Annotated in this window: 48 protein-coding genes and 1 riboswitch (1 of these 49 only partly in view); of the genes, 11 read left to right on the top strand and 37 right to left on the bottom strand. The window is 72.9% G+C overall.

Features of this window, described 5'->3' with window-relative positions; all coding sequences use genetic code 11:
- The 12 genes from ACFWEE_RS03440 to ACFWEE_RS03385 all read right to left on the bottom strand — a co-directional run.
- On the bottom strand, positions 1–874 hold the 5' portion of the coding sequence (locus tag ACFWEE_RS03440; protein WP_386885972.1) for an exopolyphosphatase. 95 nt of this gene lie to the left of the window's left edge; only the first 874 of its 969 coding nucleotides appear in the window; it begins with the start codon at positions 872–874; the stop codon falls past the left edge of the window.
- Complete coding sequence (locus tag ACFWEE_RS03435; RefSeq protein WP_327177504.1) at positions 871–1416, bottom strand: DUF501 domain-containing protein; 546 nt, start codon at positions 1414–1416, stop codon at positions 871–873. Before ACFWEE_RS03435 ends, ACFWEE_RS03440 begins: the two co-directional genes overlap by 4 nt.
- A 138-nt stretch (positions 1417–1554) precedes the next feature.
- Positions 1555–2058, bottom strand: a complete 504-nt coding sequence (locus ACFWEE_RS03430; protein WP_386886152.1) for a septum formation initiator family protein — start codon at positions 2056–2058, stop codon at positions 1555–1557.
- 101 nt (positions 2059–2159) lie between these two features.
- On the bottom strand, positions 2160–3446 hold the full coding sequence (gene eno, locus ACFWEE_RS03425; RefSeq protein WP_386885970.1) for a phosphopyruvate hydratase: 1287 nt from the start codon (positions 3444–3446) through the stop codon (positions 2160–2162).
- 338 nt (positions 3447–3784) lie between these two features.
- Positions 3785–4513 (bottom strand): transglycosylase family protein, encoded by a 729-nt coding sequence (locus tag ACFWEE_RS03420; RefSeq protein ID WP_386885968.1) that lies wholly within the window; start codon positions 4511–4513, stop codon positions 3785–3787.
- 3 nt (positions 4514–4516) lie between these two features.
- A riboswitch (cyclic di-AMP (ydaO/yuaA leader) is annotated at positions 4517–4699 on the bottom strand.
- 289 nt (positions 4700–4988) lie between these two features.
- Positions 4989–6089: a transglycosylase family protein gene (locus ACFWEE_RS03415; RefSeq protein WP_386885966.1), complete on the bottom strand. Its 1101-nt coding sequence runs from the start codon at positions 6087–6089 to the stop codon at positions 4989–4991.
- 106 nt (positions 6090–6195) lie between these two features.
- Positions 6196–7536, bottom strand: coding sequence for a cytochrome P450 (locus ACFWEE_RS03410; RefSeq protein ID WP_386885964.1), 1341 nt, complete (start codon positions 7534–7536; stop codon positions 6196–6198).
- Complete coding sequence (locus ACFWEE_RS03405) at positions 7529–8512, bottom strand: nucleoside triphosphate pyrophosphohydrolase (RefSeq protein ID WP_386885963.1); 984 nt, start codon at positions 8510–8512, stop codon at positions 7529–7531. Before ACFWEE_RS03405 ends, ACFWEE_RS03410 begins: the two co-directional genes overlap by 8 nt.
- Positions 8513–8537: 25 nt before the next feature.
- Positions 8538–9239 carry a SurA N-terminal domain-containing protein gene (locus tag ACFWEE_RS03400; protein ID WP_386885961.1) on the bottom strand — a complete coding sequence of 234 codons (702 nt, stop codon included), beginning with the start codon at positions 9237–9239 and terminating at the stop codon, positions 8538–8540.
- A gap of 170 nt (positions 9240–9409) precedes the next feature.
- Entirely contained in the window at positions 9410–10972 is a 1563-nt protein-coding gene (locus ACFWEE_RS03395; protein ID WP_386885959.1) for a protein kinase, read from the bottom strand.
- The gene (locus ACFWEE_RS03390; protein ID WP_386885958.1) at positions 10969–11613 is read right to left on the bottom strand and encodes a hypothetical protein; all 645 of its coding nucleotides are present in this window, start codon (positions 11611–11613) and stop codon (positions 10969–10971) included. Before ACFWEE_RS03390 ends, ACFWEE_RS03395 begins: the two co-directional genes overlap by 4 nt.
- Before the next feature lie 99 nt (positions 11614–11712).
- Positions 11713–14040: an N-6 DNA methylase gene (locus tag ACFWEE_RS03385; protein WP_386885957.1), complete on the bottom strand. Its 2328-nt coding sequence runs from the start codon at positions 14038–14040 to the stop codon at positions 11713–11715.
- Between the two features lie 314 nt (positions 14041–14354).
- On the opposite strand from ACFWEE_RS03385, the gene ACFWEE_RS03380 reads away from it, so the two are divergent.
- On the top strand, positions 14355–15101 hold the full coding sequence (locus tag ACFWEE_RS03380; protein ID WP_386885955.1) for a hypothetical protein: 747 nt from the start codon (positions 14355–14357) through the stop codon (positions 15099–15101).
- Between the two features lie 324 nt (positions 15102–15425).
- On the top strand, positions 15426–16157 hold the full coding sequence (locus tag ACFWEE_RS03375; protein WP_386885954.1) for an MBL fold metallo-hydrolase: 732 nt from the start codon (positions 15426–15428) through the stop codon (positions 16155–16157).
- Positions 16158–16218: 61 nt separating this feature from the next.
- Here the strand turns inward: ACFWEE_RS03375 and ACFWEE_RS03370 are convergent, their stop codons facing one another.
- From ACFWEE_RS03370 to mfd, 7 genes are all read right to left on the bottom strand, one after another.
- Positions 16219–17001, bottom strand: a complete 783-nt coding sequence (locus ACFWEE_RS03370) for an HNH endonuclease family protein (RefSeq protein ID WP_386885952.1) — start codon at positions 16999–17001, stop codon at positions 16219–16221.
- 215 nt (positions 17002–17216) lie between these two features.
- Positions 17217–17585, bottom strand: a complete 369-nt coding sequence (locus tag ACFWEE_RS03365) for a TraR/DksA family transcriptional regulator (RefSeq protein ID WP_386885951.1) — start codon at positions 17583–17585, stop codon at positions 17217–17219.
- A gap of 286 nt (positions 17586–17871) precedes the next feature.
- Positions 17872–18051 carry a hypothetical protein gene (locus ACFWEE_RS03360; RefSeq protein WP_386885950.1) on the bottom strand — a complete coding sequence of 60 codons (180 nt, stop codon included), beginning with the start codon at positions 18049–18051 and terminating at the stop codon, positions 17872–17874.
- Positions 18051–19847 (bottom strand): amidase, encoded by a 1797-nt coding sequence (locus ACFWEE_RS03355; protein WP_386885948.1) that lies wholly within the window; start codon positions 19845–19847, stop codon positions 18051–18053. Before ACFWEE_RS03355 ends, ACFWEE_RS03360 begins: the two co-directional genes overlap by 1 nt.
- 385 nt (positions 19848–20232) lie before the next feature.
- The gene (locus ACFWEE_RS03350) at positions 20233–20634 is read right to left on the bottom strand and encodes a hypothetical protein (RefSeq protein WP_386885946.1); all 402 of its coding nucleotides are present in this window, start codon (positions 20632–20634) and stop codon (positions 20233–20235) included.
- A gap of 132 nt (positions 20635–20766) precedes the next feature.
- Positions 20767–21861, bottom strand: a complete 1095-nt coding sequence (locus tag ACFWEE_RS03345; RefSeq protein ID WP_386885944.1) for a Rieske 2Fe-2S domain-containing protein — start codon at positions 21859–21861, stop codon at positions 20767–20769.
- A gap of 224 nt (positions 21862–22085) precedes the next feature.
- Positions 22086–25616 (bottom strand): transcription-repair coupling factor, encoded by a 3531-nt coding sequence (mfd, locus tag ACFWEE_RS03340; RefSeq protein ID WP_386885943.1) that lies wholly within the window; start codon positions 25614–25616, stop codon positions 22086–22088.
- Between the two features lie 397 nt (positions 25617–26013).
- Between mfd and ACFWEE_RS03335 the strand changes: the two genes are divergently transcribed.
- Positions 26014–26538 (top strand): hypothetical protein, encoded by a 525-nt coding sequence (locus ACFWEE_RS03335; RefSeq protein WP_386885941.1) that lies wholly within the window; start codon positions 26014–26016, stop codon positions 26536–26538.
- Between the two features lie 183 nt (positions 26539–26721).
- Here ACFWEE_RS03335 and ACFWEE_RS03330 read toward each other — a convergent pair whose 3' ends face one another.
- Both ACFWEE_RS03330 and ACFWEE_RS03325 read right to left on the bottom strand, forming a co-directional pair.
- Complete coding sequence (locus ACFWEE_RS03330) at positions 26722–29304, bottom strand: ABC transporter permease (protein WP_386885939.1); 2583 nt, start codon at positions 29302–29304, stop codon at positions 26722–26724.
- Entirely contained in the window at positions 29301–30089 is a 789-nt protein-coding gene (locus tag ACFWEE_RS03325) for an ABC transporter ATP-binding protein (protein ID WP_386885938.1), read from the bottom strand. The genes ACFWEE_RS03330 and ACFWEE_RS03325 overlap by 4 nt, the downstream gene beginning before the upstream one ends.
- A gap of 530 nt (positions 30090–30619) precedes the next feature.
- Between ACFWEE_RS03325 and ACFWEE_RS03320 the strand changes: the two genes are divergently transcribed.
- The 3 genes from ACFWEE_RS03320 to ACFWEE_RS03310 all read left to right on the top strand — a co-directional run bounded on the left by ACFWEE_RS03320 (position 30620) and on the right by ACFWEE_RS03310 (position 34383).
- Positions 30620–32092 (top strand): MFS transporter, encoded by a 1473-nt coding sequence (locus tag ACFWEE_RS03320; RefSeq protein WP_386886150.1) that lies wholly within the window; start codon positions 30620–30622, stop codon positions 32090–32092.
- Positions 32093–32284: 192 nt separating this feature from the next.
- A complete protein-coding gene (locus ACFWEE_RS03315; RefSeq protein ID WP_386885937.1) occupies positions 32285–32776 on the top strand; it encodes a DUF485 domain-containing protein in 492 nt (163 codons plus the stop codon).
- Entirely contained in the window at positions 32773–34383 is a 1611-nt protein-coding gene (locus ACFWEE_RS03310) for a cation acetate symporter (RefSeq protein WP_386885935.1), read from the top strand. The genes ACFWEE_RS03315 and ACFWEE_RS03310 overlap by 4 nt, the downstream gene beginning before the upstream one ends.
- Before the next feature lie 157 nt (positions 34384–34540).
- On the opposite strand, the gene ACFWEE_RS03305 is transcribed toward ACFWEE_RS03310, so the two are convergent.
- From ACFWEE_RS03305 to ACFWEE_RS03295, 3 genes are all read right to left on the bottom strand, one after another.
- Positions 34541–34975: a VOC family protein gene (locus tag ACFWEE_RS03305; protein WP_386885934.1), complete on the bottom strand. Its 435-nt coding sequence runs from the start codon at positions 34973–34975 to the stop codon at positions 34541–34543.
- A gap of 130 nt (positions 34976–35105) precedes the next feature.
- Entirely contained in the window at positions 35106–36191 is a 1086-nt protein-coding gene (locus ACFWEE_RS03300; RefSeq protein ID WP_386885933.1) for a sensor histidine kinase, read from the bottom strand.
- On the bottom strand, positions 36184–36909 hold the full coding sequence (locus ACFWEE_RS03295; RefSeq protein WP_386885931.1) for a response regulator transcription factor: 726 nt from the start codon (positions 36907–36909) through the stop codon (positions 36184–36186). The genes ACFWEE_RS03300 and ACFWEE_RS03295 overlap by 8 nt, the downstream gene beginning before the upstream one ends.
- Before the next feature lie 241 nt (positions 36910–37150).
- On the opposite strand from ACFWEE_RS03295, the gene ACFWEE_RS03290 reads away from it, so the two are divergent.
- Positions 37151–38506: an MFS transporter gene (locus ACFWEE_RS03290; RefSeq protein ID WP_386885930.1), complete on the top strand. Its 1356-nt coding sequence runs from the start codon at positions 37151–37153 to the stop codon at positions 38504–38506.
- Between the two features lie 13 nt (positions 38507–38519).
- Here the strand turns inward: ACFWEE_RS03290 and ACFWEE_RS03285 are convergent, their stop codons facing one another.
- On the bottom strand, positions 38520–39248 hold the full coding sequence (locus ACFWEE_RS03285; RefSeq protein WP_386885928.1) for a VanZ family protein: 729 nt from the start codon (positions 39246–39248) through the stop codon (positions 38520–38522).
- A 151-nt stretch (positions 39249–39399) separates the two neighbouring features.
- Positions 39400–40266, bottom strand: coding sequence for a GyrI-like domain-containing protein (locus tag ACFWEE_RS03280; RefSeq protein WP_386885926.1), 867 nt, complete (start codon positions 40264–40266; stop codon positions 39400–39402).
- A 1067-nt stretch (positions 40267–41333) separates the two neighbouring features.
- On the opposite strand from ACFWEE_RS03280, the gene ACFWEE_RS03275 reads away from it, so the two are divergent.
- Positions 41334–42596, top strand: coding sequence for an MFS transporter (locus tag ACFWEE_RS03275; protein WP_386885924.1), 1263 nt, complete (start codon positions 41334–41336; stop codon positions 42594–42596).
- 150 nt (positions 42597–42746) lie between these two features.
- Here the strand turns inward: ACFWEE_RS03275 and ACFWEE_RS03270 are convergent, their stop codons facing one another.
- The 5 genes from ACFWEE_RS03270 to ACFWEE_RS03250 form a co-directional block, all read right to left on the bottom strand.
- A complete protein-coding gene (locus ACFWEE_RS03270; protein ID WP_386885923.1) occupies positions 42747–42944 on the bottom strand; it encodes a hypothetical protein in 198 nt (65 codons plus the stop codon).
- A 128-nt stretch (positions 42945–43072) separates the two neighbouring features.
- A complete protein-coding gene (locus ACFWEE_RS03265; RefSeq protein WP_386885922.1) occupies positions 43073–45697 on the bottom strand; it encodes a valine--tRNA ligase in 2625 nt (874 codons plus the stop codon).
- Positions 45698–45830: 133 nt separating this feature from the next.
- A complete protein-coding gene (locus tag ACFWEE_RS03260; RefSeq protein ID WP_386885921.1) occupies positions 45831–46730 on the bottom strand; it encodes a cellulose-binding protein in 900 nt (299 codons plus the stop codon).
- A gap of 365 nt (positions 46731–47095) precedes the next feature.
- The gene (locus tag ACFWEE_RS03255) at positions 47096–49408 is read right to left on the bottom strand and encodes an SUKH-4 family immunity protein (RefSeq protein WP_386885920.1); all 2313 of its coding nucleotides are present in this window, start codon (positions 49406–49408) and stop codon (positions 47096–47098) included.
- Positions 49409–49413: 5 nt separating this feature from the next.
- Positions 49414–50391 (bottom strand): SMI1/KNR4 family protein, encoded by a 978-nt coding sequence (locus ACFWEE_RS03250; RefSeq protein WP_386885918.1) that lies wholly within the window; start codon positions 50389–50391, stop codon positions 49414–49416.
- Positions 50392–50627: 236 nt separating this feature from the next.
- Between ACFWEE_RS03250 and ACFWEE_RS03245 the strand changes: the two genes are divergently transcribed.
- Both ACFWEE_RS03245 and ACFWEE_RS03240 read left to right on the top strand, forming a co-directional pair.
- Entirely contained in the window at positions 50628–51152 is a 525-nt protein-coding gene (locus tag ACFWEE_RS03245) for a YwqJ-related putative deaminase (RefSeq protein WP_386885916.1), read from the top strand.
- 109 nt (positions 51153–51261) lie between these two features.
- Positions 51262–51765 (top strand): SUKH-3 domain-containing protein, encoded by a 504-nt coding sequence (locus ACFWEE_RS03240; RefSeq protein ID WP_386886149.1) that lies wholly within the window; start codon positions 51262–51264, stop codon positions 51763–51765.
- A 154-nt stretch (positions 51766–51919) separates the two neighbouring features.
- On the opposite strand, the gene ACFWEE_RS03235 is transcribed toward ACFWEE_RS03240, so the two are convergent.
- The 5 genes from ACFWEE_RS03235 to ACFWEE_RS03215 all read right to left on the bottom strand — a co-directional run bounded on the left by ACFWEE_RS03235 (position 51920) and on the right by ACFWEE_RS03215 (position 55902).
- Complete coding sequence (locus tag ACFWEE_RS03235) at positions 51920–52366, bottom strand: hypothetical protein (RefSeq protein WP_386885915.1); 447 nt, start codon at positions 52364–52366, stop codon at positions 51920–51922.
- A 42-nt stretch (positions 52367–52408) separates the two neighbouring features.
- Positions 52409–52882, bottom strand: coding sequence for a hypothetical protein (locus tag ACFWEE_RS03230; RefSeq protein WP_386885913.1), 474 nt, complete (start codon positions 52880–52882; stop codon positions 52409–52411).
- Positions 52883–53146: 264 nt separating this feature from the next.
- Complete coding sequence (locus ACFWEE_RS03225; RefSeq protein ID WP_386885911.1) at positions 53147–54247, bottom strand: SGNH/GDSL hydrolase family protein; 1101 nt, start codon at positions 54245–54247, stop codon at positions 53147–53149.
- 84 nt (positions 54248–54331) lie between these two features.
- Positions 54332–54859, bottom strand: coding sequence for a GNAT family N-acetyltransferase (locus ACFWEE_RS03220; RefSeq protein WP_386885909.1), 528 nt, complete (start codon positions 54857–54859; stop codon positions 54332–54334).
- Positions 54856–55902 carry a hypothetical protein gene (locus tag ACFWEE_RS03215; RefSeq protein WP_386885908.1) on the bottom strand — a complete coding sequence of 349 codons (1047 nt, stop codon included), beginning with the start codon at positions 55900–55902 and terminating at the stop codon, positions 54856–54858. Before ACFWEE_RS03215 ends, ACFWEE_RS03220 begins: the two co-directional genes overlap by 4 nt.
- Before the next feature lie 534 nt (positions 55903–56436).
- Here ACFWEE_RS03215 and ACFWEE_RS03210 point away from each other — a divergent pair.
- The gene (locus ACFWEE_RS03210) at positions 56437–56904 is read left to right on the top strand and encodes an ATP-binding protein (protein WP_386885906.1); all 468 of its coding nucleotides are present in this window, start codon (positions 56437–56439) and stop codon (positions 56902–56904) included.
- Positions 56905–56968: 64 nt separating this feature from the next.
- Here the strand turns inward: ACFWEE_RS03210 and ACFWEE_RS03205 are convergent.
- Positions 56969–57671 (bottom strand): sensor histidine kinase (locus ACFWEE_RS03205; RefSeq protein WP_386885904.1); only part of this gene is annotated, 703 nt, incomplete at its 5' end.

Below are 57671 nucleotides of genomic sequence, written 5' to 3'. Positions count from 1 at the left end.
GGGCCTGGAGGATCAGGGCGCCCGAGGCGATGACGTCGACCCGGCCTGGGTGCATCGCGGGGATCGCGGCGCGTTCGGCGTGGGTGGAGGCGAGCAGGCGGGTGGTGATCTCCTCCACGCGGGCCAGCGGGATCCGGGAGTGGTGGATGGCCTCGGAGTCGTACTCCTTCAGGTCCAGCGCGATCGCGGCGATGGTGGTGACCGTACCGGCGAGGCCGACGAGAGTGGTGGCCTCGGTGAACGGGACGGTCTCGGCGGCGAGGTCGAGGGCCGCGTCGATGTCGGCGCGGATCGCGGCGATCCGGGCCTCGGTCGGCGGGTCGATCTTCGCGCCGTCCTGGACGAGGTGGCGCTCCGTCATGCGGACGCAGCCGATGTCGACCGAGCGGGCGGCGCGGACCGTCTCGTCGCCGAGGACGAACTCGGTGGAGCCGCCGCCGATGTCGACCACGAGGTACGGGGAGGCGAAGCCGTGGCCGCTGTTGGCGTGGAGCTCCTTGGTGGCGCCGTCGAAGGAGAGCTGGGCCTCCTGGTCGCCGGTGATCACCTCGGGCTCGACGCCGAGGATCTCGTGGACGCCCCGGACGAAGTCGGCGCTGTTCTCGGCGTCGCGGGAGGCGGAGGTGGCGACGAAGCGGATCTTCTCGGCGCCCAGCTCCTCGATGGCCCCGGCGTACTCGCGGCAGGCGGCGAACGTACGCTCCAGGGCCTCGGGGGCGAGGCGGCCGGTGCGGTCGACGTCCTGGCCGAGGCGGACGATCCGCATCCGGCGGTCCAGCTCGGTGAAGCCACCGGTGGCGGGGTCGATGTCGGCGACGAGCAGCCGGATGGAGTTGGTGCCGCAGTCGACGGCGGCGACGCGGGTGGTGGTCACGCGGACTCCTCGGCGGGCTTTTCGGGGGTGCACGGGGTCACGCAGGGGCCCTTGGCCCACCACTCGGGGAGCATGGCGATGGCTTCGTCGCCGAGCGGGTTCACGCCGGGTCCCGCGGCCAGCGAGTGCCCGACGAGGACGTGCAGGCACTTCACCCGGTCCGGCATGCCGCCGGCGCTGGGGAAGCCTTCCAGGACCTCGATGGCGTCGCGGCGGGCGATGTAGTCCTCGTGCGCGGCGCGGTAGGAGGCGGCGAGCTCCGGGTCGGTGCCCAGGCGCTCGGTCATCTCCTTCATGACGCCGTTCGCCTCCAGCGTGCCGATCGCGGAGGCGGCACGCGGGCACGTCAGGTAGTACGTCGTCGGGAACGGCGTGCCGTCCTCAAGACGGGGCTGGGTCTCCACCACGTCCGGGTTGCCGCAGGGGCAGCGGTGCGCGATGGCGCGCAGCCCGCGCGGCGGCCGTCCGAGCTGCTGCTCGAACGCGGCGATGTCCGCGTCGGTGGGCGGAGTGGATTCGGTCTGCGGAGGGGGCGTGTCCATGCCTGCCTTGGTTCTGCTCGGAGGTGCTGCCGTGGAGTGCGGTACGGAAAAGGGCGCGGGTGCGTCGCGACGGGTGCGCGCGTCCGCTCGGACCAGTGTGCCTGGCGGACCGGTGTGCCCGGCCCGGCGGGGCGCGGCTCAGCCGCCGTGGGAGGAGTCGTCCGCGTCGCTGCCGGAGCCGTCCGCGCTGTCCACGCCGTCCCAGAGGTTGGCGTCCCAGGAGCGGCCGTCGGCGCCGGGTTCGCCCCGGTCGTCGGCCGCCGCGTCGGGGTCGACGACGGTGTAGCCGGTCTCGCCGGGGAGTACGTAGTGGAGGTGTTCGCGGGCGAGGCGGCGGATGTACGCGTCGTCCTGGAGGCGGGCCTTCTCGTCCCGCAGCTCCTCGGCGCGCTTCCCGGCGTCCTGGAGGGTCCGCTCCTGGTCGGCGATCTCCTCGCGCTGGGAGACGTACTGCCGCATCGGGTACGCCAGCGCCACGATCAGGGTGCAGACGATCAGGGCCAGGAACGCGGCGCGGCCGGTGAGCCGGGAGCGGTGGGCCTGGCGGCGGTTCTGGGAGCGGTAGACGCGGGCCGCCGTCTGCTCGCCGAGCAGCCGCAGCCTGGTCGCGGTGGAGAACCGGTCGCGGTCCTTCACGGCCATGTTCATGCCTCCCCGTCACGCACGTCCGTCCCCGCACACGGTACGGGACCGAGTGCGGGGACGGACGGAGGCTGGTGGAGCGGGCCCTCGCGGGCCGCGGATCAGCCCTTGAAGCGGGGGAACGCCGAGCGGCCGGCGTACACCGCGGCGTCGTCGAGGATCTCCTCGATGCGCAGCAGCTGGTTGTACTTGGCGACGCGGTCCGAGCGGGCCGGGGCGCCGGTCTTGATCTGGCCGCAGTTCACGGCGACGGCGAGGTCGGCGATGGTGACGTCCTCGGTCTCACCGGAACGGTGGGACATCATGCACTTGAAGCCGTTGCGCTGGGCGAGCTCGACGGCGTCCAGGGTCTCGGTCAGCGAACCGATCTGGTTGACCTTGACGAGCAGGGCGTTGGCCGAGCCCTCCTCGATGCCGCGGGCGAGGCGCTCGGGGTTGGTCACGAAGAGGTCGTCGCCGACGATCTGGACCTTGGAGCCGAGCTTGTCGGTGATGACCTTCCAGCCGGCCCAGTCGTCCTCGTACAGCGGGTCCTCGATGGAGACCAGCGGGTACGCGGAGACGAGCTCCTCGTAGTACTCGGTCATCTCGGCGGCCGAGCGGGACTTGCCCTCGAACTCGTACGTGCCGTCCTTGTAGAACTCGGACGCGGCGACGTCGAGCGCGAGCGCGATGTCGCGGCCGGGGACGAAGCCGGCCTCCTTGATGGCCTCGACGATGAGGTCGAGGGCGGCGCGGTTGGACTCGAGGTTCGGGGCGAAGCCGCCCTCGTCGCCGAGGCCGGTGGAGAGGCCCTTGGTCTTGAGGACCTTCTTCAGCGTGTGGTACGTCTCGGCACCCCAGCGAAGGGCCTCGGAGAAGGACTCCGCGCCGATCGGGGCGATCATGAACTCCTGGATGTCGACGTTGGAGTCGGCGTGCGACCCACCGTTGAGGATGTTCATCATCGGAACGGGCAGCAGGTGCGCGTTCGGGCCGCCGAGGTAGCGGAAGAGCGGGAGGTCGGAGGCCTCGGAGGCGGCGTGCGCGACGGCCAGCGAGACGCCGAGGATGGCGTTGGCGCCGAGCGAGCCCTTGTTCTCCGTGGCGTCCAGGTCGGACATCGCCTGGTCGATCAGGCGCTGCTCGGTGGCGTCGTAGCCGACGAGCTCCGGGCCGATCTGCTCGATGACGGCGAGGACGGCCTTCTCGACACCCTTGCCCAGGTAACGCTTGGGGTCACCGTCGCGAAGCTCGACGGCCTCGAAAGCGCCGGTGGAGGCGCCGGACGGAACGGCAGCACGGCCCGTGCTGCCGTCGTCGAGACCAACTTCGACCTCGACCGTGGGGTTACCCCGCGAGTCGAGGATTTCCCGGGCTACGACGACGTCGATGGACGGCACGAGCATCTCCTTCTGGGATGTGACGCTGACTGTGCGGGGCTCTTGAGCCTTGCGACTAGAGCCTAACCGGACACAGGACATCGGCCAGCCGACCGTCCGTCCAGTGACACGGCGAGCCTACACATTGTTTCCGTACGGAACATAACGTGCGGCGGTACGGCGTCCGGCGGTCTGCCGTACGTCCGGAAAAGGGAGCCCCTTCTCCTTCTCCTCCGGGGCCGCCGCGCGGACGGCGCGTGCCGGAAAAGGCCCTGGCCCGGCGTGCGGGGGGAGTGCGCGCCGGGCCAGGGAGTGGGAAAGGGGTGCCGCCGGACACCCCCGTTCCGGGGAGGAGAGGTTCGTGACTACTTCAGGTGGAGCTGCTGACCCGGGAAGATGAGGTCGGCGTCCTCGACGATGTCGTGGTTCAGCTTGAACAGCTTCTGCCAGCCGCCCTTGACCCCCTGCTTCTCGGCGATGGTGCTGAGGGTGTCACCGGCGACGACCTTGTACTCGCCGTCGCCCTTCTCGACCTTGTCGCCGGTGGGCGTGGTGACGGTCTCGGACTTCTCGGCGGCGGGACGCTCCTCGCTGCGGGAGGCGGCCTGCGCGTCGGTGGAACGGTCCGACTGGGCCGAGGAGGCGCTGTCGGTCGAGGTGCTCGCGGAGGTGTCGGTGCTCGCGGAGGAGGAGCCCGTGTCGACGCCCGGGTCCACACCGTCGTTGGTGAGGTTGCCGGCACCGGCGCAGGACCAGGCGCCCGGACCCTGCATGTCGAGCAGCACCTCGGCGGTGGCGATCTGCTGCTCCTTGGTGGCCAGGTCGGCGCGGGGGGCGTACTTCGTACCGCCGGCGGCGGCCCAGCTGGACTGCGAGAACTGCAGACCGCCGTAGTAGCCGTTGCCGGTGTTGATGGACCAGTTGCCACCGGACTCGCACTGGGCGACGGCGTCCCAGGTGGCGACGGAGGCGGCGGAGGCGTTGGTGGCGCCCATCAGCGGGAGGGCGATGGCGGCACCGGCGACGCCGGCGAGCGTGGCCACACGGACGGCCTTGGACGAACGGCGGTGCTTACCCTTGCTGGACAGCAGCATGGAAGATCTCCTCACCGACGCCTGCGAGGTGAGCTGTCGGGTTCGGGCCAATGAGTTGCCCGGCCACACGTCCTTGCGTGTGGCTTCACCCCTAGCTGGTCCCGGCCCGCCCGTCGTTTCCGACGGGCCGTCCGATTCCGGCGGCTTACCTGGGTCCCCCGCTCCTGCCTACGGCGCTTTCGCGTCTGTTCCCTTCGACCGACGGCAGGATTCGGCGTGACGGTCGACGGGGCCCGCGGTGCGAGCGGCTCTGACCGTAAACAGAGGGAACCCCCACATTCAATGATGGACATATCAGACAATCAGACCTTACTGGCCACGCCTGAATAACCGTTTCCGCAGGTCAAAGCGGACATCTGCGAACCCCCGTGACCGCGACACGCCCAAACAGCGAAGAGACCCATGTCTCACTTTCGCAAAAGCGGACATAGGCCCCTTAACTGCCCCTCTTTTCGGGCGGTTTTCCCGAATTTGATCAGTTGGCGGGGGCGGTCTCCGCCGTGTCGGGAACGGTCTCCGGCGTGTCGGAAGTGGTCGCGCTCTCCGTGGAGGCGGTCGACGTCCCTCCGGTGGCCGTCTGCGTGGACAGGTCGAGCTCCTGGCCCGGCAGGATCAGGTCGGGGTTCGAGCCGATCACGTCCTCGTTGGCCTGGTAGAGCTCGGTCCAGCCGTCCGTCAGGTGCTGGGCGTCGGCGATCGCCCAGAGGTTGTCGCCGGACTGGACCGTGTACGTCCCGTCCGTCGCGAGCGCCGCGTCGTCGCGCGCGTCGCTGTCGCCGCGCGAGGCGTGCCGGCCGGACTCGCGCGAGGCGTCGGCGGCGGCCTCGTCCGGGTCGGGCGTGCCGCGGTGCTTGCCGCCCGTCGCGGTGTCACCGGTCGCCGCGTCCGTCGCGCTGTCGCTCGTACCCGCCGTCGCGCCGCCCTTCGCCCCGCCCTTGCCGGGGGTGGTGCTGCCCGGGGTGGCCGAGCCGGAGGGCGAGGGGGTGGCGGAGGCGTCGGGGCTCGGCGTGGCGCTGCTGCCGGTCGAGCCCGTCGAACCGGTCGTGCCGTTCGAGCCGGAGGCACCGGTCGCGTCCGACGTGTCCTGCGACCCGGTGGCGCCGGTCGAGGCGGGTGCGCCGCCCGCGTCCGGGATCGTGCCCGCCGAGGCGCCCGCGTCCGCCGCGGAGACGGAACCCGGGTCCACCCCGATGAGCGAGCCTGCGGGAGCGAGGCCGGAGATCACCGCGCACCCGGGCCACGCCTGCGGGCCCTTGGCGTCGAGGACCTTCTCCGCCACGGCTATCTGCTGGGTGCGGCTCGCGAGATCCGCGCGCTGCGCGTACTCCGTACCGCCGTAGGCCGCCCAGGTCTCCTGGGAGAACTGCAGTCCGCCGTAGTAACCGTTGCCGAAGTCGGCGCTCCAGGTGCCGCCGCTCTCGCATTCGGCGACCTTGTCCCAGGTGGTCGTGTCCGCGGCGCCGGCGCTGCCCGCGGCGAGGAGCGGAATCGCGAGGGCGGAGCCTGTCACGCCGGCTGCGACGACGATGGCGGGTGCCTGGCGAGGGCGGCGGTGTCTGCCGTTCGCGGAGCCCATGGGAGTGCCTTCCGTGTGACTGACGGGTGAACTGATGCGTCGAACCGTGAACCTAGCGGGACTCGAACGTGCGTCACAAGTCGATGCCTCGCAGATCACGTGAACATCACAGTGTTGACGGAGCGTCACTTCCGTAGAGCGCCGGGCCCGGCGTGAACTCCACGGGAAGGGTGCGCAGTCCACGCATGATGAGCCCGCCGCGCCACCGCAAATCGGTGCTTTCTCCCGCAAGACGCAGGTCAGGAAGGCGCCTCAGCAGGGTCGCGAGGGCCGTCCGGCCCTCCAGCCGGGCCAGCGGCGCACCCACGCAGTAGTGGATGCCGTGGCCGTAGCCGAGGTGCTGATTGTCACGCCGCGCGAGGTCCAGCCGGTCGGGGTCCTCGAAGCGCGCGGGGTCGCGGTCGGCCGCCGCGAGCACCACGAGCACGGGGTCGCCGGCCGCGATCTCCTCGCCGCCGACGGTCAGCGGTTCGGTGGCGTACCGCCAGGTGGCCAGCTCCACCGGGCCGTCGAAGCGGAGCAGTTCCTCGATGCCGGTGGCGAGCAGCTGCTCCTCCCCCGCCGCCAGGGACGCTTCGAGGCGGGCGCGCTCCCCGGGGTGGCGGAGCAGCGAGTAGGTGCCGTTGCCGATGAGGTTGACGGTGGTCTCGAAACCCGCGAAGAGAAGGATGAAGGCCATCGCGGCGGCCTCGTTCTCCGTCAGGTGCTCGCCGTGGTCGCTGGTCCGGATGAGTTCGGAGATCAGGTCGTCGCCCGGGTCCTCCCGCTTGCGGTGGATGAGTTCGGCGAGGTAGGCGCGCATCCGCTTCACCGAACGCGCCACTCCGCCGCGCGGCCCGCCGCCGTGGCGGATCATCATCCCCGCCCAGTCCCGGAAGTCGTCCTGGTCCTCCTCGGGCACTCCGAGCAGGTCGCAGATGGCGTAGATGGGGAGCGGGAACGCGAAGTCGTGGATGAGGTCGGCGGAGCCCGCGGCCACGAACCGGTCGATGAGCCGGTCCGTCAGCTCCTGCACGCGGGGCGCGAACTCCGCGACCCGGCGCGGGGTGAACGCCTTCGACACGAGCCGGCGCAGCCGGGTGTGGTCGGGCGGGTCGATGTTGAGCAGATGGGTCATCAGCTCGGCCTTGCGCTCCCCCGGGATCCCCGTCTTCCCCTTGGCGTGCGCGGACCCGGCGTGGTGGACCGGGTTCTTGGAGAGCCGGTTGTCGGCGAGCGCCTGCCGCGCGTCGGCGTACCGGGTGACCAGCCAGGCTTCGACCCCGCTGGGCAGCGTGGTGCGGTGCACCGGGCTGTGCTCCCGGAGCCAGGCGTACGCCGGGTACGGGTCGGTGGCGAACTCCCAGGTGAAGAGCTCGGGAGCGGCGGGCGCGCGGTGCGCGGGACATCCGGCGGGACCGGGGTCGCGGTCCGCGGGGCCGGCGCCGTCCGCCGGCCGGTCACTCATCGCCGGTGTCCGGACCGCTGACGCCCTCCGCCGCGAGGATCGCGTCGCGGTAGGCGCGGGCCGCCGCGCGCAGGGCGGCTTCCGGGTCGACGCCGTCGGCCTCGGCGCGGACCGCGAGGGCCAGCAGCTCGTAGCCGAGGGTGTCGCCGGTGGGCGGGGCGACGTCCAGGTCCGACCCGCGGACCCGGCTGCCGAGCTTCGCCGCGAGGGCCAGCGCGGGCTGACCGAGCGGGATGCCCTCGGTGACCGAGTCGCGTCGCTTCTCGACCGCCTTGGTGCGCAGCCAGTGCGCGTGGACGTCGTCGGGGGTCTCGGCGGTCGCGTCGCCGAAGATGTGCGGGTGGCGGCGGATCAGCTTCTCCACCAGCCCGCCCGCCACGTCGTCCACGGAGAACGGGGCCTCCGGGTCCTCCTCGGCGATCCGCGCGTGGAAGACGACCTGGAGCAGGACGTCCCCGAGCTCCTCGCGGAGTTCGTCGCGGTCGCCGTCCTCGATCGCCTCGACCAGCTCGTACGTCTCCTCGATGGCGTACTTGGCGAGGCTGCGGTGCGTCATCCGCGAGGTCCACGGGCAGTCCCGCCGGATCACGTCCATGACCTGGACGAGGTCGAGGAGCCGGGCGCCCGGCAGGTCGTACGAGCCGGGGAGCAGTTCCAGGTCCGGCATCCGCACCCGGCCGGAGCCGCCGAGGCGGGCGAGTCCGTCGGTGAGCCGCTGGTCGCCCTCGCCGCCGACCAGCACCACCACGGTCCGGTCCCCGGCGCAGGCGTCGACCAGTTCCTCGGCGGTCGGCTCGGCGTGCTCGACGGTGACGCCCGCCTCGCGCAGATACGGCAGCTGCACGTGGTCGGGGGCGCCGCACAGCACGCGGTCGGCGGTGCGCAGCGTCTGCCAGGCGGGCCAGGACAGCAGTCCGGGTGCGACTCGGTGGCTGGCGGTGAGGAGGACGACCCGGCCGGGTGCTTCAGCGTTCACCCGTCGAACCTACCCCGGCGGTGTGTCAGCCCGCCGGGACGGTCTCCTGCTGCCCGGAACCGTCCGCTCCGGCACCGTCCCCGCCGGATGCGGCGCCGTCGGTGCCGGTGGCCTTGGCGAGCCAGGGGGACTCGTAGGTGCCGAGGCGGATCTGCTGGTCGTCCCAGGCGCCGTAGCGCGGGTTGACGTCGATGTGCAGCGACTTCGACGCCTTGGTGAGGGCCGCCGTCACCTTCTGGGTGCCCTCCTGGGTCTGCAGGTCCGCGCCGAGCGACGCCGCCAGCTTCGGCAGCTGGACCTCCTGGCGCAGGTCGCCGTCGATCTGCTCCGGGGAGATCCAGCGCTCCTGGAGGAGGGTCGCGGCCAGTTCGTCCTCGCCGCCGTACTGGGCGACGGCCGCCTGGTGCACCTGCTGGAGCTCCTTGCGGCTGACGGTCACCCCGGCGTCCTCGGCCGCCCGGTCGAGGACCTGGCTGAAGATCAGCCGGTGCAGGGCGGCGCGCGGGAGCTGCCCGGACCCCTTCACCAGCTGGGCGGACTGCGGCGAGCTCTGCTGGGCGGCGCGCACCTCGGCGACGTCCGCCTGGAGGGTGGAGACCTCGATCCGCTGTCCTCCGACGATCGCGGCGGCGCCGGGGTGGGCCTCGCCGCCGCAGGCGGTGAGGACGGGTGCGGAGAGGAGGAGCGCGGCGGAGAGGGTGAGCGCGGTGCGACGACGGCGGTGCAAAGGAGCCTCCCGATGAGAGTTTGTGCATCAGTGCACAAAGCCTTGCGGTGATCGATGTTAGGCAGTGGTGGCCGAGGGGGCCACTGGTTCGACCAACGATTCGGGAGGAGTTGGGGATGTGGTGCCACCGGGCGGTGTCCGCGCGCCCGGCGGACGGCGCTCCGGGGCGGTCAGCCGCCGCGGACGTCCCGCTGATGGGTCAGCCGGCGGCGCAGCTCGGCGGGGAGCGGGTGGTGCGGGCCGTAGGAGCGCTCGGTGTCGTACAGCAGGGCCTGGAGCTGGGCGCGTCCCGCGGTGTGGTCGCCGACGGCGAGCAGCAGCAGACCGATGCGGTGGCGGATGTCGAAGGCCCGGCCGGGGTCGGGGGCGACGGTCCCGTAGACGTTCTCGTAGTACGGGAGGACCGCGCGGTACTCGTTGAGCGCGGCGGCCGTCTCGCCCAGCTGCTCCAGGCAGGTGGCGGCGTCGTAGCGGTACTGGAGGGTCTGCGGGTCTCCGGGGCCCGCCTCGGCGGTGCGGTCGTCGGCGAGGCGGCGGAGTTCGGGCAGGGCGCGGCGGTACTGGCCGTCGTCCATCAGCGTCGCCGCGTACTGCTTGCGGAGGATGCGGACGACGGGCGAGTGTTCGCCGTGCTCGGCGGCGGCGGTCGGCAGGATGGAGCCGAGGATGTCGACGGCCTGGGTGATCCGGCCCTCGCCGAGGAGCCGCTTGACGTCGTCGACGGCGCGCGCCACGTCGGCCCGGCCGGACGCCGGGCGCTGGGCGGGTACGGTCGGCGGGCCGAAGCCGGTGACCGGTGCGGGGGCCGGGGCGGTCGGCCGGTCGGGCCAGGGGGCGTGCGGGCGGAGGAACGGGCGGGTCGGGTCGAGCGGTCCGACGGGCGTCCCGCGCCCGGGGAGCAGCGGTGCGAGGGCCTCGTACACCTCCTGAGCGGAGCCGGGGCGGGCCTGCGGGTCCTTGGCGAGCAGCCGCAGGACGAGGGCCTCCAGCTGCTCGGGCACGTCGGCGCGGAGGTGACGGACCGGCAGCGGCGGTTCGTAGAGGTGGCGGTGGAGCACGCCGAGCGCGGTGGACCCGGAGAACGGCACGTCCCCGCTGAGCAGTTCGTGCAGCAGCACGCCGAGTGCGTACAGGTCGGTGTGCGGGCCGACCGCGCCGCCCATCGCCTGCTCGGGCGCCATGTAGGCCGGGGAGCCGATGGGCGAGCCGGTGTGGGTGAGCCGGGTGGTGTCGTTGTCGAGTACGGAGGCGACGCCGAGGTCGAGCACGGTGACGGTGCCGTCGGGCCGGACCATGACGTTGCGGGGCTTGAGGTCGCGGTGGACGATCGGCACCGCGTGCACGGCGCTGAGCACCGCGCAGAGCTGGGCCGCGACCGCGACGGCCCAGGGCCACGGGTAGGGGTCGTGCTCGGCGAGGTGGTCGGCGAGGTCGGAGCCCTCGACGTGACTCATCACGAGGAAGAGGTCGTCGCCGTCGCCCCCGGCGTCGTGGACGGTGACCAGTCCGGGGTGGTCGACCTGTGCGGTTACCCGGCACTCCCGGGCGAACCTGCGGCGCAGTTCGTCGGCCTCCTCCGGGCCGCCGGGCACGCCCATCCGGTCGGGGCGCAGCAGCTTCACCGCGACCCGGCGGTCGAGCCGCTGGTCGTACGCCGTCCAGACCTGGCCCATGCCGCCCTGGCCGAGGATGGCCGCGAGCGCGTACCGCCCGGCGACGACGCGACCGCTCACCGGCCCTCACCCTCGTTGCGGAGGTAGTCGCTCAGCTCGTCCAGCTCGGCGCGGACCTGGTCGAGCCGCTGGGGCGGGCCGGGGCGCTTCGGGGGCGGAGGCGGGGTGGACTGCGGCGGGAGCGGCGGTTGCTGCTGCGGCGGGGTGGGCCGGTAGGACGCGGGGCCTTGCGGGTACTGCGGGACGGGCGGGGTGCCGTAGGGCGGGGCCGGGTGCGCGGGGGCGGCGTACGGGTAGCCGTATCCCTGAACGGGGCCGGCGGCCGGGTAGCCCGCGGCCCGCGCCCGGTCCGCGGCGGCGAAGTACCGGATGTCCTGGTGGAGGTAGTACCAGGTGACGCCGCCCATGAGGCCGAGGATCCAGCCGATCAGGCCGAACGCCTGCTCGGTCGTCATGTCGTCCTCGTCGCTGGGGATCACGTCGAGGAAGACGGCGAGGCCCGCCGTGAGGACGAGGGAGAGGACGAACAGCCCCCAGTCGCGGGGCCGTCTGGTCACGATGGCCAGGCGCAGCATCGCCGCCCACGCCAGAAAGCCGCAACTCAGCACGGCCAGAGCCACGAAGACCACGCGCAGGACCGTCAGCGCCGCCCGGGAAGGGCGCGCCGGGGGAAGCTCCGGCGGATAGCCGTAGCCGTGCATGTGCCGCTCCCGTGAGGCGATGGGCGGATGGGGTGGTGCGAGCGTATACACCCGCGCGGACAGCTGTTCCCGGGTTCCGCACAACGGATGTGGCTCAGCTCACTCCGGGGCGACCGTCCCGTCCGTGAGTCCGTCGTACATGCCCTGGACCAGCAGTCCGCCGAGTCGGCCCGCCGTGCGCAGTGCGTCCTCGAAGGCGGCGAGGGCGCGGAACTGCTCACCGTACCGCCGCTGTTCGTCCAGCGGGAGCCGGGGAAGCCGGATACGGCGGGCGTCGAGCCGCGAGGCGGTGGAGGCGTGGCTGCTGGCGCGGCGGTTGTTGGCGGTGCCGCGCAGGAAACCCGCGAGGAACCAGGGGTCGAGCACGGCCGGATCGGGGCGCAGCAACTGGAGGTTGCGGCCGAGCACGGCCCCGGCGGTCGCCTCGTCCACGACCCGGACGACCGAGCCGCCGCCGAGCAAGGGGACCACGACGTCACCGGCCCGGAGGACGACGGCGTCCTCGGCGGAGCCGGGGGTGGCCGCGGGGGCCGGGGGTCCGCTGGGCGGGGTGTTGCCGAGCACGTCGTGTTCGGTGAGGACGAACCCGGGGGCGCGGCCGGAGTCGGCGGAGCCACTGGTACCACTGGTGCCGCCGATGCCACCGGGGCCGCCGGTGCTGAGCTGGAGGGCGCCCGCGCGGGCGAGCTCGCCGAGGGTGGTGAACGGCCGGGACGCGGGCTCGGTCGGGTCGGCGGGCGGCGGGGTCAGCCGCAGGGTGAGCCGCAGCCCGTCCGTCAACCGGTCGCGCACGTCGGCCAGTTCGACGGCCCCGCTGCCGGTGGCGGGCCGGGGCAGATGGCGGGCGGGGGTGAGGTCGACCTCGTCGTCGAGGAGTTCGATGACGGGCACGGCCCGGCTCGGCCCCGGCGCGGAGGCGTTGCCGGAAACGGGCACGGCCCCGGCCCCGGCCCCGGCCCCGGCAGCGTCACCGGCGGCGGTACCGGCACCGGTGGCGGTGAAGGCGTGCCAGGCGTCGAGGACCGTACGCCGGACGAGCGGCCAGTCCATCCGCTCGCGGCCACTGCCCGGGAGCCCCCCGGCGAGGCCGCCGACGCCACCGGCCGCCCCGGGCGCGCCCGTCGCGGGGTCGGCGGACTCGGCCGTGTCCACGAGGAGGAGTTCGGGCGAGGGCTGCACGCCGTGGTCGGGCTTGCGCAGGACCCACAGGTGCAGCGGTACGCCGTACGGGGGGGCGGCCCCGGCGGGCAGCGCGACGACGGCCCGCAGCGCTCCCCGGCGCAGCAGGTCGGCGCGGATGCGGCGGCCGGAGCGGCGGGAGGCGGCGGCCGGCGGCATCAGCAGCACGGCAGTGCCGCCGGGCCGGAGCCGGGCCAACGCGTGCTGGACCCACGCGAGTTCGGACTCGGCGCGGGCCGGATACCCGTACTCCCAGCGGGGGTCGTAGGCCAGTTCGTCGTGGCCCCAGTTGCGTTCGTTGAACGGCGGGTGGCAGAGCACCACGTCGGCCGCGAGCCCCGGGAAGGCGTCCGCGCGCAGGGTGTCGCCGGTACGCACCGCGAGCTCCGGCACCTCGGGGGCCGCGCCGCCACCGGCCCCCAGGGCGAGGCGGAGAGCGGTGAGCGCCGCCAGGTCGGGGTCGGCCTCCTGCGCGTACAGGGCGGCGGACCGGCCGACCGCGCGCAGCAGCGCCCCGGTCCCGGACGCGGGGTCCAGTACGGCGAGGGCGGTCGCCTTCCGGGACGAGGGGCGGCCGGGACCCTCGGCCGGGACGGCGAGGTCGGCCATGAGCGCGGCCAGATCGGGCGGCGTGAGGGTGTACTGCCGTGGATTGGCGTCCAGTTGGCGCCCGAAGAGGAATTCGAAGGCCTGCCCCGCACCGGACTCCGCGGCCAGCGCGGCAGCCCCGCGCAGCAAGGGCACGGACGGCAGCAACGCCTCCGCCAAGGGCACCCGAACGGCCCGGACGGGGGGCGGGGCGGCGGGTTCACGGCGGGCCCGGCCGGCCTCCTCGCGCCCGCCCGGGGCCTGCGGCCCGAACCGGGCGTCGAGCAGGGGCGCCAGGGCCTCGGGCAGTAGTCGGGCGACGCGCTCGTCCGAGACCGCCGCCAACTCCAGCCAGGCGGTGGGCCGGTCGCGTACGAGCAACAGGGCGCAGCCGACGTGGATCAGGGCGGCGACCGTACCGGCCGGATGCCCGGAGAGCTGCTGCCAGACGCGCTCCCGGAGCGGCACCTCGACCAGCTTCCCCTGCCCCCGGAGCCACTCCTCCACCTCGGCGAGCGCGAAGGACGGGCTGGTCTCCGTACCGCCGACCGGCTTGGGAAAGTCGGCGTGGCGCCGGCGCCAGTTGCTGACGGCCGCCCGTCCGACTCCGGCCAGGCGGGCGATCCCGGCGGCGGTCACCTCAGAGGCGTTCTCCGGCACTTGCTCTCTCCCTGGTCCGCATCGTCACCGTTCGCGCCACCGTTCGCGCGGTGCAGGCGAGCATACCGACGCGCGCCGCACCGATCGATTCACAGCCAAGCGAGAGGTGTTCACAAAACTTGTTGTTGACTCGGTTCACAAGCTCTGCTGTGATGGGGCTGTGCCCGCACCGGTGAACGCCGTCGGTGCTCAAGTCCCTTTCTCCCGTTGCCGTCCGGGCGTGGTCCGGGCGCCGTCCGACGTGTCCGCACGCCACGGGTGGCGTTCCCCTCAGTCCCGCCTCCTCCGCTTCTTCCTTCTCCTGGAGTACCGCCATGCGCCGAGTCGCGCGTACCGCCGCTGCCGCCGTCTGCACCCTCTCCGTCCTCACCCTGGCCGCCTGCGGCGCCGACGAGGGCGGCGCGGCCTCGTCCACGACGAAGGCCGAGCCCTTCGCGGACAAGTCGGGCCCCGAGGTCGTCAACGCGGCGCTCAAGAACATCCGCAAGGCGACCTCCCTGCACCTCTCCGTCGACATGACGTCGGTCGACACCCCCATCAAGGCCGATTTCTCCACCAGCGTCGACGGCGGCCAGTGCACCGGCACCATGGCCATGGGCGACCAGGGCTCGATGGCGGTCATCAAGATCGACCAGACCGTCTACATGAAGCTCGACGAAGCGATGCTGCGCACCCAGTCCGAGGGCGAGCCCGAGGCGGACGTCCAGGCCACGGTGGACGCGGTCGCCGACCACTGGATGACCGAGAAGGCCTCCGACCCGGACACGAAGAACATGATCGAGTTCTGCGATCTGGAGTCCCTCCTCAAGGACTTCGAGGACGGCGACACGGAGGCGAAGAAGGTGGGACCGACCACCCACGCGGGCGCTCCCGCCTTCCGCCTGACCGAGAAGGACGGCGAGGAGACCTACACGATCCTGGTGTCCACCGGGAGCACCCCGCAGCTCCTCCAGGTCAGCTCCACGGGCGGCGACGAGCCGATGACCATGACCTTCTCCGACTTCGACAAGCCCGTCGTGGCGGAGAAGCCGGCCGCGAAGGACATGGTGGACCTGGGCTGAGGCCGCTGCGGAGGGCGGCAGCGGAGCACCCGGCGGGCTTGTCGCCGGGTGCGGCACCCTGCCCCGCCCGGGCGCCGGAGGGGGGCGGCCGGGCGGGGTGGCGTGCCGCACCCGGAGGGCCAGGGAGCGCCTGGGGGCGCCTGGCAGAGCCCGAGTGGTGCGCGCCGGAGGGGTGCGCCAGGGGTGTCGGGCAGCGTCGGGCCGGGGGGCCCGGCGGTGTCCGGCCCCTGCCCCGTGGCCCACGGCATGCTCCCCGCGCGCGGGGATTATCTGCTGAAGGCGAATCAGCGGTTGCACGGGTTCAGTGGTGGCTACGTTCCGTACATGGACGTCGTCGAGCTGTTACCGGAACTGCACCTGCTCCGCTTCGAGGTGGGACAGGCCTATCTGTGGCGTGACGCGGAGGGGCTGACGCTGATCGGCTCGGGGGCGGCGGGGGCGGGTGGTGCGATAGCCGACGCCATCCTGAGCGTCGGCTCGAACCCCGCGGATCTGCGGCGTGTTGTGCTCACCCACTTCCACGAGGACCACGCGGGAGGTGCTGCCGAGATCGCCGCGTGGGGCGGGGTCGAGGTGTTCGCGCATCACCGGGACGCCCGGGTGATCCGTGGGGAGTCTCCGGCTCCGCCGCCGGTCCTCTCGGATGCTCCGGAGTGGGAACGCGCCCTGTTCGAGAGCGTTCCGAAGCTGCCACCGGCGCCGCCGGTCGCGGTGGACCACGCGTTCGGCGATCACGACGTGCTCCCCTTCGGCGGCGGGGCTCGCGCGGTGGCCGCGCCGGGTCACACTCCGAGCAGTACCGCGTTCCATCTCCCCGCCTTCGGGGTGCTCTTCCTCGGCGACGCCGTGGCGAACGTCGAAGGCAGGACCATGGTCGGCGTGTTCAACATGGACCGGGCCCGTGCGCTGGAGTCGTTCCGGACGCTGAGCCGGCTGGACTCCGAGGTCGCTTGCTTCGGACACGGTGAGGCGATCGTGGGATCCGCCTCGGCGACGCTGCGCGCTGCGGCGGATTCCCGGTACGGCGGGCAGCCGGAGTGGCAGGCGCGCGGATGAGGCGGACGGGGTGGTGGACCGGGCCAAGTCCGCCTCCCTGCCGAGGGCGGCAGAGCGTGGATCAGGCCCCGCACTGCTTGAGCATCATCGCCTTGTCGGCCGTGGTCACCGGCAGTGCGTACTTCAGCGACACCTGGGCGAAACGGAGCACGTACGAGCAGCGGATCGGCTTGTACGGCGGCAGCCAGGCGGCGGGGCCGGAGTCGCTCTTGGAGCCGTTGGTGGGACCGTCGACGGGGATGAGGTTGAGCGGGTCGTTGGCGATCTGCTGGCGTTTGGCGTCGCTCCAGCGCGAGGCGCCCATCTGCCAGTCGTAGGACAGGGGCATCACATGGTCGATCTGGATCCTGGTGGCCTTCGTCTTGGTCCACGCGATCTCCGTGCCGGTGTAGGGGTCCTTGAGCCTCAGGGAGGCCACCACGCAGTCGGAGCCACTACGGAACCGCACCTGCTGCCCGTCCCGCTTGAGCAGGTCGTTGCGGGTGTCGCAGCCGTTGCGGGCCAGCGCTATGCCGTTCACGGTGTCCTTCCACGCGGAGCCGAACTCGTCGCGGTCGTAACCGGTCTTGGGGCCACGCCCCTTGGTGACCACCTTCTCGATGATCTTCCGCGCCGCCGCCCGGTCCGCGTCGGTGGTCAGCGGGGCCAGACCGGGCTTCGTGCCGTCGGGGTTGTCCAGGGGGCTCGCACCGAAGCCCTCGACGGACCGCCCACCGTCGTTCGCCCCGGCACCCGGGGTCTCCGCCGGGACGGCGAGGTCGTCGGGATCGCACCCGGCGAGGCCGAGTACGGCGAAGGCGCTCAGGGCGGGCAGGGCCACGCGGTACGTACGGAGAGATATCACTGGCAGCCGTCCTGACGGGGAGAGAGCCGAACCCGGGAATCCTACGGACGTCTTCCCCGTCGGCCGCCGTTCATGGCGCGCGGGTCTTCGCAGGACGGGCCGGGCAACTGCCCCTCCACCGCTTTCCGGCCGCCCCTCAACCGCCCCTGACCGCCACTCAACAACCCCTCGACCGCCCCTGACCGCCGCTCAACCGCCGCTCCGCAGCGGACGCGTCATCGCCGGCGGTTCCCTCGTCCCGCCCGCCCCGCCCGCCCCTCCCGCTCCGCCGCGCAGCCGACGCAGAGGGTCGCCTCGGGGCGCACCTCCAGGCGGGCGGCCGGAATCGGCTCGCCGCAGCTCCGGCACCTGCCGTAGTCGTCGCGGTCCAGCCGTTCCAGCGCGCGGTCCAGCTCGGCCAGGTGCTCGTCGGCACGGGCGAGGAGGGCGGCGACGTGGGCCCGCTCGAACGCGGTGCTGGAGCCCTCCGGGTCGTGCTCGTCGTCGACGGCCACCAGGGCGTTCGCCTCGACGATCCCCTCGAAATCGCGCCTGAGCGCCTCGATCTGCTCGCTCGTGGAGGCGCGCTCGGCGGCGATCCGCATCCGCACGTCCTCCCGCCCGGGCCGCTCCGGCAAGCGGTCGCGGGAGCGTGCGGGGGCGGGCTCGGGGAGGGGGACACGGGTGCATATACTGCCCATATGTAACGGAACGCGGGGGCCCGGGTGCGCATTCCAGCCCCCGCCTGCCCCGGGCCCCCGCACCGACCGCCGACGCCTCCGCGCGCGCTCTCTCCGCGAACCCGGCTCCGGGACCTCTCCCGACCGACTCGTCTCCGAGGCTGCTCCTCGCGGCCCGATGACCCCGGCGCCGGTTCAGCGGGCGGCGGGTTCAGCGGGAACCGCTGCCCTTCTCCTTCTCAGCCGGAGCGCAGGGGCGGGCCGGGATGTCACCGGTGGACACGGCGGACTCGAAGGCGGGGAACCCGGTGAGGTCGAAGCGGGGCATGATCACCGGAATGTCGAGGTCGCGCAGCCGAGCGTTGGTCGGATCGGTCGTCGTCATCGTCATCACAGGTCCGTCGGTATGTCGAGGTGGTAGGGGTGGCGCTCCTGGTAGTCGATCGCCAGTTGCAGGATGATCGCGTCGCCGCCGTACGGGGCGGCCATGTCGATGCCGACCGGCATACCGGTGTCCGCGTCGCGGCCCACCGGGAGGTTCAGGCAGGGCCAGCCGGTGGTGTTCGGGCGGCTGGACTCGACACCCGAGAAACTGCCGGTGCTGTCGTCGGCCCGGGCCGGCGGGGTCTGCACCTTCTGCGGCCAGAGGCAGGCGACGAGGTCGTTCTCCTCGAAGACCTTCGCCCACATCTCGGAGTACTCCCGGCGCACCCGCTGGGCGCCGAAGAGGTCGGCGGGCGTCAGTGCGGCGGCCCGCTGCTGGAGCTGCTGCTTCTGGGTCTCCATGGTGCTGAGCGAGGTACGGAACCGGGTGCGCACGGCACCTTCGATCGCCGCGTCCTCCTCGGCCGTCACGGCGTAGGTGTCTCGCAGCGTCCAGGCGTTCTCGGCGTTGGCGTACGTGCTGCTCGCCGAGACCTTCGCGCCGGTCACCGGGTCGACGGAGGCAGCCGCCCAGTAGGCGGTGTTGCCCAGGTTGGAGGCGGGCGGGGTGATCGGGACGATCTCGGCGCCCAGCTCCTCGAACTGCGCGACGGCGGCCCGCAGCCGGGCGAGTATCCCCGCCGTCCACCTGTCGCGGGCCGGTGAGGTCTCGGTCTCCACGGTGGAGCCGATCCGCAGACCGGCGAACGGCTTGCGGCCGGGGCGCGGGGCCAGCGGGAAGCCGTGGGGGAAGCCGGGTGCCTGCTCGGAGCGCGGGTCGCGGGAGTCGGGACCGGCGATCACGCCGAGCAGCATCGACACGTCCGCCATCGACCGGCCCATCGGGCCGCAGGTGTCCAGGCTGGTGCTGGACACGGTGACACCGTGCTTGGGCACCAGGCCGTAACTGGGCTTGATGGAGCCGACTCCCGTGTTCTGCGCGGGGTTGCGCAGGGAGTTTCCGGTGTCCGAGCCGGTCGCGACGACCGCGAGCCGGGACGCGATCGCGGCGGCCGAGCCGCCGGACGAGCCGCCGACGCAGAGGTCGCGGTTCCACGGGTTGGCGGTCTGCGGGCAGGTGTCGTCGTTGGTCCACGGGCCGGTGTGGGTCAGCCCCAGGATCGGCATGTGAGCCGCGCGCAGTCGCTCGGCGACCACCGAGTCGCCGGTGGCGATGTTTCCGGCCGCCAACGGGCAGCCGATGGTCAGTTCGGTGTCCTTGACCGCGTAGATGTCCTTCAACGCCACCGGTACACCGCAGCCGAACGGCACGGGATCGCCGCCCCTGGCCGCCGCGTCCAGCGCCTTGTCGGCGGCCCTGGCGATGGTGAGAGCCAGTTCGGAGGTGGTCCGCACGTAGGCGTTGAGCTTGCCGTTGTCGCCGAAGACGGGGATGTCGGGGTTGCGTGAGGGCACCGAGAACATGCCGTCGCCGTTGAGGGCGTCGATCCGGGCCAGGAACGCCCGGGTCACCTGGGTGCTGGTGACGTCCCGGGCCAGCAGCATCGCGGCCAGCTGGGTGCCGGTGAGGAAGGGGAGGGGGGTGCCCCGCTTCACCGCCGCCAGACCGGCCTTGCGCTGGGTCTCCAGGTAGTCGCGGGTGGCATGGCCGAGCTGGTCGGTGGTGCGGGTCGCGGCGGCGGCCGAGCCGGGCAGCAGCGCGGGGAGAGAAGCTCCGAAGCCGGTGACGGCGGCGGCGGTCAGAAAACGCCTGCGGGAGGCACCGGAGGCACTGGAGGTGCTGGGTGTGCCGGATTCGCTCAAGGAGGGTCCTTCACGGGAGGGGTGCCGGAACACGTCGGGCACCCCGTGATCAACGCGGATGTTCGGTAGGGAAACACCTGGATCGATCATTCGTATGAAGGTGTCATGTCACGCCCGTTTCGGACCTCACGGGGTCTCCGCCGCGGCACCGGCCGCGCGGGCGCCTTACGAAAGGCCGCGCGACGCCCTCGTCCCCGCGGGAGAGACGGGCGTGGCCGTGCGAGGACCGCGCAGGACGGGTGGCGTGCGGCACGGTCGCGCGTCGCACCGGCCGGCGAGAACTGGGCTTCCTCTGCAACCGTTCAGCGCGTGGGGCCGCGTGCGGCCCGCCGCGAGGCGGAGGAACGCGCTCGCGGCGGGCACGCGGAGGGAACGGAGTCCTCGGTCAGGACTTCTCGGAGACGACTCCGCCGATCTGCTTGTACGTGCCGCTCTTCAGGGAGTAGCCGCGGAACTCGATCCAGCGCCCTTCGGGGAAGTCCAGGTTGCACGTCGCCTCGCCGGTGTAGCCGTAGGCGATGCACTTGCCGGTCGCCCCGCTGACGGTGTCCTTCCAGCCGACGGCGAAGTCGAGCCCGTCGTTCGAGGTGTTCTTGACCTTCAGGATCTCGCCGTCGGGGTTGAAGCCCATGATCCCGCCCGAGACGTGGCCGAGCGAGTCCCAGATGTAGACGTCGTACGCGGACGCCGCCTGCGCGGTTCCGGCCGTCCCCACGAGTCCCGCCACCACACCGCCCGCGAGCGCGAACGCCGCTCTCTTCCATCCCTTGACCACAGTGTCCTCCACGGTAAGTCGCTCAACCGCCCCCGCTCAACGGCAACTTGTGTCCGGCGACGCACGGGGCGATCTCCCCGATCCTATGATCAGAAACCCGAAGTCCTCGGTCGCGAAGGGCGGATGGCGCGGAAACCGCATGTCTCACCAGGTCGGGCGGTTCTCCCTCCCGCCGCGCACCGTGAGCGCCGCCTCGCCGCCCGCTTCCCCGACCGGCGGGTAGAACCGGCGGGCCCAGCGCCGGAACGGGCCGATCGGGCCGTCGCCGTGGGCGAGTTTCGGGGGCTGGAGGTACTGCTTGTGGTTCCAGATCGGGAAGTCCGCGGCGGTGAACTCGCAGCTCGACCGGAAGACCGCCCGGTCGAGCAGCCGGGCGGCGGTACGGCTCACGGTGCGGGCGAGCGGGGCGGGCAGCCGGGACGGCTCGGCGAAGGCGATGCGGTTGCGCTGCCGGAACTGCATCCGGTGCGGGCCGATGGCGGTCGGCAGCACCATCGTGCACATCCGCAGCCCGAGCCGGGGGGTGTGCACGTCGGCGTGGAGGCAGCCGAGGCCGTACCCGTCGACCTCGATCTCGACGACGAAGTCACCGAGGAGCGGCGCCGACTCGTGGGCGCGCATGGAGACGTGGAATCCGGCGTCCTCATACACGACCGGCCCACCCATCTCCGCCCGCTGCCAGCCGTGCAGGGTGGCGAAGTGGCCGAGGTCCACGGAGTTCTCGATGACCTCCTGGACGTTCCCGCCGAGCTCCCACGCGGCCTCCCGGGCCGGGCGGTGGCCGATCTCGTGCCACGGCGGAATGAACCAGTCGGGTTCCCGGCCGTCGTGGTGCCGCCAGACGAAGACGGCCCCGTTGACCTCGTGCACGGGCAGCCGTGTCAGCGGCGACCTCGGGGGCGGGGTGTCGTATCCCGTACGGACACAGGTGCCGTCGGGCCCGAAGGCGAACTGGTGGAAGGGGCAGACGAGTTCGTCACCGTCGACGTGGGCGAGGCCGAGGTGGGCGCCGAGGTGGGGGCAGTACGGCCGGACGGCCCGTAACGCTCCCGAGCGGAGCCGGTACAGCACCACGTCCTCGCCGGCGAGCGGCCGGGTCAGCACAGTGCCGGGTTTCAGTTCGGAGGAGAAGGCGAGCGCGGCCCAGCCGCTGGGGCAGGGCAGGGCGGGTGCGCCCGCGACGTCGGCCGGAGTCGGTCCCTCAGTGATGGCGCGCGTGTACGGACGAGGCTGTCCCACGAATTCCCCTCCCGGGATCGGCGGTCGCCTGAAGGCTGCCCACCCCGCCCGGGTATCCCCACGCCACCCGGAAGCCCACCCGAACGTGGTACATACATGCAGATTTTGGGACCGGGCGGCGCGGCGACCGGGCGGGCGGAGCTGGGGCCGAGAGGCGCGTCCCAGCCCTGGAACGTCACGGCCGCGGGAGCCGCCCGCGCCGCCGCCCCCGCGGCCGGTCTCGCCTACGACCCCAGGATCGTCGTCAGGAACTCCCCCGTCCACGCGAGCAGTTCACGCCCCACGACCGGCTTCCCGCCGATGCGGCCGGTGGTCGGGCGGGGCACCAGGATCTGGTGGGTGGCGGCCTTGATGACGGTCTTCGGGTGGAGCCGCTTGAGCCGCAGTTCCTGCGACTCGCGGAGTTCCACCGGGGCGAAGCGGATGTTGGAGCCCTGGAGGACGATCTCGCCGACCCCGCAGGCGCGGGCCAGCATGCGCAGCCCGGCGACGAGGAGAAGGTTCTCGACGGGTTCGGGGAGCTTGCCGTACCGGTCGGTGAGCTCCTCGCGGACCGCGCGGACGTCCTCCTCCGAGTTGGCGGAGGCGATGGCGCGGTACGCCTGGAGGCGCAGCCGCTCGCCGGGGGCGTAGTCGTGCGGGACGTGGGCGTCCACCGGCAGCTCGATCTTGACCTCCAGCGGCGCTTCCTCCTCCTCGGCGCCCTCCATCTGGGCCCGGTAGTCGGCGACGGCCTCGCCGACCATGCGGACGTAGAGGTCGAAGCCGACACCCGCGATGTGGCCGGACTGCTCGCCGCCGAGGAGGTTGCCCGCGCCGCGGATCTCCAGGTCCTTCATGGCGACGTACATGCCGGCGCCCATCTCGGTGTGCTGGGCGATGGTGGCGAGGCGCTCGTGCGCGGTCTCGGTGAGCGGCTTCTCCGGCGGGTAGAGGAAGTAGGCGTATCCGCGGTCTCGCCCCCGGCCCACCCGGCCGCGCAGCTGGTGGAGTTGGGAGAGGCCGAAGTTGTCGCCGCGCTCGACGATGAGGGTGTTGGCGTTGGAGATGTCGATGCCGGACTCGACGATGGTCGTGGAGACGAGGACGTCGAACTTCTTCTCCCAGAAGTCCACCACGACCTGCTCCAGGGCCTGTTCGGACATCTGGCCGTGTGCCGTGGCGATCCGGGCCTCGGGGACGATCTCGCGCAGCCGGGCGGCGGCGCGGTCGATGGACTCGACCCGGTTGTGGATGTAGAACACCTGGCCCTCGCGCAGGAGTTCGCGCCGCACGGCGGCGCCGATCTGCTTCTCCTCGTACGGGCCGACGAAGGTCAGCACGGGGTGCCGCTCCTCGGGCGGGGTCGTGATGGTCGACATCTCACGGATGCCGGTCACGGCCATTTCGAGGGTACGGGGGATGGGGGTCGCGGACATGGTGAGGACGTCGACGTTGGCACGGAGCTTCTTCAGCTGCTCCTTGTGCTCGACGCCGAAACGCTGCTCCTCGTCGACGATGACGAGGCCGAGGTCCTTGAACTTGGTCTCGGAGGAGAACAGCCGATGGGTGCCGATGACGAGGTCGACGGCGCCGTCCTTCAGCCCCGCGAGGGTGGCCTTGGAGTCCGCCTCGGACTGGAAGCGGCTCAACGCCCTGACGTTGACCGGGAATTGCGAGTACCGCTCGGTGAAGGTGCCGTAGTGCTGCTGGACGAGCAGGGTCGTGGGGACGAGCACGGCGACCTGCTTGCCGTCCTGTACGGCCTTGAAGGCGGCGCGTACCGCGATCTCCGTCTTGCCGTAACCGACGTCGCCGCAGATCAGGCGGTCCATCGGGACCGTCTTCTCCATGTCCTCCTTGACCTCGGCGATCGTGGAGAGCTGGTCGGGCGTCTCCGCGTACGGGAAGGCGTCCTCCAGTTCGCGCTGCCAGGGGGTGTCGGGGCCGAAGGCGTGGCCGGGGGCGGCCATGCGGGCGCTGTAGAGCTTGATCAGGTCGCCGGCGATCTCCTTGACGGCCTTCTTGGCGCGCTGCTTGGTCTTCGTCCAGTCGGCGCCGCCGAGCCGGTGCAGGGTCGGCGCCTCGCCGCCCACGTACTTGGTGACCTGCTCCAGCTGGTCGGTCGGGATGTAGAGCCGGTCGCCGGGCTGGCCGCGCTTGGCGGCGGCGTACTCGACGAGCAGGTACTCGCGGGTGGCGCCCTGCACGGTGCGCTGCACCATCTCGATGTACCGGCCGACGCCGTGCTGCTCGTGGACGATGTAGTCGCCCGCCTCCAGCGTCAGCGGGTCGATGGTCTTGCGGCGGCGGGCCGGCATCCGGCCGAGTTCCTTGGTGGCGGTGCGCTGGCCGGTGAGGTCGGTCTCGGTGAGCACCGCGAGCTTCAGCCCGGCGTCGATGAACCCGTGGTCGACGGCGCCGCAGGAGACGTGGACGAGGGACGGCGAGATCTCCGTCAGGTCGGGGTCGAGCCGGGCGGGGATGCCCTCGCCGCCGAGCACTTCGACGGTGCGCGAGGCGAGCCCCTGGCCCTCGGTGACGTACACCGTGCGCCAGCCGTCGGCGATCCAGCCCTTGGTGTCGGCGAGCGCGCGTGCGGTGTCGCCGCGGTACGCCTCCGGGGCGCGCATCCCGAGCTTGAGGGTGTCCTCGTCCACCTCGTCGTCGGCGGCGAACGGGGAGGTGGACCACCACATCATGCCGAGCTCGCGGGCCCGGTCGCGTACGTCCGCGATGGACCACAGCGAGGCCGCGCCCACGTCGATCGGGGCGTCGCCGCCGCCCGCCGTGGCCGCCCAGGACGCCTGGAGGAACTCCTGGCTGGTGGCGACGAGGTCGGCGGCGCGGGTACGGACCCGTTCCGGGTCGCAGACCAGCGTCATCGCGCCCTCGGGCAGGACGTCGAGCAGCAGCTCCATGTCGTCCACGAGGACCGGTGCCAGGGACTCCATGCCCTCCACCGCGATGCCCTCGGCGATCTTGCCCAGCAGCTCGCCCAGCTCCGGGTGGGCCTCGGCCAGCACGGCGGCGCGCTCGCGGACCTCGTCGGTGAGGAGCAGCTCCCGGCAGGGCGCGGCCCACAGCCCGTGTTCGGCGACCTCCAGGGAGCGCTGGTCGGCGACCTTGAAGTACCGGATCTCCTCGACGTCGTCGCCCCAGAACTCCACCCGCAGCGGGTGTTCCTCGGTCGGCGGGAACACGTCCAGGATGCCGCCGCGCACCGCGAACTCGCCGCGCTTCTCGACCAGTTCGACCCGGGAGTACGCCGCCGCCGCGAGCGCTTCCACGACGTCGCCGAGATCGGCGCTCTGCCCGCTGGTCAGCGCCACGGGCTCCAGGTCGCCGAGCCCCTTGACCTGCGGCTGGAGCACGGAACGCACGGGTGCCACGACCACGCTCACCGGCCCCGTCTCCGGGTCGTCGGCGCGCGGGTGCGCCAGGCGCCGCAGCACGGCCAGGCGCCGCCCCACGGTGTCCGAGCGCGGTGAGAGCCGCTCGTGGGGCAGGGTCTCCCAGGACGGGAACTCGGCGACGGAGTCCGCCGGCAGCAGGGTGCGCAGCGCGGCGGCCAGGTCCTCGGCCTCCCGTCCGGTGGCGGTGACCGCGAGGACCGTACGCCCCGTCCCCCGGGCCAGTGCGGCCACGGCGAAGGGCCGGGCGGCGGGCGGTCCCACCAGGTCGACGTGCGTCCGGTGACCGTCGGTGGCGGCCTTCACCGCTTCGGAGAGCGCGGGATCGCGTACGACGAGATCCAGCAGACCGTGCAGGCTCATGGAGGGCTTCCGTCCGGGTGGCTTCGGGCTTCCCGGCAGCCGGCTGCTGCCAGGAGCTGCGCGCCGCGCCGTGAGGGGACGCAACGCGAAGGGCCCGACACGTGGAACGGGCCGGGGTCTCCACCCTACGACCCGGGACGGACGGTCGCGTCCGCAACGGGGTGGCGTGCGGGCGCTCGGGGGCGCTCCGCACGCCCCCGGGCGGCCCCGGCGGCCAGGAGGTGGCCGGAACCGGCCGTAGCGGCGCGGTCCGGGGCGGCCGTAGGGTGCGCCGATGGATGTCAGGGGCCCGGGCCGTGTGGGGAATGTCCCGCCCGTGCGGCGACGCCCGGCACGCGCGTCCGCCCCCCAACGGCGTCGGGCGACACGGTCCGCGCTGTACACGGGCTCGGCGACGGTGTGTCTGCTGCTGGCGGTCGCCGTACGTCCGAGCGGTCTGCTGATCCTCGTCCTCGGGCACGTGGTCCCCGGGTGGGCGACGGGCGCGGCCCTGATCCTCGGGTCCGTCGTCCTGCGGCGCGCCGGTGAGGCGTGGCGTCCGCCGGAGCGCGAACGGGCGGCTCCGCGCCGTGCGGCGCTCGCGCGGTACCTGCGCGTCGCGCTGATGGTGCTGGGCGGCTGGATGTGCATTTTCGGGGCGCTGCTCGACCTCACCGCGCACTACGAGGTCCTGCGCCCCGTCGGCCCGGACGGCTGCACGGCCGTCGTACGGGAGACGACGTTCCTCACCCGGGACGGCGAGCTCTACGCGGTGGGCCGTACCGGAACGGCCTGGAGCCCTTCGGCCTCGTGGCATGCCGACAACGGCTTCCGCGCGGTCTCGTACGAGCTGCGGTGGAACGGGGACGGGGGCACCCTCGCGGTCAGCGGCGTCCAAGCCGCTCCGGGAACGGACGGGCTGGTGCGCTTCGGCTGCGGCTGACGCGGTCCCGGTGGGCCGGGGGCTGACGCGGTCCCGGTGGGCCGGCCTGTCCGCCTCTCCCGCGCACGCACCCGTGTCCCCGCGCGTCCCGGTCCCGTACACGCACCCGTGCGACGGGGCCCGGGACGTCGCTGGGGACGTCCCGGGCCCGGATCATCTTCGGTGCGGCGCCCGGCCGCTCGCTCAGCCGTCCGTGGCGATGGCGGCCAGGACGTTCATCCGGCCCGCCCGGAAGGCCGGTACGAGGGCGGCGAACAGACCGACGAACGCGGAGGCGACGAAGACGGTGATGATCGTCGTCCAGGGGATCTCCAGGGCGTTCAGCCCTTCCAGCGCGAGGAGTCGCTGGGCGGAGGCGCCCCAGCCCATGCCGAGACCGAGGCCGAGCAGGGCTCCGAAGAGGGCGATGACCACCGACTCCAGGCGGATCATCCGGCGCAGCTGCCGGCGGGAGAGGCCGATCGCCCGCAACAGGCCGATCTCGCGGGTCCGTTCGACCACGGAGAGGGCGAGGGTGTTCACCACGCCGAGCACCGCGACGACGATGGCGAGGGCGAGCAGGCCGTAGACGATGTTGAGCAGCTGGCCGACCTGGTCCTGGAGGTCCTGCTTGAAGTCGGCCTGGTTGCGGGGCTGGTAGACCGGGTACGGGGCGAGCGCCTTCTTCAGCGCCGCGTAGGCCGTCTCCTCCTGGCCGTCCTTCGCCTGGGCGAACATCATGAGGCTGTCGGGGAGTTGGTCGGCGGCGATGTGCGCGGCAGCGGTGGCGCGGCCGATGTACTTCGCTCCGCCGTCGATGCTGGTGTCGTCGGAGGTGATGGCGGCGACCGTGAGCTTCGCCGTACCGCCCGCCTTGAAGGCCACGTCGAGGGTGTCGCCGACCTCGACGCCGTGCTCCGTGGCGTAGTCCTCGCCGACCGAGACGGAGTCCTTGGCGTACGCGTCGGCGAGGTCGCCGGAGAGCACGTCGCGGTGCACGTCCTGCTGGTAGCTGGGGTCGGCGGCGACCAGGCCGTCCTTGTCCTCGCGGCCGTCGGGGGAGGTCAGGGTGGCGTTCAGGTAGGTGTAGTGGGTGACGTGTGCCAGGCCGGGGACGCCCTCGATCGCCTTGGCGGCCTGGGGCACGATCGGCTGGCCGTCGGCGGTCTGCACGATGAAGTCGGCGCCGACCGTCTTGTCCAGCTCGTCGGAGACGGAGGCGACCATCGACGCGCCGACGACCGAGAGGCAGGCCACCAGGGCGAGCCCGATCATCAGGGCCGCGCCGGTCGCGCCGGTGCGGCGCGGGTTGCGCAGGGCGTTGCGTTCGGCCATGCGGCCGACCGGGCCGAAGAACCGGAGCAGGACCGCGCCGAGCACCCGTACGACGGCCCCGGCGAGGAGCGGGCCGATCACGATGAACCCGATGAGGCTGAGGACCACGCCGGCGCAGAGCAGGAGCGATCCCTCGCTCGCCCCGTCGGTGTGTGCCGTGCCCCAGAGGGCGGCGGCGCCCGCGACGGTGAGGAGGGTGCCGAGGACGGCGCGGACGCGTCCGGCCTGACCGTCGGCGGGGGTTCCGGCGTCCCGCAGCGCGGCCATCGGCGACACCTTCCCGGCGCGCCGGGCCGGTACGTACGCGGCGAGCACGGTGACGACGATGCCGAGCGCGAGGCCGACGACCGGGGTGGTCCAGGCGATCGTGAGGTCGTCGGTGGAGAGCTCCATGCCGATGGCGCCCATCAGCCGCATCAGCCCGACGGCGAGTCCGACTCCGGCCACGACGCCGAGGACCGAGCCGACGATCCCGAGGAGGAGGGCTTCGACGAGCACCGACCGGTTGACCTGGCGGCGGCTGGAGCCGATGGCGCGCATCAGGCCGAGTTCGCGGGTGCGCTGGGCGACCAGCATGGAGAAGGTGTTGACGATGAGGAAGATGCCGACGAGGAAGGCGATTCCGGCGAAGCCGAGCATCGCGTACTTCATGACGTCGAGGAAGGACCCCATGGAGTCCTTGCTGTCCTCGGCCGACTCGGCCTGCGTCTTCAGGGTGTAGCGGGAGGTGTCGCCGAGCGCGGCGGCGACGCCGGCCTTCAGCTCCGTGTCGCTGACGCCGGACGCGGCGGTGACGCTGATCATGCTGTACGAGTCGGGGCGGCCGAGCAGCTTCCGCTGGGCGGTCACGGTGTCGAAGTAGGCGACGGCCGCACCGGGGTTGGTGACGGTGAACTCGGCGATGCCGCTGATCTTCGCCCGGATCTCGCCGGCCGAGGTGATGGTGCGCAGTTCGTCGCCGAGCTTCAGGCCGTGCTTGTCGGCGGTGTTGGAGTCGATCATCATCTCGGTGGGTCCGCGCGGCGCGTGGCCCGAGCTGATCTTCATCGAACGCAGGTCGTTACGGGTCCAGTTGCCCGCGATGGTCGGGGCGCCGGTCTCCGGGCTGAGGTTCTTGTCGTGGCTGTCGACGATCGTCACCTGGAGGGTGGAGACCTGGCCTTCGACGTCCTTGGCGCCCTCGGCCTTCTCGACCTGTTCGAGGAGGGACGCCGGCATCGTCTCCGGCTTGCCGTAGTCCGGTACGGCGTCGGACTCCTCGGCCGACTTGAGGCTCACGGACACGTCCGGCGCGGAGACGGTGAAGAGCTTGTCGAACGTGGTGTTCATCGTGTCGGTGAAGACGAGGGTGCCGCAGACGAAGGCCACCGACAGGAGGACGGCGACGGCCGAGAGGGCCATCCGCCCCTTGTGCGCGAGGAAGTTGCGCAGCGAGGTCTTCCACACGGTCATGACGTCCGCCCGCGGGTGTCGAAGTTCTTCATGCGGTCGAGGACCTGGTCGGCCGTGGGGTTGCGCATCTCGTCGACGATCTTGCCGTCCGCGAGGTAGAGCACCCGGTCCGCGTAGGAGGCGGCGACCGGGTCGTGGGTGACCATGACGATGGTCTGGCCCAGCTGGTCCACGGAGGTGCGGAGGAAGGACAGCACCTCGGCGCCGGCCCGCGAGTCGAGGTTCCCGGTCGGCTCGTCGCCGAAGATGATCTCGGGCCGGGCGGCGAGGGCGCGGGCGACCGCGACACGCTGCTGCTGGCCGCCGGAGAGCTGGGTCGGCCGGTGCTTCAGCCGCTCTCCGAGGCCGACGGTCTCCACGACCTGCCGGAGCCAGTCGGCGTCGGGCTTGCGGCCCGCGATGTCCATCGGCAGCGTGATGTTCTCCAGCGCGTTCAGCGTCGGCAGCAGGTTGAACGCCTGGAAGATGAACCCGATCCGGTCGCGGCGGAGTTGGGTGAGCTTCTTGTCCTTGAGGCCGGTGATCATCGTCTCGTGGAGGAAGATCTCGCCGGAGGTCACCGTGTCGAGACCGGCCAGGCAGTGCATCAGCGTCGACTTGCCGGAGCCCGACGGGCCCATGATCGCGGTGAACTCGCCGCGGGCGATGTCGACATCGACGTGGTCGAGGGCGACGACCCGGGTCTCGCCCGTGCCGTACGCCTTCACCACCTGGCGCGCCCGTGCTGCCACGGCCGTCCGTTCTCCGGCTCCCCCGTGCCTGGGACTGGTCACAGCCGTCGTCACGATTCTTCTCCTCCGAGGATGGGCGTACGCGCCCCGCGAACGCGATGGACCCCCCGCCCACCGCCACCGGCCGCACTCCGCGACCTGATGAATACGCTAGGGAATGACGTGCCCCGATCACGTCCTCCAAGGGGAGGACCGTCCCCTTGGGCGCTGGGGGGACGTCCCCCTAGGGGTCGGGCGGGGCGGGCCTCGTCCTGGAGGCGGTGGGGCTTTCCCCACCCCCTGGTGGGGGCAGCCCCACCCCCTGCCACGGAGACGGTGGGGGCAGCCCCAGGACGTGTGCCGTCACCGTGCGGTCGCCGCCGGGCCACCGGCCTTCCCGGCCCGTGTGCCCCTGCGCGCCCTGCCCCCGTACCGAACGGAATGAGACAGTGGCTCCCGGCAGATACGTGCAGGGGGAAGGAATGTCTGTGTCCACCACCAGCAGCGCGGACGGCGGTACCGACGCGGGCCGCGACCCCGGCACCGCCCCCGGACCGGCGGCTCCGCCGGCTCCCCCCGTCCCCAGGTCCGTCGTAGCGGCGCTGATGGTGACGATGGCGCTGGCCGCCGTCGACGGCACGATCGTCTCCACCGCGGTGCCGCAGATCGTCGGCGACCTCGGCGGGTTCGCGGTGTTCTCGTGGCTGTTCTCCGGCTACCTGCTGGCGGTGACCGTCACCCTCCCGGTGTACGGGAAGCTCTCCGACACCTTCGGCCGCAAGCCGGTCCTGGTGGCCGGAATCGTGCTGTTCGCGGTGGGTTCGCTGCTCTGCGCCTCGGCATGGAACATGACGGCGCTGATCGCCTTCCGGGTCGTCCAGGGGCTGGGCGGCGGGGCGCTCCAGGGCACGGTGCAGACCATCGCGGCCGACCTCTTCCCGCTGAAGGAGCGCCCGAAGATCCAGGCGAAGATCTCCACGGTCTGGGCGACCTCGTCCGTGGCGGGGCCCGCGATCGGCGGGCTGCTCGCCACCTGCGCGGACTGGCGCTGGATCTTCCTGGTGAACCTGCCGGTCGGCGCCCTCGCGCTCTGGCTGGTGGTGCGCCACTTCCACGAGCCCTCCCGCCCGCGTCCCGCCGTACCGCCCCGGATCGACTGGGCGGGCGCGCTCGGCATCTTCGCCTCCACCGCGCTGCTGCTGACCGCCCTCGTCCAGGGCGGGGTCGCCTGGGACTGGCTCTCGGCCCCCTCACTGGCCCTGTTCGGGGCGAGCGTGGTGCTCGCCGCGCTGACGGCTCTGGTCGAACGGCGGGCCGCCGACCCGATCGTGCCGGGATGGGTGTGGCGGCGGCGCCCGATCGCGGCGGTCAACCTGGCGCTGGGCGCGATGGGGCTGCTGATGGTGGCGCCGACCGTGTTCCTCCCGACGTACGCGCAGTCCGTGCTCGGGCTCGGGGCGATACCCGCCGGGTTCGTCCTCTCGGTGATGACCCTGAGCTGGCCGGTGGCGGCGGCCCTGTCGAACCGGGTGTACGGGCGCATCGGGTTCCGCCTCACCGCGATGACCGGCATGGGCTGCGCGCTGCTGGCGCTGCTCGCGTTCCCGGCGCTCCCCTATCCGGGGGCGGTGTGGCAGCCGGTGCTGATCACGCTGCTGCTCGGCGCCTCGCTCGGGCTCTTCCAGCTCCCGCTGATCGTGGGCGTCCAGTCGACGGTGGGCTGGTCCGAACGCGGGACGACGACGGCCTCGGTCCTCTTCTGCCGCCAGCTCGGCCAGTCGCTGGGCGCCGCCCTCTTCGGCGCTGTCGCCAACGCCACCCTGGCGTCCCGGCTCGACGGTGCCGCGACGGCGGGGCTGCCCGGGGACCTGGACTCCGTCTCGCACGCGCTGGAGGACCCGGGCGCGCTGACCGCCCGCGCCGCCGACACCCTGCGCCGCGCGGTGGACGCGGCGGTCGACCATGTGTACCTGGGAGCGGCGACAGCCGCGGCCCTGGCGCTGCTGGTGCTCCTCGTCGTGGCCCCGAAGCGCTTCCCGGTCGCCGAGGAACCGGCCGGGGCCACCGGCGAGCGCTGACCCGGCCGTCCGTCACCACTGACCGACGGGCCCCGCGCAAGGTCGCCAACTGGCCTTCTTACAGCCGCAGTTCGGCCAATCTCTGCCAATACCTGTCTCGCCGCCGCCCGTGTCGCCACGATGCCACCACCAGTCCCGTTCGCGTGCCTTGCAGTCCCCTTCGTACCGGCTCATGCAAGGAGCAGCACCGCCATGTCCCACGCGCACCACGAGCCCTACGAGCCCCACGAGCCGCTTGAGCTCCCGCCGCCTCCGCCGCCGTTCCAGCGGGACTACCTGCTCCCCTGGCAGAGCTCACCGCCGCCCGCACCCCCGGTGGCGCGCATCCCCGTGACGGCCGGCACCCGCTCGCAGACGCCGGGGCGCCACCGCGACCTGCGACGGCTGCGCACCTCGTACCGGGTGCTGCGCCGGGTCTCCACGGCCGCCGCGCTCGGCTACTTCACGGTGTTCCTGCTGCTCTCCGCGTACGCCCCCGGACTGATGGGCCGGGACGCCGGCTTCGGCGGGCTCACCCTCGGGCTGCTGCTCGCACTGGTCCAACTGCCCGTCGTACTGGCCTCCCTGGTGCTCTACGAGCGCACCGCCCGCCGCACCGTGGACCCGCTCGCCGACGAGCTGCGCCGACGCTCCCCGCGCACCGACTCCCCTGCCCGGCCCAGCAGTTGGGGGGTGGACCGATGACCGGCTTCGACGACTCCGCACAGGCGATGTCCCTCGTGGTCTTCATCGCCGTCGCGACGATCGTGCTGCTGCTCTGCGTGCTGGCCGGTCCGGGCCGGGACAATCTGGAGGAGTTCTACACCGGGTACGGCAATCTCGCGCCGCTCCGCAACGGCCTTGCCATCGCAGGGGATTACCTCTCCGCCGCCACCGTCCTCAGCACCACCGGCATCATCGCGCTCACCGGGCACGACGGGCTGGTCCTGGTGCTGAGCACGATCCTCTCGCTCGTGCTGCTGATGTTCCTGCTGGCCGAACCCCTGCGCAACGCGGGCCGGTTCACCCTGGGCGACGTACTCGCCCGCCGCTCCCCCGGCCGCGCCGTGCGCATCACCGCCTGTACGGTCACGCTCGTCGCCCTCGTGCCGTTCATGGCGGTCCAGCTGGCGGGCAGCGGGAACCTCCTGGCGTTCATCCTCGGCTTCGACAGCTCCGGGTTCCGCACCGGGGCGATCGCCGCCGTCGGCACCGTGATGATCAGCTACGCGGCGATCGGCGGGATGCGCTCCACCGCCCTGATCCAGATCATGAAGACCGTGACGCTCCTCGGAGCGGGCCTGCTCATCTCCGTACTCATCCTGGACCGCTTCCACTGGGACACCGGCGCCCTGCTCGCCGCAGCCCAGCGGCGCAGCGGGGCCGGGGACGCGTATCTGCGGGCGGGGCTGCAGTTCGGCGGCGACGACCTCGACATGATCAGCTCGGAGCTGACGGTGGTGCTCGGCGCCGCCTGCCTTCCGCACATCATCATGCGGATGGCGAGCGTCAACAGCGCCCGCGCGGTGCGCCGTTCGCTCTCCTGGGCGGTGTCGGCGGTGGTCCTCGTCTGCGTGTTCCTGACCGTGATCGGGTTCGGTGCCGCCGCCCTCGTCGGCCACGGTGCCATCTCGGCGGGAGGCAGCCAGGGCAGCAGCGCGATCCTCCAGGTGAGCAGCGTGGTCGCGGGCGGTGGCCGCACCGGGGCGCTCATCGCCACGACGATGACCACGGCGATCTTCCTGACCCTGCTCGCCTCGGTCGCCGGGATGACCCTGGCCTGCGCCAACTCCCTCGCCCACGACCTCTTCGCGCACGGTCTGCCGGGCAGGGACCGGCCGGCTCCCGCGCCCCGCACCGAGATCATGACCGCCCAGGGCGCGGCGATCGGCGTCGGCGTCCTCGCGACGGTGCTCGCGGTCGTCGCCCGGCACTGGAACGTGCAGGCGCTGGCGATCTTCTCGTTCTGCGTCGGCGCCTCGGCGCTGGCCCCGGCGCTCGTCTACACCCTGTTCTGGCGGCGGTTCACCCGTACCGGGCTGCTCTGCACCCTGATCGTGGGCACCACCGGGGTGGTGGTCCTGATGACGGGCACCAACCTGATCTCCGGCACGCCGGGGGCGGTCTTCCCGGACGTGGACGCGAACTGGTTCCCGTACACGACGACCGGTCCGGTCTCCATCCCGGTCGGCTTCCTCGCGGGCTGGCTGGGGACGGTCCTCGGCCGCCGCCCCGCCGCCGAGGAGCGCCGCCGCTACGAGCAGGTCGAGCCGTGGTTCCTGGCCGGGGCGCCCCCGGCGACACGGCGGTGAACCGCGCGCCGGGCGCTGCCGTGCCGGGGGCCGTCGTGCCAGGGGCCGTCGTGCCGGGGGCCGTCGTGCCAGGGGCCGTCGTGCCAGGGGCCGTCGTGCCAGGGGCCGTCGTGCCGGGGGCCGTCGTGCCGGGCCCCGGCCCGGGTCAGAGCTGGTCTCAGAGCTGGTCGAAGTCGGGGAGGACGAGCGAGCCGTCCTCGGCGAGCGTGAACCCGGGGTTGTACGCGACTTCCCAGGCGTGGCCGTCGGGGTCGGTGAAGACGCCCGCGTAGCCGCCGTAGAACGTCGTCGCGGCGGGGCGGGTGACGGTGGCTCCGGCTCGCTCCGCCGCGGCGAGCAGCGCGTCGACCTCCTCGGGCGAGCGGACGTTCTGCGCGAGCGCGATCCCGCCGAAACCGCCCGGGCCCCGGTCTTCGAGGCCGCAGTCGGCCGCGAGCTCCGCACGGGACCACAGCACGAACGCGAGGCCGCCCGCCTGGTGGAAGACCGTGTCCTGGACCGTCTGCCCCTGCCAGCCCAGGGCCTCGTAGAAGGTCCGCGCACGCGCGAGGTCGGTGACGCCCAACGTGACAAGACTGATGCGCTGTTCCATGGGCCCCACGCTACGGGGTTGTCCCGGGGTTCGTGGTGGATCGGCGGACGGAGTCCGGTGCGGTGCCTCGCGGCCTCGATCCGCCGGACACCGCCTGGGGGGACCGGCTCGTGGCGGGCCCTCCCGGCACTCACCGCGGCGCCCCGGGGAGCCGGACCGTGACGACGAGCCCGCCCGCCGGGCGGGGGGCGAGGCCGAGGGTCCCGTCGTGGGCGCGGACGACGCTCGCCACGAGGGCGAGCCCGAGGCCGACACCCGCGTGCTCGTCGGTGCGGACGCGCTCCGCCCCGCGCCGGAAGGGCTCGGTGAGGGTCGGGACCAGCTCCGGGGAGAGCGGATCACCCGTGTTCTCCACCCGCAGCACGCTCGTGCCACCGGCCCCCGTCCCGGTGTGGACGACGACGGTGCCGCCGGAGGGGAGGTTGTGGACGACCGCGTTCTGGACGAGGTTGGTCACCACCCGCAGCAGCAGCGTCGCGGAGCCGGAGACCTGCGCGGGCCCGCCGGTGACGTCGAGCGTGATCCCGCGCCGTTCGGCGAGGGGCAGCAGCGTCTCGGCGGCCTCCTCGGCGAGGAGGGAGAGGTCGACGGGCTCGCGGGCGAAGTCCCTGCGGTCGCCCCGGCCGAGCAGCAGAAGCGCCTCGGTGAGGTCGATCGCCCGGGTGTTGACCGTGTGGAGGCGTTCGACGAGTTCACGCCGGTCCCCCGTCGGGTCGCTGCGCGCGACGTCGAGCAGCGCCTTCGAGACGGCCAGCGGGGTGCGCAGCTCGTGCGAGGCGTTCGCCGCGAACCGCTGTTCCTCGGCGACGTGGGACTCCAGCCGTTCGAGCATGGTGTCGAAGGCGTCGGCGAGTTCGCGGAACTCGTCCTGCCTGCCCTCCATGGCGATCCGGTGGGAGAGCGAGCCCCGCGCGGCGGTCCGGGCGGCGGCCGTGATCCGGGTGAGCGGCGCGAGCATCCGCCCGGCCAGGAACCATCCCCCCACCAGGCCGAAGACGAGGAGGAAGGCGAGGGCCGAGGCGGCGGCGGGGACGAAGACGTGCAGGACGACCGAGCGGTTGGGGTTGATCCCGAGCAGGCCCCGGCTGTTGTCGGGGAGGTAGCGCAGCACGTACCCCCACACCACGGCCAGCAGGAGGGCGCCCGCGAGGAGGATGAATCCGGCATAGCTGAGGGTGAGTTTCAGCCGGGCGCTGGGCCCCGGGCGTCTACGCACGGGGCTCGCCGGGGGCGGGGGTCTCCGGGCCCGGGGTGCTGGGGCCGGAGGGCTGCGCAGGGGTGTCGATGCGGTAGCCGACGCCGGGCACGGTGGCGATGAGCCAGGGTTCGCCGAGACGCTTGCGCAGCGCGGAGACGGTGATGCGGACGGCGTTGGTGAAGGGGTTGGCATTCTCGTCCCAGGCCCGGCGCAGCAGCTCCTCGGCGCTGATGACCCCGCCCCCGGCGGCGACCAGGACTTCGAGCACGGCGAACTGCTTCCGGGTCAGGGCCACGTGCCGCCCGTCGCGGAAGACCTCCCGGCGGAAGGGGTCCAGCCGGAGGCCCGCGATCTCGCTGACCGGCGGGCGGGCGTACGCGCGCCGCCGGTCGAGCGCCCGCAGCCGCAGGACCAGCTCCCGCAGCTCGAACGGTTTGGTGAGGTAGTCGTCGGCGCCGAGCCCGAACCCGGACGCCTTGTCGTCGATCCGGTCGGCCGCGGTGAGCATGAGGATCGGGATGCCGCTGCCGGAGGCCACGATGCGCCGGGCGACCTCGTCGCCGGACGGGCCGGGGATGTCGCGGTCCAGGACCGCGAGGTCGTAGGAGTTGACGCTCAGCAGCTCCAGGGCGGAGTCGCCGTCACCGGCGATGTCGGCCGCGATCGCCTCCAGCCGGAGGCCGTCACGGACGGCTTCGGCGAGGTAGGGCTCGTCCTCCACGATCAGCACACGCATGCCCGAAGCCTACGATCCGCCCCTCGACGGCCGACGTTGGCGCAGGCCCGGACCGGCTGTCGGCGCGGGTCGCGACCGGGTCGGGACCGGATCGGGACCGGTCGCGGAACCCGTCGCAGGACCGGATGTCCGTGCCGGTCAGGGCCGGTTGTCAGTGCCGGTCAGGACCGGATGTCAGTGCCGTGTGGGAGGGTCGCTCGCGTCACGAGTACCGCCGTCCAACGGATGATCGGGGGCCCGGATGCCGGCCGAGGTCGAGTCCTCCGCGCCCACCGGCGACGCCGCGCCCACCGGTGATGCGGCGCGCCCCGGTGACGCCACGTCCGCGCGGGACGGCGCTGCGCCACGCCCACGGGGCGGCGAGGAGGCTCCGCGTACGGGGCACCGCCCGCCGCTGCCCCGCCCCTACCTGTGGTGGCTCACCGGCATCCTGGCCTCACTGGTGGGCGACTCGGTCCTCTACTTCGCGCTCGGCTGGGCCGCCGGCGCGCACGGCGGCGGGGTCGCGGGCCTCGTCCTGAGCGCGATCACCCTCCCCCGTGTCCTGTTCCTCCTCGTCGGGGGCGCGGTCGGCGACCGGGTCAGCGCGCGCCGGGTGCTGATCACGGGCGACGCGGCCATGCTGGCCTTCACCCTGGTGCTGGCGGCCGTCGCCTTCCGTCTGGGCACTCCGCCGTGGCTGCTGATGGCGACCGGCGTCGCGATCGGTGTCGTCGACGCCTTCTACCTGCCTGCCTCGGGGTCCATGCCGCGTCGGCTCGTGGACGAGGAGCAGTTGCCGAGGGCGCTGTCACTGCGCCAGGTCGGCGGCCAGGTGATCGCCATGGGTGGCGGGCCGCTGGGCGGCGCGCTCGTCGGGCTCGCCGGGCTGGCCGGTGCGGCGCTGCTCGACGCCGGTACCTTCGCCCTCACCCTGGTCGTCCTGCTGGCCGTCCGCCCGCGTCACCGGGGGCCGGTGCGAGCCCCGGGGCCCTCCGCCGGGATCCTCAAGGAGGCGACGGACGGCGTACGGGTCGCCTTCGCGCATCCGGTGCTGCGCCCGGCGCTCTGCCTCACCGGGGTCGCGGCCGGGTTCCTGCTGCCCGTGCTGTCGCTGCTGCTTCCCCTGCTCGCGCGGGAGCGGGAGTGGGGCGCGTCGGGCGCGGGGCTGGTGATGGGTGCGCAGGGCGTGGGGATGGTGGCGATCACCCTGGCGGTGGTGAAACGCGGTCCGCTGGGACGGCCCGGTCTGCTGTCGGCGGGCGCGCTCGTGCTGGCAGGTACGGGGGTGCTGGCGCTGGCCCTCGCGCCCGGCGCCCCGGTGGCGGTGGTGGCCGGGCTGGTCATCGGGGCCGGTAACGGCCTGTTCTCCGCCCACATCGGGCCGCTGGTCCTGGCGTCGGCGCCCGAGAGCCACCTCTCCCGCGTGCAGGCCGTTCTCGTCCTCGTACAGAGCCTGGCCCTGCTGCTGATGAACAACGTGTTCGGCACCGGGGTGGACCTCGCGGGCGCCGGGGCCGTACTCGTCGCCGGCGCCGTCCTGCTGATCGGCGCGGGCCTCGCGGGTCTGGCCTCCGCACCACTCCGCGACGACCGCACCGGGCTGCCGTCCCGCTGAGCAACGGTCCCGGTCAGGAGCCGCCGGTACGACCGGCAGGGCGGGTACGCCACCAGCGGCGCGACGCCCGCCCGGCCAGTACGGCTCCGACGGTGTTGACCAGGACGTCGTCCACGGAGGACACCCGGTCCAGCCGCAGGACGTACTGCGCGGTCTCGACCAGCACCGAGCAGCCCGCCCCGAGCGCCAGTACGCGCGGTACGGACGCCACCGCCGCGAACCGCACCGGTGCGAAGAACCCCAGCGACGCGAAGACCAGCAGGTTTCCGGTGATCCCGAGCACCCCCATGGTGGCGAGGTCCCGCAGCGGCACCAGGCTCACCCGGCCGGGGACCACTCCGGCCCCGGCGCCCGGCATCATCGTCAGCCACAGGAACGGCACCGTCCCGTGGACCATGCCCACCTCGGCCAGCGACCTCCGCCAGGCCCCCGCGGCCCCGGCGGCCTTCCGGCGCCACGCCAGGACCCACGCCACCAGAACGGCGACCGGCAGCAGGACCAGCGTCATCAGCACCACACCGTTGAAGGTGTCGAAACAGCCGTGCCACTTCCCGGCCATGCACCTCGACGCGGGCATCAGCAGCATCCTCCGCAGCGCGAACGCGCCGCCCGCCAGGACGACGGCCGCCCCGCACAGGAGCACGATCCCGCCGGTGCCGGGACGGGGGCGCCGGGGCGGGGCCGCGGGCGATTCGGCGGGCGATTCCCCGGGAGGGGCGGAAAGGGATGCGGGACGGGTCATGCTCCCAGGGAAGACGACCGGCTGTTGCCGGGGCGTATGCGGTATTCGATACGCCCGCGATACACCGGGACGCCTCGGCCGGGGAACGGCACCCCGGCACACCGGCGCCCCCGGTTGCCGGGATCGCTGGTTCGCCGGTTCGCAGCTGGGCTCAGCCGAGCTCGCCCTCCACCGGGAGCCAGAGTTCGGCCTCGGCCTCGGAATGGTCCGGCGACATCCGGGTGCGCAGGATCTCGGGGCCGGGGCGGGTGCGGTACGGGTTCGACGGGAACCACTCGGTGTACACGTCCCGCCAGAGCTCCTGGATGGCCTGCGGTGCCGGGCCGGAGGTGGTGAAGACCGCCCAGGTGCCGGCCGGGACGGCGAGGGCGGTCGCGCCCTCCGGGGCGTCCGCGGAGGTGATCACGCCCTGGTAGTAGTCGAGTTCGGTGCCCTCGGCGCGGCTGGGGTCGAGGTCGTCGCAGACCGCGACGACGCCGTGCGGCTCCTGGTCCGAGAGCTTCTCCAGGTGTTCGCGTGCCCGCGGGTCGATCCCGCGCACGAAGTCGATGATCGCCTGGTTCGGGCCCAGGTGGACCAGGGGCACCCGGGCCTTGAACCCGACGACGGTGAAGGCCGGTCTGGCCACGACGCGATAGCGCATGCTGCTGCTTCCTTCGACGGTGAGGCGGAAGGACATCCGGGACTGGGAGTCGAGCGCGGCGCCGGTACGCCGGGCCTCACCCGGGCCGATGCCGTGCATGGCCCGGAACGCCCGCGCGAACGCCTCGCCCGAGCCGTAGCCGTACCGCACCGCGATCGCCAGCAGCGTCTCCCGTCCCGCGAGCACCTCCGCGCCCGCGAGAGTGAGCCTGCGGCGCCGGATGTACTCCGACAGCGGCATCCCCGCCAGGGCGGAGAACATCCGGCGCAGGTGGTACTCCGAGGTGGCGGCGGTACGGGCCAGCTCCGCCACCTCGATCGGCTGGTCGAGACGGAGTTCGATGTGCTCCATGGCCTGGTTCAGCCGCTCCAGCATGTCCGGTGCCCTTCCTCTTGACGCCCACGACGCTAGGCGGAGCCCATCACACCGGACCCGACATCCTGTGCCCGATCGAGTCGGGTGCGGGGCGTACGGGCAGGTCTCCCCCCTCCCTCGCTCCCTCGGCCGGCCGTGCCAGCGACGCGTGTAGGGGCCCACCTGACGTCCCCCGGTGGGCCCCACCCCACGCATACGTCACGTGCGGCGCAGAATTCCGCCGCCCTCGGGCAGGAGCGCCACGGACGGGACTTCGCCCGGGAAGATCCAGCTCACGGATCTCGCCGACCCGACGTCCGCATCCGTACGGAGCGCACCGTACGGAGCGCTCCGTACAACGATCAGCGGCTCTCAGGGGGACGTTGATCGCAGGATTCGACATGGGAATGCTGGGGGGAATGCCATCGGAATCACTACAAGGAAAGTTGTAACGTCACCGCGCGAAGGGGAATTCACGTGGCATGATGAGACACAGGATTAGCGCACTCCGCAGTGCGTTGGGTTGCTGATCCACATGGAGAGGGAGCCACCCACATACTCGGTGACTCCCTCCGTTGCGGACGCCGGGCTAGGAGTTGCCCAGGGCCTGCGCTACATCAACGGCCAATTGAAGTAGCGCGACAAGCAAGGCCAGGGCACTCCAGCCCGGCTGTTCATCTCCTGACATGGGTTATCACCTCCTTCCGCTAGCGCGAAGGAGGGTGAAACGCCGTCAGACGTCCGTGCACACGATGTTATGCGGTCTGCCGGCCTTCCCACGTCGTGTAGCGCAAGTTTCCAGAATTCCCTGCCAGCCCAGGGATGCGCCTGACACTCCGTAACACTCTCCACGGGCAGAGGCCAACGCCGCACCGCAACGCCCTTTTGACATCATGACACCGGGTCTTTGGCGGAGGTGCACCCGTGCCATCAAGTGCCCATTCATCTGCGCCTGGTCGCGACTGAACTAAAACCCGATCCTCAGCGACCCCGGCCACGGTGCACCGCGCCGCCACTCGTTCCCGAGGTGCCGCACCGGGCACCGGCCGCCCGACGCGCGGGGTCGGGCACGGGCTAGCGTTCCGCCCATGATCAAGGGTCGTTGGGCGGGGCGCATACGTCACATGGCGGGCGGCAACGGGCCGGAGCGGGTACTGATCGCCGCCAGTTTCACCAACCGGGTCGGCAACGGTCTGTTCAACGCGGCGTCGGCGCTCTACTTCACCCAGGTCGTGGGCCTGCCCGCGGCGGAGGTCGGCGCCGCGCTCACCATCGCCGGAGTGATCGGCCTGTGCGCCGGGATACCCGGCGGGCATCTCGCCGACCGGCGCGGTGCCCGCCCGGTCATGATGCTGGCCCTGGCAGCCCAGGCGTTGTCGATGACCGCCCTCGTCCTGGTCAGGAGCGGGACCGCGCTCGCCGTCGTCGCGACGGTCGACCAGATCGCCGCGGCGGCGGGCGGGGCGGCCTGGGGCACTCTGGTGGTCCGGGTCGGGGGCGACCGCCCGGCCCGGTTCCGGGCGAAGCTGCGCACCTTCGTCAACCTGGGCGTCGTCCTCGGAACGGTGGGTGCGGGCCTGGCGCTGGCGGCCGACTCCCGTGGCGCTTACGTCGCGCTGATCCTCGGCAACGCGGCGAGCTTCGCCCTCTGCGCGGCGCTCCTGCTCCTGCTGCCCCGCTTTCCGGTGCGGGCGGCGCCGCCCCGGCAGGGGCGCCGGCTCGCTCTCGCGGACCGCCCGTTCCTGACGTTCACCGCCCTCTACGGGGCGATGGGACTGCAGTACCCGGTCGTCTCCCTGCTCCTGCCGATCTGGATCTCGGAGCACACCGAAGCGCCGCGCTGGACGGTGGCGGCCCTGTTCGCCGTCAACGCCGCCTTCTGCGTCCTGACGCAGACCAGGATCGGCTCCCGTGTCGAAACCCCGCACGACGGCGGCAGGGCGTTCCGCACCGCGGGGCTGCTCTTCCTCGTCAGCTGCCCGATGATGGCGCTGGCCGCCTTCATCCCGGTCTGGGCGGCGGCGGGAGTGATCCTGGCGGCGGTCTTCGTCCACAGTCTGGGCGAGGTCTGGGAGTCCTCGGCGGCCTTTGCCCTGGGCTTCGGTCTCGCGCCCGACCACGCCCAGGGTCAGTACCAAGGGCTCTTCGGCCTCGGTTTCAGCGCCGGCCAGGCTCTCGCCCCCGCGATCCTCACCACGGTGGTGCTCGGCCTCGGCACGACGGGATGGCTGCTGCTGGCGTTGTTCTTCGCGGCGCTCGGCGCGGCCGGCCCCCCGCTCGCCCGCTGGGGCGCGCGGACCCGGCCGCGGCAGGGGGCCGCCGCCGAGGTCGACGGAACGGCCACGTCGTAGGTGTCGCACCCGCACCCGCACCCGCACGGCCCGTAACCGGCAGAACAGCTGCACCGACAAGGGACGTTGGACCCCGGCGGTCGGTTCTGCGGTGGGGCGGGAGAGGCCGGAGAAGATGGAAGCCGTGGCCCCGGGGCCGAGCGACGCCCGTCAGGCGGTCGGCCCGGTGCGGAGCTGCCGTACGTCCTTCACGAGCGCGTACAGGGAACCGAGGAGGATCACCGCGCTGCTCCAGATCCAGAGGGAGGACGCCCCGGAGCGGTAGTCGTCGACGGAGACGTGGAGCAGCAGCACGCTGCCGAGGACGCCGAAGACCGAGACAAGCATGCTGACGAGGTTGGTGGCCACCCGGACATCATCAACGACGGCCCCGGCCCGCGGAAGCGGTCCACACACAGGACCAACTCGTGGGCCCGGCGCGCGGGGAGCCCCGGACGGTGCGCGCCCGGGGCTCCCCCACCTGCCGCCTACGACGACTACGGCGCCGGCGGCAGGCTGTCGATCTGGTTCCGCAGCCGGACGATGTCCTCCTCGGCCTTCGCCAGCCGGGTACGGATCTTCTCGACCACGTTGTCCGGGGCCTTCGCGATGAACGCCTCGTTGCCGAGCTTGCCGAGCGCCTGGGCCTTCTCCTTCTCGGCCGCCGCGAGGTCCTTCGTCAGCCGCTTGTGCTCGGCCACGACGTCGATCGCACCGGACAGGTCGAGCGCGACCGTGGCACCGGCGACCGGGAGCGTCGCGGTGGCGTTGAAGCCGTCGCCTTCCGGCTGGAGGCGCAGGAGTTGGCGGATGGCGGCCTCGTGGGCGGCGAGCCGCGTACCCGACAGGTCCAGGCGGGCCGGGACCTTCTGGCCGGGCTGGAGGCCCTGGTCGGAGCGGAAGCGGCGGACCTCGGTGATGACCCGCTGGAGGCTCTCGATCTCCGCCTCGGCCTCCGCGTCGCGGAATCCGCTGTCCGCCGGCCAGTCGGCGACCACGACGGATTCGCGCCCGGTGAGCGTCGTCCACAGGGTGTCCGTCACGAACGGGACGACGGGGTGCAGCAGCCGGAGCGTCACGTCCAGGACCTCGCCCAGGACGCGGGCCGATGCCTTGGCCGCGTCGCCGCCCGCGAAGAACGTCGTCTTGGACAGCTCGACGTACCAGTCGAAGACCTCGTCCCACGCGAAGTGGTAGAGGAAGTCGGCGAGTTTCGCGAACTGGTAGTCGTCGTAGTACGCGTCCGCCTCGGCCACGACCGTGTTCAGGCGGGACAGGATCCAGCGGTCCGTGGCCGACAGCTGCTCCGCCGGGGGGAGTTCGCCCTCGACGGTCGCGCCGTTCATCAACGCGAACCGGGTGGCGTTCCAGATCTTGTTGGCGAAGTTGCGGGACGCCTGGACCCAGTCCTCGCCGATCGGCACGTCCGTACCGGGGTTGGCGCCACGCGCGAGGGTGAAACGCAGCGCGTCGGAGCCGTACTTGTCCATCCAGTCCAGCGGATTGACCGTGTTCCCGAAGGACTTCGACATCTTCTTGCCGAACTCGTCGCGGACCATGCCGTGGAACGCGATGGTACGGAAGGGGACTTCTCCGTCCATCGCGTACAGGCCGAACATCATCATCCGCGCGACCCAGAAGAACATCAGGTCGTAGCCGGTGACCAGGACGGAGTTCGGGTAGAACTTCGCCAGGTCGGGCGTCCGCTCCGGCCAGCCCATCGTCGAGAACGGCCACAGTCCGGACGAGAACCACGTGTCGAGGACGTCGGTGTCCTGCGTCCAGCCCTCACCCGTCGGCGGCTGCTCGTCGGGGCCGACGCAGACGGTCTCGCCGTCCGGGCCGTGCCAGACGGGAATCCGGTGCCCCCACCACAGCTGCCGTGAGATGCACCAGTCGTTGAGGTTGTCGACCCAGTCGAAGTACCGCTGCGAGAGTTCGGCGGGGTGGATGTCGACGCGGCCGTCGCGGACCGCGTCGCCGGCGGCCTTGGCGAGCGTTTCGACCTTCACCCACCACTGCAGGGACAGCCGGGGCTCCAGCGTCGTCTTGCAGCGCGAGCAGTGGCCGACGGAGTGGACGTACGGACGCTTCTCCGCGACGATCCGGCCCTCGGCCCGCAGCGCGGCGACGATGGCCGAGCGGGCCTCGAAGCGGTCGAGCCCCTCGAACGGACCGTGGGCCGTGATGATGCCGCGCTCGTCCAGGACCTCGATCGATTCGAGGTCGTGGCGCTGGCCGATGGCGAAGTCGTTCGGGTCGTGGGCGGGCGTGACCTTGACGGCTCCGGTGCCGAACTCCGGGTCGACGTGGGTGTCGGCGACCACCGGGATCGTGCGGTCGGTCAGCGGCAGCTTGATCCGCTTGCCGACGAGGTGGGCGTAGCGCTCGTCGTCGGGGTGGACGGCGACGGCGGTGTCGCCGAGCATCGTCTCGGCACGGGTCGTGGCGACGACGATGGTGTCGTCCCCCTCGCCGTACGTCATGGAGACGAGCTCGCCGTCGTCGTCCTGGTAGTCGACCTCGATGTCGGAGATGGCCGTCAGACAGCGCGGGCACCAGTTGATGATGCGCTCGGCGCGGTAGATCAGGCCGTCGTCGAACATCTTCTTGAAGACGGTCTGGACGGCCCGGGACAGGCCCTCGTCCATGGTGAAGCGGTCCCGGCTCCAGGCCAGGCCCGAACCGAGGCGTCGCATCTGGCCGGCGATCTGCCCGCCGGACTCGGCCTTCCACTCCCAGACGCGCTCGACGAAGGCCTCGCGCCCCAGGTCGTGACGGGACTTGCCTTCCTTGGCGAGCTCGCGCTCGACGACGTTCTGGGTGGCGATGCCGGCGTGGTCCATGCCGGGCTGCCACAGCGACTCGTAGCCCTGCATCCGCTTGCGGCGGGTGAGGGCGTCGATCAGCGTGTGCTCGAAGGCGTGGCCCAGGTGGAGCGACCCGGTGACGTTCGGCGGCGGGATGACGATCGTGTACGGCGGCTTCTCGCTCTCCGCGTCCACCTCGAAGTACCCGCGCTCCACCCAGCGCTCGTACAGCGGCCCCTCCACCTCGGCCGGCGTGTACTGGGTCGGCAGTTCGGTGGCGGGCGCTGTCTGCTGCTGAGTGTTGTCGGTCACGACGACCATCCTATGGCCCGGCCCCTTCGGACGCCTGGCCCCACCGGGGTCGCCCGCCGCACCCGCCCTCCCCCCGGCCGGACCCGCCTTTCCTCCACCGGGGCACGGGACCGCCGGACCCGCGCCCTTCCCCTCATCCCTCCGGCGGCGGGGCCGTCACCCGTCCCGTGAGCGCCGCGAGCGAATTGCGCACGTGCGTCATACGGGCGTGCAACTCGTCGCGGCTCACCTCGTGTTCACGCAGTATGCGGTCGGTCTCGCGGACCACCCGCTCCTCGCGCACACGGGCGTCCGAGAAGAGTTCGGCCGCGCGGGCCTCCGCGTCCTCCTGGCTGTGCCGCGCGGCCTCCTCGGCGTCCGCGCGCCCGCGCCGCGCCGCCGCGAGGACGGCGTCCGCGCGCCCCATCAGAGCGTCATGACGTTCCGTCAGCTGCGTTTCACGTGCGAGGAGTTCGGCCTCGGCGACCTTGCCGCGCTCGGCGTGCTCCTGCTCCTGGTGGGCGAGGACGCTGGACGTACGGGCACGGGTCTGGGCCATCAGCTCCTCGCCCTCCGCCCGGATGCGCGCGGCGTCCTCGCCCGCCCGCGCGAGGAGGTCCGCCGCCGCCCGGCGGGCCTCGGCGAGGACGCGTTCGGCGTCCTCCCCGGCCTGGGCCCGCGCCTTCCCGGCGTGCGCGCGGGCGGCGTCCCGCGCCTCGCGCCCGGCGGCCTCGGCCGCGTCCCGCACCGCCTGTGCGGCCTCCTGGGCGGCGGCGCCGGACTCGGCCGCCTCCTCCTCGGCGAGGGCGAGTATGGACCGGGCGCGCTCGCTCAGCTCCTGGTACGTCTGCGGGGCGAGGCCCGCGACCTGCTCGTTCAGCCGGGCCGACTCGGCCGCCAGCTCCTCCGCGAGAGCGGTCAGCCGGGAGAGCTCGTCCAGGGCCGCGTCCCGCTCCGCCGCGAGTGCGGCGACGAAACGATCCACCTGCTCCGGGCGGTAGCCACGTCCTCGTCCCCCCACGAAGCCATGTCCGGACACCGGTGCAGCACTCATCCCTGAAGCCCTCTCTTCCGCACGCCGCCATCGATCCTGAGGTCAAGGATGCGGCAATTGGGCCGGAAGTCGGAATCGATCAGCCGCTTTCCGGACGGAAGCGACCGGCGTCACAGCCCGGCGGCGTCCGCGAACGCCCACCGCAAACACCCCAAGGGATACCCGGCCGAACCGGGCCGGACACGCGAGAACGCCCGCCCCTTCGAACGGAGAGTTCGAGGGGCGGGCGTCCCGGGCCCACGAGGCACCGGATCGAGCCACCGGACCGAGTGATCGACTCACGCCGTCGGTTCAGGCCGCCGGATCAGGCCGCCGGATCAGGCCGCCGGATCAGGCCTTCGGTTCAGGCCGCCGGATCGAGCGCGTCAGATCAGGCCGTCCCACATCTGTTCCAGCAGCACCGACCACCAGCTCTCCGGCGACGCCAGCGCCGCCGGGTCCAGCGCCGCCAGGGCCGCCTGGAAGTCGACGGTCCAGCGGCCGGCCTGCTCCGGGTTCAGTCCGTACCGCAGCCGCCACATCCGGCCGAGCAGGGCCATGCACCGGACGAACTCCGGCAGCCCCGTGTTCACGAACTGCGGCAGCACCGACTGCCCGCCCGGACCGGCCTCCACGGGCACCGCGACGATGTTCGCCGTGCCGTACTGGACGCAGATCGCCCGGCCGAAGTCCGTGCCCATCACGAGGTACGCCCCCGCGTCCGGCGCGGGCCGCACCTGGCGCTGCGCGGCCAGCTCCGCGAGGGTCGGCACGACCGGCTGGCCGGGCTGGGCCCAGAAGAACGGCCCGAAATCGGCGGGCAGCCCCGCCCAGACCAGGGTCCGGCCCACCGCCTCCGGCACACCCTGCCGGGACACGGCCCGCTCGTCGAAGCGGAGCACGCCCTGCGGGCCGAACGCCTGGAGCAGTTCCTCCGCCACCCCTTCCGGACCGACCGGCGGCGCGGGCTGCACGGGCGGCAGCGGCGCCCGCACCGGGGCGGGCCGCGCCGGGCCGTCCGCCACCTGGTGCAGTTCGCCCTGGTGGGTGAGGAGGTGCCGCATGCCCTGCTGACGGCTCGCGTGGTCGGTGCCGTACGGGGCGACGCTGGTGATCCGCACCTGCGGCCACATCTCGCGGATCATCCGCGCGCAGTAGCCACCGGGCAGCTCGCAGGACTCCAGCTCGGTGTGGAGCTCGATGACCTGCTGGGGCGGCACGTTCATGCCCCGCAGCTCGTAGAGCATCTGCCACTCCGGGTGCGGAGTGCCCGGCGCCGAACGCCGGATGAGCTGCTGCTCGCTGCCGTCGGGCGCGCGGTACCGCAGCACCGCCTGGTAGCCGGGCCCCACGGCCGGCGGCTGGGCGGGCTGCTGCGGGTACCCGTACGCGGGCGGCGGCGGGGGTACGGGGGAAGGCCCCGGCACCCCGGGGACGCCGGGCACCCCGGGCGGCGGGACGGGAGGACCCACCGGAGGACCGACCGGCGGCGCGGCGAACACCGTCTCGGCATGGTGCACGTCACCGCGCGGACCAGGAGGCGCGGGCGGGGCGGGCGGACCGGGCGGCGCCGGAACACCGGGCTGCGCGGGCGGACCGGGAGGCGCGGGCGGACCGGGAGGCGCGGGCGGACCCGGCGGCGTCGGCGGCTGCGGCGCACCCGGGCCGCCGACCGCGGGAGCCAGCTGCGTCGGTACGTAACCGGCGGCGGGCACACCGGGCGCACCCGGGCCCGAGACCGGCGGGGGCGCGACGGGACGTACGCCCGGGATGCCCGGGGCGCTCGGCGGCGGGGGCACCGTGCTGGGGCGCGGGGCACGCGGCGGGGCCACGGCCTTGCTGGTCGCCGCGTCCGCGATGTCCTGCGCGTCGGGAGGGGTGCCCGGCCCCGGCCTGGGCGGCGGCGTGCCGCCCGGGATCAGCGCGGTCGGGGCGTCGGCCGGAACGTTCGGCGCGGGCGCGCCCTCGTCGTCGGCGCCCGAGAGCGGCGGGGCGAACACCGTGGCGGGCAGCGGGACCGCCGCGTCGTCCGAGCCGCGGTTGGTGTCCGTACCGGCCCACGGCGTCGCACCGTCCGGTACGGGCGGGGCGGCCGGGGAACCCGTCGCGGGTACCCCGTCCGAGGCGGTCGGCTCGTGGTCCTCGGGCTCCTGCGGGGCGGGCCGGGCGGACGGCACCGACGGCACCGCGTCGCTCACGCCACCCGAACCACCGGCACCCGAACCACCGGCAGCGGCACCACCGGCAGCCGAGCCACCCGCGGAAGCCCCACCGGCAGCGGCATCCTCGGCAGCCGCGTCGGACGGCTGCTCGCGCCTGCCGTCCGGAATGCCCAGCTTGTCGGCCGCTTCCTGGAGCCATTCCGGCGGCGTCAGCAGGAAGGAGGTCTGGTTCAGGTCGATGCGCGCGGGCGCCTGGGGGGCGGGCGCCGCGTCCTGCGGGGAGCCGTACTCCTCCTCGTAACGCCGTATCACCTCGCCCACCGGAAGGCCCGGCCACAGGGTGGCCTCGCCGCTGTCGCGGGCGATGACCAGCCGCTGCCGGCCGCCGTCCGAGACGGGGCCCTCGGGGCGGTCCTCGGCCCACACCACGAAGCCCAGACCGAACTCGCGGACCCGCACCTCCCGGTGCTGGTAGGCGGGCACGTCACCGTTGACCCACTCGTCGGCCCGCTCCTGCGCCTGTGCGAACGTCACCATCGCGCTCAGCCCTCCACCGGGACGGCACGCGCGAAGCCGCCGTCCACCATCAGGTTCGCCACCGTCTCCAGCTCCTGCGGGCTGCCCGCAAGGCGCTGGAGGAACGCGTCGAAGTCCGCACCGCACGGCAGCAGCAGCCGCTCCGACCGCTCCTGCACCGTCAGGTCGTTCCGGTCGCGCGCGTCGTCGTAGGCGCAGAACCAGACCGAACCGATGCCGCTCCCCTTCACCTTCACCGCCAGCAGACCGCCCTGGACGAACGCGATGCCCAGGAAGTCCTTGGTGAAGTGGTCCCGCAGGCACTTGTTGACGTAGACGAGGTCGTTGACCGCCGCCTCCTCGCGCACCGTGAAGAACGGCTGGTCCACCAGGAGCCCCAGTTCGGGGTCGAGCGCGGTGCCGACCGGGGCGGAGCCGCCCGCCGCCTTCAGGAACGAGCGGTACGCGCCCGGCAGCCGGTACCCCAAGTCCTCCTCGGCGCCGAGGATCTGCTGCTCGGACACCGCGACGGCGCCCTTCGGCAGCCGGAAGTGCGCGGGCCGGGTGCCCTGCAAGGGCCGCGTGCCGCGCCGCTCGTGGTCCACCGGGGCCGTCGACAGACCGGCGTGGTGGCGCAGCAGCGGCTTCACGTCGACCGGTACGAGCTCCATCCGGCGGCTGCCCGACACGTGGTGCCAGGTCCAGCCGTGCGGGGTCGCGACGGAGGGAATCGTGTCCCACAGCTCGTGCCCGGCCGCCGCCAGCGCCGCGTTCGCCGACACGTAGTCGGTGAGCCGGAGTTCGTCGATGCCGAAACCCTCCGGGGGATCGGCGATCTCCGCCGCCGCGCGCGCGTACGGGGAGAAGTCCGGATGACCGTTCGCGTCGATCCGCACCCCTCTCGGGTGGCGCGACGCCCGGACCGGGTCCGGGAAGTGCACGACCTGCCCGGCGTAGGCCGCGTTCGGTGGCGCGGCTTGCTGCCCGAGCCGACCTGTCGTCATGGCGGTTGCCCCCTGCTGCGTCCGGTGTTCCCCACAGCCTAAGCGGTGGCGCACCAGGCAGGACCGCTCCTTTCCCGGCCGTCACCGACCGTCACATCGAGGTGACGGAAGAGCGACGGTTGGGCGGCTTTGAGCGACACGCTGCCCCCAATACCGCCCCAGCTTCCCCACCGTCCGACACATTTGGCAGGCTGTCCCCCGCAACTCGGGGGATTGCACGGGAGGAAATCGACACCATGCACGACGTACATACAGTCACTTCCGGGGACCCGCGCCTCAGCTGGAGCACCACCGACTCCAACCGCATCCCCCGGCTGCTCCACCGCCGCGACGGCATCCTGCCGGCCGTGGCCGCCGCGCTGTCCGTACGCGGGGAGACGCTCACCTGCACCGCGGGCAAGGGGGACCAGCCACCCGTCCTGCACCACCTCGTCCAGGACTTCCTGGACACCCTCCCCACCAGCCAGCGCGAACGCTTCACCGGCCGCTGCCCCGAGGCGATACTCCTCTCCCGGCAGCTCACCGCAGCCGAGGGGACCCGCTCCAAGCGCGCCCAGCGCAAACCCCTCACCAGCGGCGAAGCCCGGCGCGCGCTCAAGCACGGCCGCCTCACCGCCCGCCACATCCGCGAGGACGGCGACCCCCGGCACGGAAGCTACGCGGCCCCCTGCCGCTCCTGCGCCGTGATGCTCGCCCACTTCGGGGTACGCCCCGTCGACCTCACCGCCGACGGCACGGCCACCACGGCCGAGAAGGGCTGACGGCGTCCCCGTGCAGAACCTGAGCCACCAGAACCCGAGCCGGCAGGACCTGAGCCGGCAGGACCCGCATCAGCACGATCCGGTCCGGCCCATTCCGGGGCAGCACGACCTGAGCCGGCACGACCCGGTCCGCGACCACAGCACCCGCTTCACCCCCGTCGTCGAGAAGGCCCTGCGCGCGGCGGGCTGGGAGCCCGGCCGCTGGATCATCCGGCAGGCCGAGGAGTGGGCCGACGCTCTGCGCGCCCACACCTCACCGGCGGGCCACGAGCACGCGGTGTTCCCGGCGGTGGTCGAGGCATGGGCGGAGTTCGGCAACCTGCACATCCCCGCGCCCGGACCCGGCCGGCAGATCGTCCCCGCCTCCGTGCGGATCGATCCGCTCGGCGGCCTCCACCTCGCCCGCACCCTCGGCGACCTCGGCCGGGCCCTGGAGACCGAGATCAGCCCCCTGGGCCAGGAGAGCGAGGGGCAGGCGGTCCTCGCCATGGACACCGAGGGCCGCGTCTACAGCATCGACCACACCGGCGACTGGTTCCTCGGCGCGGACATCGACCGGGCCCTGAACACCCTCCTCACGGGCATCCAGCCGACCCGGCTGACATCGGGCTGAGGCCCCGGTCGACAGGAGTCGCCTCCACCGCGCCGCGCCGCCGGACACCGCCCAGCGGCCCCAGCGGCCCCGGCGCCTCCGGGCCGCCTCCGGGCCGCCTCCGGGCCGCCTCCGGGCCGCCTCCGGGCCGCCTCCGGGCCGCCTCCGGGCGGAATCAGGGGAAGGGAAGGGCGTCGAGGTCCAGGGTGAGCAGATTGCGCCAGTCGTTGGTGACGATCGCCTTTCGGCCCTCGCAGCGCACCCGGACGAACGGGTTGGACAGGGTCGAGCAGACGACCCACCGCAAGGTGCGGTCGGGACGGAGGCGGGCGAGGCAGGCGGTGTGGCCCAACCCCAGGTCGCCGACCGACAGCCACCCCGATCCGTCCGGCAGCGGACTCTCGTCGTTGACCTCCACCTCGCCGGTGCCGTGTTCGGCCAGAACGCGGGTCACGTCCAACGGCCCCCCGACGCGCCACCGGAGCGGCTGCCCCGCCTCCGGGTGGTACGCCCCCGGACCGTCGAACAGCAGCTCCACGCCGGTGTCGTCCGGCCGGTAGAGCCCGTCACGGTAAGGCACTTCCCCGGCTCTCCACGCCTCTTCGATGCGATGGACCGTCATGTCGCCCTCCCCTCGGCCGCGTTCCGGACGTCCCGTCATTCCTCAGCGCACGTCGAAGGCCGGGTCCCGGAAGTCGACGACGACGGAATTCCCCAGGTTGTTGAAGAAACGCGCCGTCCAACCCTCGATCTCCACCCGCTCGAACGGATTCGCGTTCTCCATGGAGGCCACCCACACCAGACTCCTGTCGGCGGCCAGTCGGGCGAAGAATCCGTCCGCCCCGAGCGAGCCCTCTCCACCGCAGACGAATCCGGACCGGCCGGGCAGTTCGAGGCAACACCCCGGGTTGAACATGAGGGTCGTCGTTTCTCTCCTCTCCTTCACCCCCGGGAGATCGAAGTCCTCCAGCGGCCCGAGACGGAACACCGAAAGATCGGGGCCGTCGACCTCGATGGCGCGGACCGAATCGTCCGCCCTGTACAAGCCGTTCCGATACGGAGCCCGGCCCATCTCCCAGAGATCAGTGACGTAGCCCATTCCCTCCCAGCCCTTCTGTCGTCCGGCTCTCCCGGCCATGGCAGCGGCCTCTCCGACGCCCGGCACCCGGCACCCGGTCTCCGGGCCGGTACGGGATTCAAAGGCCCACGGACACCGTGAGAACGCTCACCGCGGCCTCCACGGCGAACGGGCCCTCCAGCTGAACCCAGTAGAGATCCGGCAGTCCGGAATGCTTCCTCAGCAGATCTTCGGCACCGCCCGGCCAGGGATCGTCTCCCGCTGGAAGATGCTTCACGATGATGGCGCGCGCCACCCTGCCGTCGCCATCACGGACGACTGACTTCAGAGTTCCGAGGGGCGTCGCTCACCTTCTCTCCACCCAGGGGCCACCTGCGCCCCGAGCAGCCCCTCGACCGCCTCCGCGACCGCAGCCGCCTGGAGGTCTCGACCGGTGCGGTTCGGGTGGACGTACCAGGGGAGTTCGCGCCCCCCGTAGCTCACCTCGGAGCTCTCCAGCAGGGCGCCGATACCGCGCCGGGCCCCGTCGCACCCGGTGGTGGCACCGGTCCGGGCGTAGAGGTCGACGTACGTCGCCCCCGCCTCCTCCGCCGCCTCCCTCATGAGCGCGCCGAGGGGCCGCTGCACACCGGTGTCCAGGAACGTCAGGGCGTCCTGCCCGATGTCCGCGAACGGCTTCTCCGAGCCGCCCGGAACCTCCGCGAGGCACCGGCCGGTGTCGGCGGGTACGAGCCGGGGGTAACCGACCAGCACCACCCGGGCGTTCGGGGACTCGGCCTTCACCCGGCCGAACATCCGGCGCAGGTCCTGCCGGACGGCGGCCATACGCCCGGCGAGCCACCGTGCCCCCTCCCCCTGGAAGTACGCGGCGCACGCGGAGGGCGGCGAGGCCGCGTCGACCGGGTCGGCGGGCATCATCAGCCCCTCGGCGCCCCGGAGCCGCCGCGAGCACTGCTTGAGGATGCTCGCGACCCCGGCGGTGTTGCCGCCGAGGCTGCCGACCACCAGCCCGGTGCCGGGCCCGAGCGCGGACTCCTGCGGGGCGACCCGCTCACCACCGGCCCGTTCCTCACCGGCCCGCTCCCCACCGGACGGCGCGAAGCTCTGCGCCTCCCACACGTCACGGATGCGGGCGCCCCCGCAGGACACGTCCGCCCGTACGTCGAGCCGGACACCCGCCGGGGCGAGCCGTTCGACGACCTCGACCGGGTAGTTCGCGGCGGACCGCAGGCATCCGGCGGGGCCCCGCGTGGGGGCGATGCCGAAGTTGGCGGTGGAGGAGTCGCCGATGAACACGGTCTCCACCGGCGCGGGGGCGACGGGCGCGGCAGCGGGGCCGGGAGCGGCCGGGGCGGGGGCGGCCGGGGCGGCGGCCGTCACCCACAGGCCGAGCGCGACGAGCGCGGCGGCAGCGGTCTTGCGCACGCGGGGTTCCTTCCGGAGGACGGGGAAGCGAACTCCGGATACTACGCGGTGCGCGCATTCAACTACGCACAGCCACCGCGCATTTCAGCCCAGCGGCAGCTCGGCCAGCAGCACCGCGAACACCGGCGCGTCCGCGAACGGCCGCTGCTGACCGACCTTCCGGAAGCCCCAGGACTCGTACAGCGCCTGGACGCGCGGGTGTCCGGTGTCCACGAGCAGTACCGCCAGGTCCTCGCCCCGGCTGTCGAGAAGGGCCCGCGTCACCAGCTCCGCCGTACCCGTCCGCCGGAACTTCGTGACCACGGCCAGCTCGGAGTAGGAGAAGGTGCGGTCCTTCTCCGGTGCCGGATCGACGTGTTCGCGCCACCACTCCTTGCCCGGGCGCCCCGGAGCCCCGTACGCGAAGGCCACCGGCTCGTCCGCGTCGAAGGCGATCACGCAGGCGAACTCCGGGTGGCCGCCCCAGTGGTCCACGAACCAGGGGAAGCGCTGGTTGAACCCGTCGTCCATGGCGTCCGCGTAGGCGTCCCGGTGGACGTCCAGCAGGGCCTGGCGGATCTCCGGAAGGTCCTCATGGGTGAAGTGGCGGACCTCCGGCCGGAAAGCGTTCACGCTCGACTCCCTTCGGACCGGTAGCGGTCGGCCCACTCTCGACCGGCGCTCGCGTCCGGCGCAAGAATGATCACCGCACGGCGGAACTCCCCGAGGAGGGACCGCATCCGCCCGGGTATCGGCGATCCGGACATCAGCGCGAAGACCCTCGACGCGGTCGCGCACGCCTGATCGACGTCGCGCTGGTGGAGCTGGGCGAGCGCGAGCCGGGTGGTCGCCAGCGCCCGGTTCCGCCGGAACTGCTCCGGGATCGCGGCCAGCGCCCGGTGGGAAGCGGCCTCCGCCCCGGCGTGGTCACCGATCCGGTCCAGGACGACGGCGGTGATCGCGGCCAACTCGGCCGGCCCGTAGAAGGCCATCCAGCGCACCCGCGGCCCGGCACCCGCCTTGACCATCGCCTCCCGGGCGTACCCGAGGGAGCGCAGGGCGGCCTGCCGCTCGCCGAGGTACGCGTACCCGACGGCGGTACGCGCGTGGGCCAGCGAGGCGAACACCGGATCCCGCTTCGTGATGCCCGTCGCCTGGGCCGCCAGACCGGAGTCGAGCGCCTCGCCGTACTCGCCCCGCTGGCGCGCGAGCATCGCGTACGAGTTCCAGACCCGCAGCTCCGTCACCGGGTCCTGCCCCATCCCCGCCAGGTACAGGGCCTTCCCCAGCAGGGCGTGCGCCCGGTCGCTCCGCCCGGCGTCCAGGGCGGACCAGGCCGCCGTGGCCGTGTACTCGGCGGCCACGGAGAAGAGGCGGAGCCGGATGCGCTGGGTGGCCCCGAGCCGCTGCTTCTCCAGCGCCCGGGCCGCCCCGGCCAGGGCCGCCCCTTCCAGCCCCGTGTGACCTCCCCGGAAGTCGTCCAGGGCCGTCAGCGCGTCCAGGCCGTCGCGGAGGACCAGCACGTCGGACGTACCCACCCGGGGCGCGGCCCCGGCGCACGGGGCCGACGCGGCGAAGGGCGCCGACGCGGCGACGGAGGTACCGGTCGTGGTGGCGGTCACCGCGGTGGCCGCGGCGGCGGTCGCCGCCGCGGTGAGGAAGCGCCTGCGGTTCACGGGGGACTCCGATGCGGTGGCCGGACCGCGGCGGGCGCGCCGTCCGGCAGGCGGACGGAAACCGAGCTCCTCGGCCCGGCAGCCGAATACTGCTTCCAACGCCTCACGTTGCCGAGGATGAGGCCAACTCGTCCTGCCGGTCAGCCAGTTGCGGACCGTTCGATCACTGACCGTGCCGCCGTGCCCCAGTTCGATCAACCGCGCGTTCACCGAATCGGCCAACTCGGCCTGGGTGAAACCGCCTTCCCGCATGGCGCCGCCGAGGCGCTCATTCCCCTGCACACCACCCACGGTAGTGACGGAGCCCCGGACGGTGAGCGGTTTGCGCGAAATTTCCGGTACCCCGGCACACAGGACCGCCGGATCTTTCCTCCTCACCACCGGGGGCGGGCGCGTTGACTGGAGCCGGGCCGCGTTCCGGACGCCCCGCCCGTCCGGCCCCCGCGCGGACGGCGCCACGTTCGGAACACGCCCCGGCCGTCGCCGTCCGCGATCCACCCGGGCGGGGCGGAACCCGCACCCCCAGAGGTCCCGATGACTGCGACCACGACACCACGCCCCACCGGACACCCCGGCTACTCCCAGACCATGCCCCGCGATCCCCGGAGCGCGGCCGGCGCCCGCCGCCTCGTCCGGACCGCACTGGCGGCCTGGGCCATGGAACCGCTGGCCGAGGACGCCGGCCTCGTCATCACGGAGCTGGTCTCCAACGCCGCCCTGCACAGCCGGCTGGCGTCGATCCGCGTCCTCGTCTCCCGGCCCGAGAAGGGCCGCGTCCGGCTCGCCGTGGTCGACCGCTCGCGGCGCGTCCCGGTGGTGCGGAGGGACTTCGACGGCGACGGGACCCGAGGACGCGGGATGGTGCTGGTCGACGCGCTCAGCGACCACTGGGGCACCGAGGTGTACCGCTGGGGCAAGCAGGTGTGGGCGGAACTGACGATCGACCCGGCCGAGGCCGACCGCGAGGCGGACGACCCGCGAGGAGGACCCGCGGCCCCGTGAGCGGACCGTGGCGACCTCGCGGTGGGGCACGCCCCCACGAGCGGAGCACCCCGCCGGACACCGCCTAAGCGGTCTCCGCCCCCTCGCCCCGGACGCCTGCCGCCGGCCCCGGCAGCGCCACCTCCATCGGTACCGCGGCCACCTCCGGCACCACCACCACGGGGGCCACCGCCCCCGGGTGGTCCGCGTCCGCGATCTCGGCCGCGTCCGCCGCCGCCGCGTCCGCCTCCATCGGGTCCGCCACCGGCGCGTCCGTCACCGGCACGTCCGTCACCGGCACGTCGGGGAGCACCGCCGACACCCGGAAGCCGCCCGCGTCGGTCGGGCCCGAGACGAAGACACCGCCGAGCGCGGTCACCCGCTCCCGCATCCCGACGAGCCCGTTGCCGCCGCTCGGCAGATGGGCGTCGGCGGCGGTGGCGTCGGACGGGCCGTTCTCCACCTGCATCGCGACCTCCGCCTCGCGGTGCGCGAGCCGTACCCGCGTCTTCGCGCCCGCCGCGTGCTTGTGCACGTTGGTCAGCGCCTCCTGCACCACCCGGTACGCGGTCTGCTCGACCTGCCGGGCGTACGGGCGGGGGTCGCCGTCGACCGACAGCTCCACGGTCATGCCCGCCTGCCGCGACTGGGCGACCAGCGCCTCCAGCTCGCCGAGGCGCGGCCCGTCCTCCGGCGTCGGGCCCCCCGGGGGGCCCGCGGGGCCGGCGCCGCCCCCCGGGGGGCGCCGGGGGCGCCCGCCGCCCCCGGCCCCGGCCCGGCCGGGGCCC

The sequence above is a fragment of the Streptomyces sp. NPDC060184 genome (assembly GCF_042728795.1).
Taxonomy (GTDB): domain Bacteria; phylum Actinomycetota; class Actinomycetes; order Streptomycetales; family Streptomycetaceae; genus Streptomyces.
This window is presented reverse-complemented; position numbering and strand designations above follow the sequence as displayed.

Coding starts and splice junctions, on each gene's coding strand:
- ACFWEE_RS03280 (WP_386885926.1), bottom strand. CDS start 40,266: ATGCTGGAGCGGCTGAACCAGGCCATGGAGCACATCGAACTCCGTCTC.
- mfd (WP_386885943.1), bottom strand. CDS start 25,616: ATGAGCCTGCACGGTCTGCTGGATCTCGTCGTACGCGATCCCGCGCTC.
- ACFWEE_RS03305 (WP_386885934.1), bottom strand. CDS start 34,975: ATGGAACAGCGCATCAGTCTTGTCACGTTGGGCGTCACCGACCTCGCG.
- ACFWEE_RS03435 (WP_327177504.1), bottom strand. CDS start 1,416: ATGGACACGCCCCCTCCGCAGACCGAATCCACTCCGCCCACCGACGCG.
- ACFWEE_RS03420 (WP_386885968.1), bottom strand. CDS start 4,513: ATGCTGCTGTCCAGCAAGGGTAAGCACCGCCGTTCGTCCAAGGCCGTC.
- ACFWEE_RS03210 (WP_386885906.1), top strand. CDS start 56,437: ATGACTGCGACCACGACACCACGCCCCACCGGACACCCCGGCTACTCC.
- ACFWEE_RS03250 (WP_386885918.1), bottom strand. CDS start 50,391: ATGACGACAGGTCGGCTCGGGCAGCAAGCCGCGCCACCGAACGCGGCC.
- ACFWEE_RS03295 (WP_386885931.1), bottom strand. CDS start 36,909: ATGCGTGTGCTGATCGTGGAGGACGAGCCCTACCTCGCCGAAGCCGTC.
- ACFWEE_RS03255 (WP_386885920.1), bottom strand. CDS start 49,408: ATGGTGACGTTCGCACAGGCGCAGGAGCGGGCCGACGAGTGGGTCAAC.
- ACFWEE_RS03285 (WP_386885928.1), bottom strand. CDS start 39,248: ATGACCCGTCCCGCATCCCTTTCCGCCCCTCCCGGGGAATCGCCCGCC.
- ACFWEE_RS03275 (WP_386885924.1), top strand. CDS start 41,334: ATGATCAAGGGTCGTTGGGCGGGGCGCATACGTCACATGGCGGGCGGC.
- ACFWEE_RS03430 (WP_386886152.1), bottom strand. CDS start 2,058: ATGGCCGTGAAGGACCGCGACCGGTTCTCCACCGCGACCAGGCTGCGG.
- ACFWEE_RS03310 (WP_386885935.1), top strand. CDS start 32,773: ATGACCGGCTTCGACGACTCCGCACAGGCGATGTCCCTCGTGGTCTTC.
- ACFWEE_RS03320 (WP_386886150.1), top strand. CDS start 30,620: ATGGTGACGATGGCGCTGGCCGCCGTCGACGGCACGATCGTCTCCACC.
- ACFWEE_RS03330 (WP_386885939.1), bottom strand. CDS start 29,304: ATGACCGTGTGGAAGACCTCGCTGCGCAACTTCCTCGCGCACAAGGGG.
- ACFWEE_RS03235 (WP_386885915.1), bottom strand. CDS start 52,366: ATGACGGTCCATCGCATCGAAGAGGCGTGGAGAGCCGGGGAAGTGCCT.
- ACFWEE_RS03380 (WP_386885955.1), top strand. CDS start 14,355: ATGCGCCGAGTCGCGCGTACCGCCGCTGCCGCCGTCTGCACCCTCTCC.
- ACFWEE_RS03230 (WP_386885913.1), bottom strand. CDS start 52,882: ATGGCCGGGAGAGCCGGACGACAGAAGGGCTGGGAGGGAATGGGCTAC.
- ACFWEE_RS03360 (WP_386885950.1), bottom strand. CDS start 18,051: ATGACGATGACGACGACCGATCCGACCAACGCTCGGCTGCGCGACCTC.
- ACFWEE_RS03415 (WP_386885966.1), bottom strand. CDS start 6,089: ATGGGCTCCGCGAACGGCAGACACCGCCGCCCTCGCCAGGCACCCGCC.
- ACFWEE_RS03410 (WP_386885964.1), bottom strand. CDS start 7,536: ATGAGTGACCGGCCGGCGGACGGCGCCGGCCCCGCGGACCGCGACCCC.
- ACFWEE_RS03245 (WP_386885916.1), top strand. CDS start 50,628: ATGCACGACGTACATACAGTCACTTCCGGGGACCCGCGCCTCAGCTGG.
- ACFWEE_RS03290 (WP_386885930.1), top strand. CDS start 37,151: ATGCCGGCCGAGGTCGAGTCCTCCGCGCCCACCGGCGACGCCGCGCCC.
- eno (WP_386885970.1), bottom strand. CDS start 3,446: ATGCTCGTGCCGTCCATCGACGTCGTCGTAGCCCGGGAAATCCTCGAC.
- ACFWEE_RS03390 (WP_386885958.1), bottom strand. CDS start 11,613: ATGCACGGCTACGGCTATCCGCCGGAGCTTCCCCCGGCGCGCCCTTCC.
- ACFWEE_RS03375 (WP_386885954.1), top strand. CDS start 15,426: ATGGACGTCGTCGAGCTGTTACCGGAACTGCACCTGCTCCGCTTCGAG.
- ACFWEE_RS03365 (WP_386885951.1), bottom strand. CDS start 17,585: ATGCGGATCGCCGCCGAGCGCGCCTCCACGAGCGAGCAGATCGAGGCG.
- ACFWEE_RS03315 (WP_386885937.1), top strand. CDS start 32,285: ATGTCCCACGCGCACCACGAGCCCTACGAGCCCCACGAGCCGCTTGAG.
- ACFWEE_RS03260 (WP_386885921.1), bottom strand. CDS start 46,730: ATGAGTGCTGCACCGGTGTCCGGACATGGCTTCGTGGGGGGACGAGGA.